The 57,671-nt window shown below is 44.1% G+C and carries 45 protein-coding genes (2 of these 45 cut by a window edge); 18 read left to right on the forward strand and 27 right to left on the reverse strand.

Annotated elements, in window-relative coordinates; genetic code table 11:
* Window positions 1–7,789 carry the 3' portion of an Ig-like domain-containing protein gene (locus AAGC78_RS06435; protein ID WP_435783227.1) on the forward strand. The gene continues 2,285 nt to the left of window position 1, outside the view, so only the last 7,789 of its 10,074 coding nucleotides appear in the window; the start codon falls outside the window, past its left edge; the stop codon is at window positions 7,787–7,789.
* Window positions 7,790–8,439: 650 nt separating this feature from the next.
* Window positions 8,440–8,607, forward strand: coding sequence for a hypothetical protein (locus AAGC78_RS06440; protein WP_435783228.1), 168 nt, complete (start codon window positions 8,440–8,442; stop codon window positions 8,605–8,607).
* Window positions 8,608–8,786: 179 nt separating this feature from the next.
* Here AAGC78_RS06440 and AAGC78_RS06445 read toward each other — a convergent pair whose 3' ends face one another.
* The 7 genes from AAGC78_RS06445 to AAGC78_RS06475 all read right to left on the reverse strand — a co-directional run bounded on the left by AAGC78_RS06445 (window position 8,787) and on the right by AAGC78_RS06475 (window position 19,123).
* Window positions 8,787–9,419 carry a hypothetical protein gene (locus AAGC78_RS06445; RefSeq protein ID WP_435783229.1) on the reverse strand — a complete coding sequence of 211 codons (633 nt, stop codon included), beginning with the start codon at window positions 9,417–9,419 and terminating at the stop codon, window positions 8,787–8,789.
* 1,297 nt (window positions 9,420–10,716) lie between these two features.
* Window positions 10,717–12,345: a TnsD family Tn7-like transposition protein gene (locus AAGC78_RS06450; RefSeq protein WP_435783230.1), complete on the reverse strand. Its 1,629-nt coding sequence runs from the start codon at window positions 12,343–12,345 to the stop codon at window positions 10,717–10,719.
* Complete coding sequence (locus AAGC78_RS06455; RefSeq protein ID WP_435783231.1) at window positions 12,329–13,264, reverse strand: TniQ family protein; 936 nt, start codon at window positions 13,262–13,264, stop codon at window positions 12,329–12,331. Before AAGC78_RS06455 ends, AAGC78_RS06450 begins: the two co-directional genes overlap by 17 nt.
* A gap of 10 nt (window positions 13,265–13,274) precedes the next feature.
* Window positions 13,275–14,786: an ATP-binding protein gene (locus AAGC78_RS06460; RefSeq protein ID WP_435783232.1), complete on the reverse strand. Its 1,512-nt coding sequence runs from the start codon at window positions 14,784–14,786 to the stop codon at window positions 13,275–13,277.
* Window positions 14,787–14,801: 15 nt separating this feature from the next.
* Entirely contained in the window at window positions 14,802–16,979 is a 2,178-nt protein-coding gene (locus AAGC78_RS06465) for a hypothetical protein (protein ID WP_435783233.1), read from the reverse strand.
* Window positions 16,969–17,850 (reverse strand): TnsA endonuclease N-terminal domain-containing protein, encoded by an 882-nt coding sequence (locus AAGC78_RS06470; protein WP_435783234.1) that lies wholly within the window; start codon window positions 17,848–17,850, stop codon window positions 16,969–16,971. The genes AAGC78_RS06465 and AAGC78_RS06470 overlap by 11 nt, the downstream gene beginning before the upstream one ends.
* A gap of 868 nt (window positions 17,851–18,718) precedes the next feature.
* Complete coding sequence (locus tag AAGC78_RS06475) at window positions 18,719–19,123, reverse strand: hypothetical protein (protein WP_435783235.1); 405 nt, start codon at window positions 19,121–19,123, stop codon at window positions 18,719–18,721.
* Between the two features lie 108 nt (window positions 19,124–19,231).
* Between AAGC78_RS06475 and AAGC78_RS06480 the strand changes: the two genes are divergently transcribed.
* From AAGC78_RS06480 to AAGC78_RS06490, 3 genes are all read left to right on the forward strand, one after another.
* On the forward strand, window positions 19,232–19,633 hold the full coding sequence (locus tag AAGC78_RS06480) for a hypothetical protein (RefSeq protein WP_435783236.1): 402 nt from the start codon (window positions 19,232–19,234) through the stop codon (window positions 19,631–19,633).
* Between the two features lie 195 nt (window positions 19,634–19,828).
* Entirely contained in the window at window positions 19,829–20,155 is a 327-nt protein-coding gene (locus AAGC78_RS06485; RefSeq protein WP_435783237.1) for a helix-turn-helix domain-containing protein, read from the forward strand.
* Between the two features lie 118 nt (window positions 20,156–20,273).
* Window positions 20,274–20,708, forward strand: a complete 435-nt coding sequence (locus AAGC78_RS06490) for a DUF6957 family protein (protein WP_435783238.1) — start codon at window positions 20,274–20,276, stop codon at window positions 20,706–20,708.
* 561 nt (window positions 20,709–21,269) lie between these two features.
* Here AAGC78_RS06490 and AAGC78_RS06495 read toward each other — a convergent pair.
* Window positions 21,270–21,839, reverse strand: coding sequence for a hypothetical protein (locus AAGC78_RS06495; RefSeq protein ID WP_435783239.1), 570 nt, complete (start codon window positions 21,837–21,839; stop codon window positions 21,270–21,272).
* Window positions 21,836–22,573, reverse strand: a complete 738-nt coding sequence (locus tag AAGC78_RS06500; RefSeq protein ID WP_435783240.1) for an AHH domain-containing protein — start codon at window positions 22,571–22,573, stop codon at window positions 21,836–21,838. The genes AAGC78_RS06495 and AAGC78_RS06500 overlap by 4 nt, the downstream gene beginning before the upstream one ends.
* 547 nt (window positions 22,574–23,120) lie before the next feature.
* Between AAGC78_RS06500 and AAGC78_RS06505 the strand changes: the two genes are divergently transcribed.
* Window positions 23,121–24,896: a sensor domain-containing diguanylate cyclase gene (locus AAGC78_RS06505; protein WP_435783241.1), complete on the forward strand. Its 1,776-nt coding sequence runs from the start codon at window positions 23,121–23,123 to the stop codon at window positions 24,894–24,896.
* Between the two features lie 120 nt (window positions 24,897–25,016).
* Here the strand turns inward: AAGC78_RS06505 and AAGC78_RS06510 are convergent, their stop codons facing one another.
* Entirely contained in the window at window positions 25,017–27,455 is a 2,439-nt protein-coding gene (locus AAGC78_RS06510; protein WP_435783242.1) for a hybrid sensor histidine kinase/response regulator, read from the reverse strand.
* A 373-nt stretch (window positions 27,456–27,828) separates the two neighbouring features.
* On the opposite strand from AAGC78_RS06510, the gene AAGC78_RS06515 reads away from it, so the two are divergent.
* On the forward strand, window positions 27,829–28,260 hold the full coding sequence (locus tag AAGC78_RS06515) for a PRC-barrel domain-containing protein (protein ID WP_435783243.1): 432 nt from the start codon (window positions 27,829–27,831) through the stop codon (window positions 28,258–28,260).
* Between the two features lie 60 nt (window positions 28,261–28,320).
* Window positions 28,321–28,728, forward strand: a complete 408-nt coding sequence (locus tag AAGC78_RS06520; protein WP_435783244.1) for a hypothetical protein — start codon at window positions 28,321–28,323, stop codon at window positions 28,726–28,728.
* Here AAGC78_RS06520 and AAGC78_RS06525 read toward each other — a convergent pair.
* Complete coding sequence (locus AAGC78_RS06525; RefSeq protein ID WP_435783245.1) at window positions 28,709–29,197, reverse strand: DUF892 family protein; 489 nt, start codon at window positions 29,195–29,197, stop codon at window positions 28,709–28,711. The two genes, AAGC78_RS06520 and AAGC78_RS06525, sit on opposite strands and share 20 nt — an antisense overlap.
* Window positions 29,198–29,466: 269 nt before the next feature.
* Between AAGC78_RS06525 and AAGC78_RS06530 the strand changes: the two genes are divergently transcribed.
* The gene (locus tag AAGC78_RS06530; RefSeq protein WP_435783246.1) at window positions 29,467–30,633 is read left to right on the forward strand and encodes a zinc-dependent alcohol dehydrogenase; all 1,167 of its coding nucleotides are present in this window, start codon (window positions 29,467–29,469) and stop codon (window positions 30,631–30,633) included.
* 303 nt (window positions 30,634–30,936) lie between these two features.
* A complete protein-coding gene (locus AAGC78_RS06535; RefSeq protein WP_435783247.1) occupies window positions 30,937–31,434 on the forward strand; it encodes a CinA family protein in 498 nt (165 codons plus the stop codon).
* 25 nt (window positions 31,435–31,459) lie between these two features.
* Here AAGC78_RS06535 and AAGC78_RS06540 read toward each other — a convergent pair whose 3' ends face one another.
* Both AAGC78_RS06540 and AAGC78_RS06545 read right to left on the reverse strand, forming a co-directional pair.
* Entirely contained in the window at window positions 31,460–31,663 is a 204-nt protein-coding gene (locus tag AAGC78_RS06540) for a hypothetical protein (protein WP_435783248.1), read from the reverse strand.
* 17 nt (window positions 31,664–31,680) lie between these two features.
* The gene (locus AAGC78_RS06545) at window positions 31,681–31,848 is read right to left on the reverse strand and encodes a hypothetical protein (RefSeq protein ID WP_435783249.1); all 168 of its coding nucleotides are present in this window, start codon (window positions 31,846–31,848) and stop codon (window positions 31,681–31,683) included.
* A gap of 254 nt (window positions 31,849–32,102) precedes the next feature.
* Between AAGC78_RS06545 and AAGC78_RS06550 the strand changes: the two genes are divergently transcribed.
* On the forward strand, window positions 32,103–32,549 hold the full coding sequence (locus AAGC78_RS06550; protein ID WP_435783250.1) for a DUF1810 domain-containing protein: 447 nt from the start codon (window positions 32,103–32,105) through the stop codon (window positions 32,547–32,549).
* 120 nt (window positions 32,550–32,669) lie between these two features.
* Here AAGC78_RS06550 and xth read toward each other — a convergent pair whose 3' ends face one another.
* The gene (gene xth, locus AAGC78_RS06555) at window positions 32,670–33,440 is read right to left on the reverse strand and encodes an exodeoxyribonuclease III (protein WP_435783251.1); all 771 of its coding nucleotides are present in this window, start codon (window positions 33,438–33,440) and stop codon (window positions 32,670–32,672) included.
* A 276-nt stretch (window positions 33,441–33,716) separates the two neighbouring features.
* Between xth and AAGC78_RS06560 the strand changes: the two genes are divergently transcribed.
* Window positions 33,717–34,031, forward strand: coding sequence for a hypothetical protein (locus tag AAGC78_RS06560; RefSeq protein WP_435783252.1), 315 nt, complete (start codon window positions 33,717–33,719; stop codon window positions 34,029–34,031).
* Between the two features lie 28 nt (window positions 34,032–34,059).
* Here the strand turns inward: AAGC78_RS06560 and AAGC78_RS06565 are convergent, their stop codons facing one another.
* The 3 genes from AAGC78_RS06565 to AAGC78_RS06575 all read right to left on the reverse strand — a co-directional run bounded on the left by AAGC78_RS06565 (window position 34,060) and on the right by AAGC78_RS06575 (window position 36,648).
* Entirely contained in the window at window positions 34,060–34,245 is a 186-nt protein-coding gene (locus tag AAGC78_RS06565) for a hypothetical protein (RefSeq protein ID WP_435783253.1), read from the reverse strand.
* A gap of 209 nt (window positions 34,246–34,454) precedes the next feature.
* Entirely contained in the window at window positions 34,455–35,360 is a 906-nt protein-coding gene (locus AAGC78_RS06570; protein ID WP_435783254.1) for a glucose 1-dehydrogenase, read from the reverse strand.
* A 58-nt stretch (window positions 35,361–35,418) separates the two neighbouring features.
* Window positions 35,419–36,648 carry a zinc-dependent alcohol dehydrogenase gene (locus tag AAGC78_RS06575; RefSeq protein ID WP_435783255.1) on the reverse strand — a complete coding sequence of 410 codons (1,230 nt, stop codon included), beginning with the start codon at window positions 36,646–36,648 and terminating at the stop codon, window positions 35,419–35,421.
* A 317-nt stretch (window positions 36,649–36,965) separates the two neighbouring features.
* Here AAGC78_RS06575 and AAGC78_RS06580 point away from each other — a divergent pair, with 317 nt between their 5' ends.
* The gene (locus AAGC78_RS06580; RefSeq protein ID WP_435783256.1) at window positions 36,966–37,187 is read left to right on the forward strand and encodes a DUF2934 domain-containing protein; all 222 of its coding nucleotides are present in this window, start codon (window positions 36,966–36,968) and stop codon (window positions 37,185–37,187) included.
* 261 nt (window positions 37,188–37,448) lie between these two features.
* Here AAGC78_RS06580 and AAGC78_RS06585 read toward each other — a convergent pair whose 3' ends face one another.
* A complete protein-coding gene (locus tag AAGC78_RS06585) occupies window positions 37,449–38,339 on the reverse strand; it encodes a LysR family transcriptional regulator (RefSeq protein ID WP_435783257.1) in 891 nt (296 codons plus the stop codon).
* Window positions 38,340–38,462: 123 nt separating this feature from the next.
* Between AAGC78_RS06585 and AAGC78_RS06590 the strand changes: the two genes are divergently transcribed.
* Window positions 38,463–39,674 carry an MFS transporter gene (locus tag AAGC78_RS06590; protein WP_435783258.1) on the forward strand — a complete coding sequence of 404 codons (1,212 nt, stop codon included), beginning with the start codon at window positions 38,463–38,465 and terminating at the stop codon, window positions 39,672–39,674.
* A gap of 48 nt (window positions 39,675–39,722) precedes the next feature.
* Window positions 39,723–40,844 carry an alpha/beta hydrolase gene (locus AAGC78_RS06595; RefSeq protein ID WP_435783259.1) on the forward strand — a complete coding sequence of 374 codons (1,122 nt, stop codon included), beginning with the start codon at window positions 39,723–39,725 and terminating at the stop codon, window positions 40,842–40,844.
* Window positions 40,845–40,966: 122 nt separating this feature from the next.
* Here the strand turns inward: AAGC78_RS06595 and AAGC78_RS06600 are convergent, their stop codons facing one another.
* On the reverse strand, window positions 40,967–41,587 hold the full coding sequence (locus AAGC78_RS06600; protein WP_435783260.1) for a tyrosine-type recombinase/integrase: 621 nt from the start codon (window positions 41,585–41,587) through the stop codon (window positions 40,967–40,969).
* Between the two features lie 206 nt (window positions 41,588–41,793).
* Here AAGC78_RS06600 and AAGC78_RS06605 point away from each other — a divergent pair, with 206 nt between their 5' ends.
* Both AAGC78_RS06605 and dapA read left to right on the forward strand, forming a co-directional pair.
* Complete coding sequence (locus tag AAGC78_RS06605; protein WP_435783261.1) at window positions 41,794–42,183, forward strand: hypothetical protein; 390 nt, start codon at window positions 41,794–41,796, stop codon at window positions 42,181–42,183.
* 24 nt (window positions 42,184–42,207) lie between these two features.
* Window positions 42,208–43,125 (forward strand): 4-hydroxy-tetrahydrodipicolinate synthase, encoded by a 918-nt coding sequence (dapA, locus tag AAGC78_RS06610; RefSeq protein WP_435783262.1) that lies wholly within the window; start codon window positions 42,208–42,210, stop codon window positions 43,123–43,125.
* On the opposite strand, the gene AAGC78_RS06615 is transcribed toward dapA, so the two are convergent.
* The 8 genes from AAGC78_RS06615 to gcvP form a co-directional block, all read right to left on the reverse strand.
* Entirely contained in the window at window positions 43,095–44,060 is a 966-nt protein-coding gene (locus AAGC78_RS06615; protein WP_435783263.1) for a magnesium and cobalt transport protein CorA, read from the reverse strand. The two genes, dapA and AAGC78_RS06615, sit on opposite strands and share 31 nt — an antisense overlap.
* A 27-nt stretch (window positions 44,061–44,087) precedes the next feature.
* Window positions 44,088–44,825 (reverse strand): TorF family putative porin, encoded by a 738-nt coding sequence (locus tag AAGC78_RS06620; protein WP_435783264.1) that lies wholly within the window; start codon window positions 44,823–44,825, stop codon window positions 44,088–44,090.
* A gap of 124 nt (window positions 44,826–44,949) precedes the next feature.
* Complete coding sequence (gene kdpE, locus AAGC78_RS06625; protein WP_435783265.1) at window positions 44,950–45,648, reverse strand: two-component system response regulator KdpE; 699 nt, start codon at window positions 45,646–45,648, stop codon at window positions 44,950–44,952.
* 9 nt (window positions 45,649–45,657) lie between these two features.
* Complete coding sequence (kdpD, locus tag AAGC78_RS06630; RefSeq protein WP_435783266.1) at window positions 45,658–48,354, reverse strand: two-component system sensor histidine kinase KdpD; 2,697 nt, start codon at window positions 48,352–48,354, stop codon at window positions 45,658–45,660.
* Between the two features lie 52 nt (window positions 48,355–48,406).
* Window positions 48,407–48,988, reverse strand: coding sequence for a potassium-transporting ATPase subunit KdpC (gene kdpC, locus AAGC78_RS06635; RefSeq protein WP_435783267.1), 582 nt, complete (start codon window positions 48,986–48,988; stop codon window positions 48,407–48,409).
* A gap of 10 nt (window positions 48,989–48,998) precedes the next feature.
* Window positions 48,999–51,092, reverse strand: coding sequence for a potassium-transporting ATPase subunit KdpB (gene kdpB, locus AAGC78_RS06640; RefSeq protein WP_435783268.1), 2,094 nt, complete (start codon window positions 51,090–51,092; stop codon window positions 48,999–49,001).
* 42 nt (window positions 51,093–51,134) lie between these two features.
* Window positions 51,135–52,946: a potassium-transporting ATPase subunit KdpA gene (gene kdpA, locus AAGC78_RS06645; RefSeq protein WP_435783269.1), complete on the reverse strand. Its 1,812-nt coding sequence runs from the start codon at window positions 52,944–52,946 to the stop codon at window positions 51,135–51,137.
* Between the two features lie 1,194 nt (window positions 52,947–54,140).
* A complete protein-coding gene (gene gcvP, locus AAGC78_RS06650) occupies window positions 54,141–57,050 on the reverse strand; it encodes an aminomethyl-transferring glycine dehydrogenase (protein ID WP_435783270.1) in 2,910 nt (969 codons plus the stop codon).
* A gap of 291 nt (window positions 57,051–57,341) precedes the next feature.
* On the opposite strand from gcvP, the gene AAGC78_RS06655 reads away from it, so the two are divergent.
* A protein-coding gene (locus AAGC78_RS06655) for an ExeA family protein (protein ID WP_435783271.1) crosses the window boundary here: on the forward strand, window positions 57,342–57,671 show its beginning. The gene runs 1,389 nt beyond the window's last position; only the first 330 of its 1,719 coding nucleotides appear in the window; the start codon lies at window positions 57,342–57,344; the stop codon falls past the right edge of the window.

A 57,671-nucleotide genomic window follows, 5' to 3' on the forward strand; every position in this document is an offset into this window, starting at 1 on the left:
TGAGGGCGGGAAAGGTGATGATGTCATTACCGGGAGATCAGCTTCATCCAAATGGTACGGCGGCGAAGGAAAAGACATGCTGCTGGCCAATACAGCATTGCGCTTTGATTTAATGGTTGGTGGCTACAGCTATGGCGGTGATCAGTTTTCCCGGTTTTATATGGACGAGTTAATTGATGAGAGCGCAGGAAGAGCTGTAACTATCGATTATAAATGGAGAGATTTACTTAATTATGCAGACTCTGGCTTTGAGATTATAACGAAGACTGAAGGTGAAAAAACGTTATATGGTTATTCTGCATGGGCAGGTATTACTCCGGGCAATTATTCGGGCAGTTCATCTGCTGGTAGTGGGTGGTCTTATGAATTTACTTTTTTTGATGGTGAGCCGTTAAAGCCGTCCGCTGACTCTGGCGGTGGAATTAGTAGTTACCTGTATGGGTATCCTGGTTTAGTGACTAATAACTTGGGTGGCATTACTCAGCATTCTTTGTTAAGTAGATATACTAAAGATGATCGAGCTCGTGATTGGGAGGTCGTACTTTTCATGCATGAAATCCCTCTTGAGTCTGGTGATACTTTAGAGGAGTGGGCTAATAAACCCTATATTCAAATGTATGGTGATGAGGGGGATGATTTATTAGTTGGGTGGTATGGAAAAGATGAGTTATATGGCGGCGAAGACAATGATGCAATTTTCGCTGGTGCTGGAAATGATGTGTTGGATGGTGGGGATGGAAATGACACTCTCTTTGGGGAAGCGGGTGATGACACAATAATTGGTGGTGCAGGAAATGATGCAATAGTTGGTGATAGTGGGACAACTGCAATTTTAAGTTCAGATGATTTTTTATATGGTGGCGAAGGCAATGATACGTTGAGTGGAAATCAAGGAAATGATTTTTTGTATGGAGGAGCAGATAACGATCTATTAATCGGTGAGAGTGGCGATGATTATTTGGTTGGTGGCGCAGGTGTAGATACCCTTTATGGTGGTAGTGGCGCAGACACTATTGTGGCTGGGCTTGAGGATATTTTGGCGGCGGGAGGAGACGGTAATGATGTATATATTATTGAAGCGGTAATTTTTAATGGCCCACCTGCAATGCCTGCCAGTAAAACTGCAAGAACATCCCACGAGGCAGGTACAGATTTTCATTTATTTAAAGTCGCAGAAAGCATGTCACTTCAGAGTGCAGAGCCATCATTAGTAATACAAGATAGCGGTGGTGACAACAGTTTAGTCCTTCGAGGGGTTGACAGTTTTGACAGTCTTCAAGTAACCGCCGATGAAGCTAATTTGGTAATTAGTTATTTTGGAAAGCAACTGATTATTGAAAATGGTCTGCAAGGTTCTATAAGTCGAATAGCAATTGGTGATGAGGGAAATCTAGATTCGACCGGCATTGAACTAAATAGTTTTTTATTAGATAACCTCTCATCCCCGGTTGTTAGATTTGCCAATGAATCCGGAGATGCCATCACTGGTGGTCTAGGTGATGATACCCTTCTGGCACATTTAAATGGTACTACTATCACTGGTGGTAAAGGCAATGACACCATGTATGGTGATATAGCTGATGATATTTACATTGTTCGCTCAGGTGACGGTGATGATGTTATCTATGAAAAAGGTGGAAATAATAAAATTATTTTTGCAAGTGGAATTGATCCTGCAAAAATTTCTCTGCGTCGTAGTGCTGCAAACTTACAAATACTATTAAGTACCGGTGGATCCATTACCGTGATGGGAATGTTTGATCCGGAATCCGATGATGTAATTAGTGGCGCTGCAATTCAGAATATTGAATTCGCTAATGGGGAAAATTGGGGACTCGATAAAATATATCAGTTAATAAATCCCTCATTAAATTTGATTGGAACAGATAGTGCAGACGTATTAAGGGGGTCTTCAAGTAATGATTCTTTGAGGGGAGGGATAGCCGATGACATACTTTATGGTAACCAGGGGGACGACAGTTATTATTATTCAGTAGGTGATGGTGCTGATACCATCAATGATCGCAGTGGTAGTGATCACATCTATTTTAGTGCTGGTATTGTCGAATCACAGGTTGCTGTTCGTCGTGGCTTTAATAATAGCGTTGTTCTTAGAATTAATAATAAAGATAGTATTGTTATCGAAGGTGCTCTTAACTCCTCAGGAAATATTGAGAGTGGTTTTGTGGAAAGCCTTCACTTTGGATCTACGGTTTGGAACTCCCAAAAAATTAAAGATGAGCTTGAGCTCAATTCTACGCATACTTTTAATGGTTCTAACCTTGACGATCAATTTGACGGAGATAATGCAAAAAGCATCTTTGTTGGTAATGCCGGTAATGATTATCTTCGTGGTGGGGGCGATAACGATATTTATCGATACAGCTTGGGTGATGGGAATGATGTTATCAGTGATGTTGGTGGCAATGACCGTATCGAATTGATTGGTATAAATGAGGCCGATATATCTGTTATCAGGTCAGATTCAAATTTGGAATTGAAGATTAAAGATGGTGGAAGTATCCGGTTAGATAATGTTTTTGAATCAAAGATACAAAATAATGTTGACCCACTGATTACTTACCATTTAAGTCAGCTGACGCACTTCTGGATTCCACAAGCGGAAACGTTGATAAAAGATCATTTTGGTTTAAATGGTAGTGGGGATCTTGTTATTCGATTTGTAGATGAAGCTGCCGGAGGCAGCGCTGCCTGGGTTGAAACAACATACGATGGCGATGCAGCTTCACTTGAACTTTTTATTGATTTGGCTGATTTTAGTAAGTTCTCTGTCGGCACTTTCCCTAGCTATTATGATCGCATCATTGCCCATGAAATGGTACATGCAGTGATGAGCACAAATATGGACATATCGACTATTCCTGGTTGGTTTAACGAAGGAGTAGCGGAGTTTATTCACGGTGGTGATGAAAATGTAAAAATTAGCGCTAACTATATACAGAACATTTCTGATTTTAATGGATTGTTCAAAACTACTCCGGGGTCTCCGGGAAGTAATTTGGGATACTCCGTAAGTTACATTGCGGTCAAGTTATTGGATAAAGAAATTCGTGATCATGGCGGAGTAGGAATTAGAGAAATATTTGATCAATTGAAAGCTGGAAAGACACTGAATGAAGCTTTGAGCTTTGTTAGTAACTCTCACTCAGGAATAGCGAGCTCTTGGTCAGGGCTTGCCTCTTTTGAAGCACATTTTTTAAATGTTGGCTTTGCTAGCTATTCTAGCTTCTTAAACCTGGATAATGATGATACAGGTTCGATTGCGGGTTCTGATCACGGTGGCGAATCTTTAAATGCAGAAGCCGTCGTACCGGATGTAAATGTTGGAGGTGTATCACACTTCAATATTGTTGTTCCAGATGAGTACCGCAATACTCCTGCTGTAGATGGCAGGATTGAGCTTATTCAGTTTGGTGATAGTACCACTTGGGATTTTGACAGGCTATTGCAAGAGTCCACTCTAGTTAATGCGAATGCAGGTCTAAACATTATCGGTACAAGTAGCAATGATGCTTTGATCGGTGATTATCGTAATGATACTTTAGTTGGAGGTGGGGGAAGAGACACTTTGTACGGTGAGGGTGGAGATGATACATACTATTTCCACCGTGGTGATGGAGTCGACCACATTAAGGATTCGGGTGGTTTTGACACCTTGATACTTTCAGGAATTCAATCTTCGGATATATATGTTCATCGCAGCGGCAGAGATTATTACTTCATATTAAAAAATGGGGAGTATGTAAAAACCTCGAACCCAGCGATTATGTCGGACTCTGATGAGCAATATCGGATTGAAAAAGTTGTCTTTGCCGATACGGTTTGGGACTTGGATAAGATTGAAGAAAAAATTAATGAGCATGCTCTCTTAGCAAATGTTTATTTTGGGCGAAGCTCATGGGACTCCATTTATTTATCGCAGGCAGATGATTCATACATTTTTGGTTTAGATGGAGATGATCAGATTGAGGGCGGAACTGGTAATGATGTAATTGATGGGGGCTTTGGGTTAAATTTCCTTGACGGTCGAGGTGGTAATGATACTTATGTTATCGGTGAAAATATTAGCTTAAATTTTATCGAAAACTTTCGAGGTGATGCAGATCGAATTTTATTTTCAGAGGGTATATCTCCTGATCAGGTTAGTGTGCGTCTGGTTCCTGGTCGTGATGAATCGTACTTGAATAATGGTGTCCTGTGGGTGTACTCGCTCCCTCAAGCTGAGAGATGGAATCTGGAGCTAGTAGTTGGGGATGCGAAGGTATATGTCGATAGCTTATTTGATTGGGATCCTCAAGCGGATGGAGCGACCTTGGTAAATACATCTGTCATTACTGGAACTGTACAGTTTTATAATGGGACGGTATGGACAATTAGCGAGCTGATTGCGGAAGCACTAAAAGGAACTAACACTGATGATCTTATCAATGGCACTAGTTATGACGACCTAATTAGTGGATTGAATGGTGCAGATATAATTGTATCTGGCTCGGGCAGCGACACTATTTACGGTGGTGCTGGAAATGACCAAATCGATGCTGGACGTGATGATGACAAGATCGGCGGTGGAGCGGGCGATGATTTTATTTCTGATAGATCTGGCAATGAAACATATTATTTCAATGTAGGTGATGGAGTTGACACTATTAGCGATCTTCGTGGAAGAGACGTAATTCGGTTCGGCTCTGGAATTACAAAAGAGAGTGTACTGATTACGACTGAGGGTGATGATCAAATTATTTCGTTCCTAAATTCGTATGACAAAATAACTATAAGGAATGGTGCCTTACCGATTGGACATAATTACGATGATCACCGAATCGAAATTTTGCATTTTGAAAACGGAGATATATTAGATATTGATCCGAGATCACAACCCGTCTTCGTGGAAGGAACGGCAGAAGAGGATGTTATTCTCGGAGGTTATGGCAGTGATACCTTGATGGGACATCAAGGAAACGACGTCTTACGTGGTGATTTAGGCGATGATATCTATCATTACAATTTAGGTGATGGTGAGGATTACATTGATGATATCGGCGGTAGTGATCGCATAGTCCTTGGTGCGGGTATCACTGAGGGAATGGTCAAAATTAGTAGCACCTCAGGCTTCTATGTGATCAATATTGCGGGTATCGATGCAATAAAATTTGGCTCCTATTCGTATTCTGAGGGTGGAGTCAGTGCAGAGAGCATGATTGAATTTATCACATTTGCAAGTGGAACCAGTTGGAATCAGGCCACTATCATTTCTAAATCCCTTGTATCCACAGCTGGTTCTGATGAGATATATGGATCATTGTATGATGACTTTATAAGTGCAGGCGATGGCGCTGATGCAATTTATGCGCGTGCGGGAAATGATACGTTGATTGGTGGAAAAGGCTCTGATGATCTTAATGGTGGATATGGAGATGATATTTATCGATTCAGTTTGGGTGATGGTACTGACGTTATCTATGATATGGGTGGTAATGACTCTATAGAGTTTACTGCGGGAATTATTCCATCTGATATTACTATCCAGCGAACTGACACAGATTTGATATTAAAAGTTAAGAATGCAAATCCCATTACGATTAGTCAGTTTTTTAATCCGGGCGTTACCCGCTCGGTGAGTTCTAGTTCTGCAATAGAAAAAATACTTTTTTCTAATAACGAGACTTGGACTCTACCTCAGATTCTCAGTAAGCTTTCTTTGGTTGGAACCTCTGGTAATAATGTAATTTACGGTTTGGATAATGATAATTATATCGATGCAGGTGCTGGTAATGACACAATTTATTCTGGTGGAGGTAACGATACTTTAATTGGCGGCACAGGACATGACGTATTGAATGGTGAAGAGGGAAATGATCTTTTGCAAGGAGGGGATGGTAATGATTATTTGTTGGATGTGCTGGGAGACAACATATTTATAGGCGGTAAAGGGGATGACCAGATCGAATTTAGTGCCTCATCTGATGGCTTCGGTGATGGAATATCAGTAATTCGTTACAATTTGGGAGATGGAGTTGATCAAATAAATGGCCTACCTAAAAGCACCGTTAATTTGGAGCTGGGGGCTGGCATCACTAAAGAGATGTTGTTTTTAAAATCTCAGGGAGATTATACAGGTGGTGCTTTTGACATATACATAAAAGGTACTACAGGAAAACTCTTGGGTTTGATTGATAATGAGTTTTATCGGATTTTGCTGAGTAATGGAGTTGTACTTAGTGGAGAGGATATAAGTAAGTTCGTTATTGAGTCCCAAGCGTGGTTAACTTCAGATAGGAAAACCGTATATGGCAAAACCAATCCAGGATTGAGGCTGTTAGTTTCCTATACAAATGAACTTGGTGTGATTACTAATTATCCTGAATTACAGGCAGACTCACTTGGAAATTACCGCTTGGATTTCGGATTTGAAATTAACTCCGTATTTGATATTAAAGTGACAGGTATTGACACTGGGGGAATAAGCCTGCCTATGACAATTATGGAGCCGTCCGATGAGGTTGAGATTCTGCTTCTTCCAGATAATACTCCACCAATTCTTTACGATGTTTCAATTAATGAGGTTGGGCGATATATTCAGGGGCAAACCGATCCCGGTTGCGTCGTCGAAATTATAGATGAGTCTAACATTGTTATTGGACATGCAACGGCAGCATCAGATGGCTCCTTTAATGTTGAACTTTCTGCACCATACATTAATAAACAGACATTAAGTGTATATGCAGTTGATCAAGCAGGTAACTCATCAGCTATATGTGTAATTGTTGCGCCGGATAAAACAATCCCACTCGCGCCAACCGTTAATGTTGACGGTGCAGCGGATATGATTATGGGTATTGCTGAAGCTGGTAGTGCTGTCACTGTAAAAAGCGTATCTGGCGATCTTTTGGGGAGTATTCAGGCGAATGTCATTACTGGTGAGTATTCTATTGTTGTGGCCCGAGGATTATTAAATGGAGAGTCAATTTTTGTTACTGCAACTGATATGGCGGGTAACATTTCCGAAGCCGTTACTGCTCAAGTAATTATTGAGACGCAACCCTCATTTGCAAACGGTCTGCGTGGTAGTTATTACGGATACCATCAGCCATCTAATGGAAATGTTGATCTGACCACTTTAAGTCAGGTGTTGGGCCTCATTGCCAATAGAGCACCTGATGCTACGTTCACGGCAACTAACTTCCAATACGCGTCGACATTACCGCTTGGATTGAATACCAATTTGCAAACGTTCTTGAAGGCGGATGCAACCTCATTGAGCAGCGATCCTGCAAATACGAGTGATGCTATATTGCGCTTTGATGGGAAAATTCAGTTAAGCGCTGGTAGTTATAATTTCCGAGTGCGTGCAGATGATGGTTACAGCATCCGCATCAATGGTGCAGTGGTAGCAGAGTATGCTGCTAAGCAAAGCGCTACTACCCGTACGCATGCGGCATTTACTATCAGTGAATCTGGGCTGCATGATATCGAAATAATCTATTGGGATGCGGGTTATGGTAATGAGTTGGGTATTCAATTAGCTGCGGCGGGTACGGGAAGTTACAGTTATCTCAACCAAGATATTTTATTCCAGTCTACTTTAGCAACTCAGTCAGTAATCGCCTCTAATAGCCACGTGCTCACGGCGCCAGATATTCGTTATTACAATCATAATGATGCGCTAATTCAAGCAATGGCGACATTTGCTCCTCATTCAGCAGTAGATTCTCGATATAGAGCTATGTTCCCTGATCAAAACCAATTCACGATTGCAGTCGGAAGTTAAATACACTAGTGATAACCGGTCACTCATATTTTTGTTGATGTGTGTGGCTGGTTTTTCTGATGTCTTGGAGGAATTAAAAACCGCTTATTTAGCTAATAATAGCTGACGATTTTTTGTGTATTCTTCTGGTTTGATGGTCCGCTAATGGCCGGTTTCTGACAAAAAACGAAATATATAAAGTTGAAACAGCTTTGCCAAATAATAGCGAAGCTGTTTTCTGATTGGTCGATAAGCTCATGCATCGGATTCACAAATCTTTTTGATGGGAACCCATCCATCTGTGCTCTCAATCGCTTCCATTATCCGGTAGGTATGAATAGGGTCTCCTTGACATCTCTATCTAGCGGTTTCTGGACTTTGTTACCTGCCCCTGAAGCAGCTGAGGAAACCCAATCTGGATTGATCAGCAAGCGTTTTACAATAGCTACTAAATCTAGCCCCTGGTTTAGGGCGCTTTTTGTGGCAGCTATGTCGCTACAAAACTTAAATTTATTTGTATACTCCCACTTAGGGCAATTAGGAGTATACATGCTGACTTGCAGCTACCTCTGTTCACTGGCAATTACCTGTTGACACAACGGAGCCTGTCACTAGAATTTAATCACACAGTATCTTTAAAAATCGTAATGTTCTTCAGTTAGCGAGAAAACATGAAGCAGCGCAACATTGAGCAGATCAAAAAAGACCAGCAAAATCATTACCATAGGGTAATGAGAAATGGTTCTGAAGGTGAAAAACGCGCACTGTCATCCCAATCCGGTTTTGCAGCATTTGCTCGCAATCGCCGCAAAAATATTATTATTCACTATCCAGGATAACTCCTACTTTCGCTCATGTTGGAGCCGGCACTCATACTTCACCATTGGCCGCTTTTCGCCGAAAGGAAGTAGCTTTCATTCGCAAGTATTGTAAATATCACTATTGCGCTTGCGGCATTGTTGAAAAATTGGCGACCACATCTCTGCGGCCACCAGCTTATAGCTGAAAAGTCAGCTTGCTACTCGTTTAAATGCTCGAACTCGGTCAGATTATCGCGAATTGCAACTAGAAAAGTGTAAGTCGAATCAAGCACGAAATTTTCTCTAGACCTCCAAACCTCGGATTGTTCCATTGTATTCGCTATCTTCGCTAGCTCATGGTCGGGCGTCGCGTGCGTGATTGAAACCACAGGCAAGTCAGGAGTTTTGATATGAACCACTCCGCCTACCTCCTCAACGTAATCATGCCAAACGGTCTCCGCTTCGGAGGGATATTCGGCATCTACGTATTTTAAGAGTTGATCAATTTGTGATCCGATCTCATCGCAGGCTTCAAAATTTTCCGCAAAATGCTCATCTAATAGCTGAGCTATTAGCGCGGTGAATTTACTGTCTGGATTGGCTATAGAATTTAAACCAGATCGACTGATTGCTGCATTAACCTCGAACCTATATGCCTCACGATTGATTACTTCCTGTGGGATGCCTCGTGAATGGCGCCCCCCTTCAGCGGCGTTAATGATTATGGGATTTGCAGATTCATCTGGAATCAGGGTGAAATAGGACGTCGGGCTCTCGCCATATTCCGTGTCGTAGTAAAGCGGTTGATTAAAACCATTATCGTCCAACAGCTCGAACTTTATTGTCTTCATAAGTCTACTTCAATTAGCCAACCACTCGATTCGTTGATTGCGCTTAACATTTACTTGGGGGTGTCGGAAAATTTTACAAGTGAGGGGTTAAGATTTTTATGAGATCGAGCTTTCTATTATTGACCAATCTATTATTGAGCTAGCCATAAACGGCTCGACAGTGGGATTAGTTTGGCCGCTTTCGTGGCCTGTTTTTCAATTAACATCTTATTGATAAACAAGGATATTTTTATTGGATTAAATAAATATCAGCAAAATTTTAGCCGGTTAATGTTTCCAAGTAATTCGTATGGTGTAGCTCAGTATCAAAGAGGCATTACCTCGGCATCAATTTGGATCAACGTTAGCGCGCTCTTTGATAATGTTTAACTCGAAGAGTAGCTGCCACCATATTTGGCAAAACTCGCAGTAACTTAAAATTTCAACATCACTCAGAGAGTTTGAAAGCAAAAACCCCGCTGAGCGGGGTTTTTTAGTATTTATGTTAAATTTTATTAAATGATCTGTCGTTTTTGACTAACAGATGTGTCGGTGACCGGTTTTGCCCTACGATGTATAGTTTAACGTCGACTAATCTGGCACTTCATCAGCCGAGTCTCGAACAAGTAAAGTGTTAACTCACTGATTTCTCATTAAAATTTAGAAATCTTGGAGCATTCTGTGAGCTTTATTTGGGACGCAATTCCTTGCACCTGCCGGCTCGTAAAGCACCTTAATTTCTGGCTCTCAACTTCAATTGTCGTTATCAGTAAGTGTCTTGGCCGAGTGAAATCCCCCGTACCCCACGTGGTTACGGGGGATGCGGGCTACTTCCACTATTTTTTTAATAGAGTGTCTAAATTTTAAATAAATTATTACAAAATCTCAGTCACACTCTTTATTTCAGTCACACTCTTTGTTTTGGCTGTCACACTCTTTATTCGACAGCCACATCTTGATGACGACAATTGAAGTTGAAAATTGACGGTTTATATAAATCAATAACTTACGCTTTCATCAAACACAATTCAAGTTGAAAACAATGCGCTAAATAGATGAAAGATTCGAGAAAATGGTGCAATTGAAGATGAGAACTAGCTTCAGTTTATCGGCGGCCATCTGCACTATAAGTTTTAGCTGGCTGATGCGGTATTCGATCATACCATTCTACGTGTAGAAACTATCAACCGTTAGTCAGACAGAAAATGTTGATAGGTCGATATAAACATAAAAAAAGAGGGGTACTTCATGGATTGATTGAAAATTAGTCAGTTTGTACGCGATGCGATGTGTTTTTGAGGGGCTTTTTAAAAAGAATCTACTTTATAGAGCGTTTTATAATCTTTATCGCAGTTTTAACTGCGCCGGGAAACCTCTCTTTGCGTCTCGTTAACCAACCGTGAGAACCTAGCTGTCTATCGATTGCAGTCAATGACTTTCCTTCTTCTATTTCGAGTTCGATACGTCTTGCTAATTCTCGATCCCTAGTTATCCAGTCGATATTATTCTGATATTTCTTAGGTAATTTGGGTGGTAGTTTTTTATAAAGCCATTCATTGTCAAATCTGTAAAGCCATATGTAGTCCGAACGACATAGATTCTGGACTTGCCCACGTGTGGTATTTGGATTTTTGTTTATAAAATTAATTATTGATGTGCGGCGCTTACGAAGCTGGGCTTTCCGGCGGAGGTGGGACCGCCATTTTGATAATCCCTTATGACTTTGAATTATTTTTTCCACAGCTGCTATTGAGCAATTATTATTGATGGAAATTTCTGATCGATGTTTCCCCAAGAACGCTTGCCGCCAAATTGCTCGCTCTATATCAGGAGTGATGAATTTAATTCGCTTTTCGGTTTTGATTGAGTTTCTTCCGGCTAGTTGTACTAAATATCCGATGCTCTTTCCACAAGTTCTAGCTATTGACCGCAGTGATTCACCTTGGGCTAATCGTTTAAGAATTTCATCTTCAGCTAAACGATTAGTATTGGACGAAGTGATCGAAATTTGTTTTGTGTATATCTCAGCGTCAAAACTTGGCTCGGGAATTATAATATTCTGTACATTACCGTTTAGAAAGCCAATTAATAGTGAGTGTTTAAAGTAATGAATGCGTTTATTGGTATGAATCAAGCTGGGAACAAATTGAAGGCTCTCAATAGATCGCGATTCATGCATATTCAGGCATTTAAATAAGCCACTCCAGAATTTTTGCATATCTGTTTGGAGTGATTTCCAGCGTAAGTTACCACCTTCAGTAATATATCCTCTCTCTTTTAGTAGCAAGTTATATGCATTAGAAGGGAAAATAGGTTTTTGATATCTGTTCAAAAATTCATGAGAACTCACTATTTGTTTCGACAATGAATTAATTAATTTAGGGGCTGGTTGTGACCGCCTTTTAGTCATCTCCGGCAGAATATATTCGTGATCAATACCGCCTGTTCCACAAGGTATTTCTATCAGGCGTAATCCATGCTCCGGGCATGACAAAACTCCGTAAAGTTGGTGGCCAGTGTGCCAGTAAGGAGTTCCTTCAGTTACGCTATCTATTTCCAAACAATCCGGGCAAAACTTTAAGCATGAATGGAACGGTAGCTTACTTGAGCAAAGGCTCGCGAGAGTTGCTATTCGTCCGCCGTTTTCTGCAATCAAAGCTTGCCGGAGTTTTTCGGCCCATTCAACGCTTTGCTGCATGTAGGCAAATAAGGAATATCCCGTAGCATTAAAAAGTAGAGTTTCTTCAGGTGTATGGGAATGTGAAGAAATCATTGCTAAATGGGCGGGAAGAACTGAATGGAGTCTAACGTGCTCAGTACCAAACAGAAAACGGTTCGTGGACCGCCATGCGGAAGATGTTTGACACAGGTGGCAGCGAGCCACCCAACTGTATACCGATTCACCAACTATGTAGGTGGGAAGGAATGCGCTAGCTGAAGATTTCATGTTTAGTTGCTTTTAGAACTATCAGATGTATTAAAGGGTGTGTTATGCCGACTGTGCTACTTTCGTTGTAGAGTCGAGAGCGAGTCAATAAATATTCACTCCTGTTTTTTGAGGTTTTCCCTTTGCTTTTCTTGAAATATGTATCACTAGCCTGTGATGTTAAAAATGATCTTATGAATCGTTTCCATTCCGTAAGTCTTTTTTTTTCATGTACATCTAACGGTGTAGTGATGTCGATTCCAATAAAATTGCGAATATGTTTTGTGAAGTCAGATAACTGAAAGCTACAATCTTGATTGGTCATTTGAATCATTTTACTTTCGATACCATCCATTGTTTCATCGTAATAGACTTCGTTGGATGGCATGTTGCTATTGCAACTTGGGCATTCATTGGACGTGGGAGGCAACGGCGATTTGGCAAGATTTAATACTCTGAATCCACAGATTAGACAATTCGATGTGAGACGAATTTTATGTTTGGCACAATGAAAGACTCCAGGAATTTGATGATCTCGGTGGTAGTAGCTGACTCCAAAGGTTTCTCGATCTTCAGCTGTACACAAGTGGCACCAGTTCCACGAATCATTTTCAATACTTAATTGACCAGTTACACATTTAGAGTGAAGATTTGATAGGGAGTTTCGAATCAGTAACTTTTCTTCTTTATTTAAGAATTTATTGATTAATTTCCCAAATCCATGATCCATCCACAGCTGTTGATATTTGTTGATATCAAATATCGAGATGGCTTTATGCTGCGCAGTACTCAGTAAATGCTGCGGTTTCGCGTCATAAATTCCCCGGCTAACACCCAGGTATTCACAGCTCTTCACTTGATCCAGCAGGCCGAGGTGATAAAATCTAGCAGGGAAAGCGGTTATGTGTTCACCTGGTAACAGTTGAAGTAAAGTTCTCATGTGCGCACTCCTAACGTACAGTGTTAGATTGGAAGTCACCAACGAGTGCACTTGGCGACATTCCTTGCGCGAGTGCATCAAGATCCTTGGAGATTGCATCTTCAATTTCTGTTGCGACAGCAGGTTTTTTTATCACAGGGTTTCCGGTTAATAAATTGTCAATTTCACTAACTTTTGCTGACTGTGAAAATTGCGATTTGATAGCTGATTCCACGCTTTGAAGTAAATGCATTGGTTCGAAATCTTCATAGCCTATATAATTTCCATTCTTTAGTGCCTCAAGAGGTTTGTGGAGTATTTCAAATTGCTCACGATAAATTTTATTCAAAGCTGCAACACTAAAATCCTGATTCTTCGGGGCTAGAAAGGATAGAAAATTTAACGTAGCTCTGGTTAAACTTACGGCCACGGCGGGTAAACCGGCAGATAAATGATGAAGATGATTTTTAATAATTTCATATTCTGTGCGCTGTGTTTTTAATAGCCTCGCTTGAAACAGCGTTCGACACAAGCGATCCCAGAATGGACTCTCAATGGCACAGCTGCTTAATAAGGTGCAGCCATCTTTTGCTGATCTTCGAGCGATTGTCATTTCTCTCGTAAATAGATTTAGCAGTGAGAATGTTCCGACGAAGAAGGTTGGCACAGAAATATGGTTAAATATTTCTTCGAGAAATTTCATTGAAACACGTTCGGACGCACCAATTATCTCATTTTTAGAGCTTGGCGCTAAATTTTGCGCTTCGTCAAAAATAATTAATCCTACGCCGTGTATCACTACCGCTTTCCGAACGGCCGCGATCAGTTCTCGAATGTCACTACCTTTCAGACTAGTTGTATATTCCTCGTCCACCAAAGCATCAATGCTCTCAAGAATCGAAAGCAATGTTGATTTTTGTCCTTTTCTGTTGTCAACTTTCAGATAAAGTTTTTGAATTTGCTTCATTTGAAAAGGATGTTTCGTTCCATTGCTGTCTGTGTAAGACGTGTGATAGATAACCTGTTCTTCAGCTTGGATCATCGCTTCCATTAGGGACGATTTTCCTACGCCGCTTAAGCCGGCGAAAACATAGCTGTGATCTACTTCTGCAAATCCAAGCTTCTTAACATTGAATGATTTTATTTGCTTGTTTGCTGGGGCTCTTGCCGTTGTTTTATTTTTGGATTCTTGTAGATCCTTGTTAATAGCAGAGAGTAGGGCCATGATAGGTACGCCCAGTTTATTGGCTGGTTGTATCAGGGGGTTGCGTCTCACCAAGCCGCTTTCGATCATGCGTCGTTGGATATCATAAATTTTATACAGCTCATCGCGTGGCTCGTGAAAGCGTATTAAATTATCAATAGCCGTACGCCGATAAAAACCATGGTATTCGGGAGGTATTCCGTCAAGTTCGAGCTCTGTACTGTATTTTCTCGTACATTTCGCGACTAAGTCGTCTTTGAGAAGCGGTAGTCCTAGCGCTTCTATGAGAGGATTATTTCGGTAAACAGGATTTGGATGTTTCAAATATTTAGTGGACATGGATAACTCGCATAATTAGTAAATAAAAGTTGGGTCAGTAAGATCTTGATCTGAAAGGTCGTCGGTATGGTTCGCAGCAGGCTCGGAGATGTCAGTATCAGTTTGCATGTCAGAAACTGTCTGGCTTGCTTGTTCATTTCGATGAACTGCCACAACGGTATCTTTACGTTTTTTGGTGCCCGGCTCCGAATTCTTTGCTTCTGATTTTTTCAGGCGCTTATTACGTTTTTTGATTTCTTCATCTATTTCGGATAAATCCATATCCAGCATCATTTGTGCGTTAAAGCGCGCTGTATCCTGATGTGCAAGTTCGTGCTTTCTGATCTCAAGTCTGTGCAAAACATTAGCCCATATCTGGTTTTTGTATGCTTCGCTTCGCTCCAGTAGATTTAACATCATCAATTCATTTGTTTCTTCATCGAAGTGCCAAATATGATTGGTTGTTAGGTCAGAATATCTAATCTTAATTTTGCTTCTACCCAAATTTTTAGCTTTGTCTAGCCATAACATTTTTTCGATCTGCGAATTACTGAAGTGCAAGCCGCGAAAGCGAATTCCTTTTTCTGTTATTGTGCCCTCGGCTTCAGGCATCAAAGCAAATCGTATTTTGTCTTTAGATATTTTTGGTTTGTGTATTATATTGCTCATAAAGTGATTCCATATGTCTCTAGGTGTGTAACCCACACCGATGGATTCCATATTGAAATCGTGAGCTTCCAGTTTTCTACTGAAGTTGTTTTTATGAATAATAATTTTAATTATTTTCTTAACAAGATCCTCAAATTCGAGAAATGGTGTTCTCGATGCATGCTGAAGTTCTTTTGACGGATATTTTTCAACTCTTCCCGGATCAAAGTTAATTGTTTCAGTCAGCACAATGTCAAAAGTTTTCTCAACTGTTCCTTTGCAATCACCGCGATGATATGCTGCGAGCTTCATTGTCTTAACGCCGATTTTTCCTTTGAGCACTGAACTCAGATGATTATCAGAGTTTTCCCCACCGCGATCCCACACTATCTCGCTGCATATAAAGTCGCACGGCCAGTCGTTTTCATTAATTTCCACCCCCCATCTGCGGCAGAATTCTACTTTGTTCTCGAATGCGTTGAATAAAGCTTGGGAAGCGCCGACCCAGTTGGGGCCATCAAATGCAATGTGGAAACCGACTACCATTGCTGAGTATGTATCGATAACAAAATAAATTACCGGTCTTCCACAACTCAATAGCTCATGGTTTGTATACGGATACCTTACATAAACGTCTGCAATAGTCGCGTCGATTTCGAATCGTTGCCCCGCATTTCTGAGTCCGGTTCGGGCAACTCCAGGTTTTCCTTTATGGTCTCTATCGTAAGTTATTTGTCCAACGCGTTTTAATATCCAATCTAAATCATGCACTAAGGAATTCAGGAAATATTGGAATGAGCGTGGAGAAATTAGATGATCGCGTGGATAGGTGATATTTTCGCTGTGCACATCTTCCTGATTCGCGGAAGAATTTGGGGCGAAGCTGAAACTCATTGATTCACGTATGAATTCTTCGTAGAGATCCATGAGGTTAACTTTTGTTCCCGAAGGAATTTTTTTGGAAAATGCTTCTATTTTTTTAAGATCTTGCTGTGTGACTTGTCGAAAAGGTAATCCATACTTTGTTGGCTTGCCTGGTTTAGCAGCTATACATACAGAACCGTCTGAATTGATGATTGGTTTGGCGGGCAACGTGTGATTCGTGCCGCAATTTTTGAAGCGGGGTAGTAGTGCATTGAGCATTCCACCACCTCTGAACCACTGATGTGTCTTGTTGTGTATGTAAGAGTGGCTTTTACCGGAACTTTTAATCAAATTCGACAGTATCCCTTCGGATACGCCAAAAAGATAATTGTCGATTGCGATTTCGTTATCAATCAAGGGGCTTAAGTATTCCTTCGCCTTGTCCCGGTATTCTTTCCATTTATTGCTCAGCTCGTTATCAGACAAGTACAAATACGATGGGAAGTCGTGATCTATTACTTCCCACTCGTTTTTTTTAATCTTTTCGTAAGCCTTTTCAATTGAGATTGCAATGGGTTTTCTTGCGCATTTCAGCGTTAGATCCGAAAGCGCCATTTTGCAACCGTCCAAACTGTAAGCAACTATCAGAAATCGTGTGCTTGCTTTTGACTTTGTTGATCGTAGCTCTTGATTAATAAGCATAAGGATTCACCTTCGTATACAGCGGTACCGGTGCCCATAGTTCTATTTTTTGGCTTAAATCGATAGGTAGTAGACCTTCGTAGCATGCATGCTGAAAAACACATTCCGCATGAAAGGCATCGATTCCTACTGTAATTGCAGCCGTTTCAATGCATTCTTTCAGTGTTTTCTCAACGCTGTGAGTTAGTAATTTGTTAAATGTGATTACAGTAGAAATATATATCGCTGATTTTTGTTCAATATATTCGCGGTAATCAAAACATTGCCTTAAGTATGAAAGGTTGTAGATCTTGGTTGCACAAAAGAACGTCTCGTTTATCAACCGTAGTCCGTTTGATTTGTCGGCCCAGTAGGCCGTTTCAATTTTTAGTTTGTTTTGTGTTCTGTTGACTGAGCGCCCACTAGTCTGACTCAAATCTAATGAGCTACTGTATTTAAAGCTGTAAGGTTGTATAGCCGTCGATCCTCGTTCATCCAACATCACAACGACCAAGTCTGTCGTCATTGTTTTGGCAGGAATCTTCATATCGTGTTTGACACGCTCCTTGTAACTACCGGGGTGCCGTATGTTTAATTCCTTGGCAATTTTCATTGTTTCGCGAATGCATAGTGGGAATTGCTCATAGATGCAAATGACAGATGATTCGTGTTCAACGGTGAGGAAAGCATTGTGCTCCCCAAGGCTAAGTAGGTGAACTGGATGATCAGCTTTGTGACTTGTCAATATGTGACCTTGGCCGTGAGTCTGCGATTGACGAACCGTGACCCACGGATGATATTTTCCTGCAAGCTTCTTTTTAATCTGATAATTTTCAATTTTGTTAATTTCAGATTGAGTGATGATCGGTTGTTTTACTTTAGTAGTTTTCATTTTTATCCCTCATAAGTTTCCCAAACGGAAGTTTTATAATTCTCAAAGTCATTTTTTTCAGGAACACTTTTTTCAGAAAAAAGTGCTCCTATCGCAAAATATAATTTGCGTTTTTTTTGTACTTTGGGGGATAATATGAATCGCAGAAAGGCTTCTCAAAAACTCTGCTCGGGGGAGCGCCAACTCCCCTTGTTCATTTCCCCGTGATTTTTTTACATTTAATTTCTCCTATAACTTTAAATTTTTTCTACCAAATTTGTTTAGATTTGGAATTTATCCTTTTTGAATATACAACGAAAATAACAGCGCGCGCAACCAATTGTAACGTTGTAACCTATTGATAAATATATACATTTTGATATATTTTATATCGATGCATATATAAACTGATAAATTAATTCTGATATTTTCCTTATTAATCAATGTCTTAAATTTTCTTAAAAAATCAATGTTGATTTATAAAAACTGTGCCAGTTTTTATAAATATTTTTTATTTGCATGTGTTTTCAAGGTCGAACTCGGTATAGAAAATTTCGACAAATATTGGCAATTACCAATATTTAGACAAGACGGTTGATTAGGGGGTGATATTTTCTTGGCGATAAAGATTAGGTGTTTTATGCTTTTTTATCGTTGGTTACGGTCGTTCGATAAATATGGGAGTGGGCCAAATGCAGGCAATTTTTTTGATAGGAATTCTTCCAATATTTAAATACTTGAGTTGGCAGCTATGTGCTGCGACAACTTATGGTTTTAATAGAGGAGGCGGTTGATAGCAAGAGATTTAAAACGTCGTCGATGAAGATTAAAGTCATTAGGTAAAGGTAAAGGTAAAGGTAAAGGTAAAGCGGTAAGCTAAGATTTCGATTTATCGAATAAGTGACTTTAAATAATTATTTAATGTATGAAAGTCAGTTATCGAGGTGTGCATAAGTAAGTAGTTTTTTATCGATTTTTCTTTTAGGAAATCTCCGGAATTGGCCTTATTGAACCAGTCGAGAGCGAGTTTATCAGTGGGGGCCAACGTGGCTAACGACTGAGATATGCTAAACAGTAGGCTTACTCGCTCGACCAAATCCCACGTCATCACTACTGCTTGTCTGTTTGCGACTCTATACTTCAGATCTTGATAATCTCCCGTATCAATTCCTAATATCTGTGCGACTTCGTCATCAGTTAAGTTCCACCTGTCTGATGCACTCATCATCGAAAGCCACTCAATGCTCGATGCCAAATGCTTTTGAGTTATTTCAGAAGTGTCATTTGTATGCATTTTCTTCTTTGCTCTGTCATAAAGGTAGTGGTACTGTTTTTACATACAGTATGCTCTTTTTATTCATCGTGCACAATGCTAAAGAGCCTTAACAAAGATGGGATGTGTATGGGAACTAATACTCTCGAAGAGAAAATGCTTGAAAAGGCACAGCGCGAAGTCGTTGGCAGTGCCGAGTGGCTAACTGCTCAAGTGATTCTGCAACGCTATCAAGTTGATCCAGAAATATGGCTTATAAAAAAGCATATATTCGCAATCGACTATGATGGAAAAATTCTCTTTCCCTCCTATGCCTTAAATCCCCAAAGCGGTTATTGTCCTCAATCTACTTTGGGTGAAATTATTAACCTATTTGAAACCCATGGAAGAAATGCTTGGGGGATTGCATTTTGGTTTAGCAGCCTTTGCGGATTTCTGGGCGGGCGAAGGCCACAAGATTTGTTAATAACTGACTCTGTGTTGGTGCTTGCTGCTGCTCAAGATGAAGTGACTGGAATAAGTCATGGTTGATTTTGATTTCCAATAAATATTTTTTTGTGTCGATGGGAATTTAAAAAATAATGGTTTTTTTCAGATCGGCAATAAGCGTTAAATGCTTTTGAGTCCCATCCTGGGCTCGTTATAGGTGCGTACTACTGTGTATAACGTGCCAAAAAGGGATCTTTATGCTGACTTTTGCCATCTATGACCCCAAAAGGTAACGCTATGATCACTTCTTCAACTTCTGCTCAGGAAATTGCTAGCACCGTTGGTGAAAGATTGAAGCGAGCAAGGCTGGGCAAAAATTTAAAGCAGGAAGATCTTGCGAGGCTGACTGGGCTTTCCCGAAAAGTTATTGTTTCAGGCGAAAAGGGGCGTTTAACCGTCGAGTCCCTAGCAAGCATTATGATCGCCCTAGGTCAAGCTGAGGCATTTGAAGCTTTGCTACCGGAAGTACCGTTTTCGCCGGTGCAATTGTTAAAGTTAAAAGGCAAAGAGAGAAAGCGTGCAAGAGGAGGTCTTGAAGGAATAAAAGCTAAACCGACGTGGTAACAAATAGCAACGATCCTGACCTTACGCATAATTGAAAAGCTATTTTAGTTTCAGTCGTTTATTCAATATAAGGTTCATTATTTTTCTCAAGTGCAGATTAATCTAAGGGTAAAAAAATATGATCGATCAAACTTTCACTATCGAAGAAATTGCAAGGTTTTATAGAGAGGTTGGCGAGCCATGTGATTTAGGCTGCGGTGAAAGTGACGTTGAAAAGTGGATAAATTTTTGTACAGGAAAATACCCATATAAGGGCGTGTGTACTGTAAAAAAATGGGCAGTTATTGAGTGTAGATGCAGTGAAAATGAAGTTTTAATAATAAAGGAAAAACTGGGGCTTCAGCCATTTGTGTTGAATGCAAACCATGTGATGTGGGACAGCCAGGGGCGATGGCGAGAAGGGAATTTTTGCTGCTCATTTTTTTTGATTGAGCTTGAAGAGAGTTGCTTATTTATTACGAAAAATACTTGTTATATTCTGGTTGGAAATGGCCATAGAAAATCAATTTCGCCGACCATGTTATTGGCAATAATGGAGGGACTTTCATTTTGAAGTAACACCTTATGTACTGGGATTTATTTCCCAGAATTGAGCATGTATATAACATATAGAGACCAGTGACAATCTCTGCTTTGGCTAATATATGAGCGCCATCAATTCTGGATATCGAATAGAAGGTTATAGAATATTCTTTCCGATTCGGCGAGCATTGACGGGTTGATATTATTGCTGGAGTACAAATATCTACACGCACGTGAATCGAGTTTAGCGGCTGTGGTTTTCTTCCCTGCTAATTGCTCCAATACAGGATAATTTGCCAAGACGTGTAAGGTTGCTTCATTTATATGCATAGGTTATGTCATTAAAAAACAAGTTCGCTTTTTGGCAGTCCAAACGTATTTTCAAATGTCCTTAATTGAATAACGGCAACTTGGTAAAATTCGTAAACGCTCAACAATTTGTCAGGCTTTTGAGTCAATTCAAAGTACGATTTTTTGCATCTGCGCCCTTTAAATATTTCGATGAGCGTTATTTGGAAATGAGGCGTGTCTACAATAATTGAAGATTGCATTCAAAATCCTTTTGAATTTGAATTTATTGGACGGTTTAGTTCTAAGCGACTATCAAATTTTCATCAAACGTTAGGCCAACGAGTTCGAAGGATTCCACAATGTCTTTAAATCGTTGACTACAAAACAATGTCAAACCACATTCAATTTGTGCTTTGAATACAAGGAGGTTCGAAGCTGATGATCTAAATTCCAAGTGCTTTAAACCCGCTTCCATACCTTCTTCATTGTTGAACTCGCATGCTTCTTCGTTTACATCTCCCCAAACAAAACAATTAAAAATGTAGTGCAACTCACCATCGATTTCTACCGGTAAAAACTCCCCGAGGTTTACCAAGCTATCCTTCAGAAAGCGATAAGCTTTTGGAGATAAAACCAATGTTGAATCGACCCAACAACTGAGATCAGGCTGTAGTGCTTTCTTTTTTCCCGAATTCACGTAACGCGTTTCAGGAGTATTCCACAACGAGGCAAGAGATGTATTTAGTTCACTGAAATCGAATACGCTGTCCAGATCTGCTGAATCAGGTAAGTGACGAGTTATATCAGTGAGTCCTAAGTCAAGCACCTGATAATTCGGTAAGTCTTTTCTAATAGCGAATATTTGGTTCATCGAGCACCGATTTCCGGGATGTTCTTTGGTTCATTCTGCTGGAGTATACGCCCAATGATCTGAAGCTGGGTTTTTATGGTATCGATATTTTTCAATACTCTTACCCGGTTCAATACCCATACTTCGTATTGCTTCGTGTGGTATTTTTTATGGCCCCTCGATAAGGGCATAGACCAGTGCGGTGTGAACTCATCTTTATTCAAAAGGTAAACGCCGTTGGCTGGATCGTTTATGCCGATGCCGTATCGATGCAGATGCAGCCTGGTCCTTCCATTGATGACCTGGTCTTTTCCTTTACCTGGCACAATATGGTGTGCAGTATGTTTCGAGCTGGGCTTAGGGACACCCTCGGCTCTCATGTAGGATTCAAGGTCGTTCGTGGGATGATGCTCTTCAAGTTCTAATCGCCTAATTACCGTATTCCGTTCAGTAGTTGTTCCCTGGGTCGCTTTCATGGCGGATTCTCGGTATACCGCAAGCTGACCTTGGACGTCGGATATTTTCTCCAGCTTTAGCCTTTCCAACTCCAAAAACCGCAGGCATTCCTTGAGTTCTGCGTCCCGTTCTTTTTCGGTTCTAGTCTTATCCGATGAGAGGTGCGTTTCAGCCAGCTTTTGGTAACGATCAAGGGTGCGATGGGCGGCTTCTTCGTAGCTATGAATTGCCATTTCTAGAGGGGTCATTTCGTGGATCAGTTTGGTCATTCTTTGACCGTGCAGGTATTCAATCTTCATCGTTATTCATTCCCTGGATAAAGCAGCGACGATAACAAATTCTCCAAGATTAGCTAAGCCCTGGAGTTTGATGGGAGTATCAATTCTGTATAAAACAAAGATTATCTGCGCGTGTTGAGCACTTGGGAATCACGGCTTAAGAGGGTTTGCGCTGCTTTTACCGGGCTGATTAAACAGAAAACGCTTCTTGGACTGTCTCTGAAATATAACGTAATTGACGCCAATCTGTATGCATGATATCAGTCTGTGCTGTGCCCAAAGCGGAAGCTGCATGCGCTGGAAGGTTTTCTAGTTGATATGTCCATATGATTAGCTCCGGCTAATTTGCCAGGTCTTACTGTCGTGCAGCATCGGTCAAACTGCCGAATGTCTCTCCCTCTATCGTTATCCGGCGATAATCAAATTAAGACAACTAATGCATCTGGAAAATGAGGTCTTACTCATTGTCATTTTGTGGTGTTCGCCACCGAACCCAGCTGGAACATCAATTCCGCTACACTTCACTCATAGCCTTTTGGTATTTACTCCTTAGTGATAGAGAAGACCCATGATTCAGCATTTGACGCATATTTTTGACGATATAGAGACGTTGGTCTCCGAGGTATCAAGCGGTGTGATAGCCCGCGCAGTGGAAAATTCCCACGTGCAGCTTGTGCAGATTTATTGTGCCGAGGCGAATAAGGTGCAGATATCGGCCATCACCTTAGCGATTAAGACGATATTGCCATCGGCAGTAGTGGTGGGAGCAACTACCGTGGGTGAAGTAGCTCATGGTCGATTGATGACTAACCGAACCATTATTGGGTTCACTTGTTTTGAATCCTCCAGTGTTCATGTATTTGCCATTGAATGCAGCAACGGCGATGAGCACAATGTTGGAGCTGAGTTGGGTCAGCGTATTAGTGATAGCACAAGCAATGCTGTTGGCATGCTACTGCTTTCTACACCTTTAAGTATTGATACCTCATCATTGCTGCTGGGTATTGAATCTACGTTAGGAAATTTTCCTGTTTTTGGTGGCGGGGCGGGTGATTACGCTGCGATGAAAAATTCATTGGTATTTTCCGATGTTGGTCAATTTAGTAAAGGTGCCATTGCTGTTGTTTTTTCTGGTGATGATCTTCACATCGAGGCTAACACTTATCTAGGATGGCGCCCTTTAAGCCGATCCATGCAAGTAACAGAGGTTGACGGGCTGAGTGTTAAGTGCGTTGATGGTGAGCCTGCTTTCGAGGTTTATCGTCGTTATCTTAATTTGCCAGCTGATGATCAATTCTTCGTCAACGCATTGGAGTTTCCATTTTTACTTGAGCGCGAGGGCCAACTGTTGGCGCGGGTTCCTGTTGCGGTAGATGAGCATGGCGCATTGCAGTTTGTTGCTGATATTCGAGAAGGAGAACATTTCCGTATTGGTTACGGTGATATTGATTTAGTAACTGAAGATGCCAAACAACTTCATGATGTGATGGTGCAATTTGATCCGCAGGTTATTTTTCTGTACACCTGCGGTTGTCGTCGATTTTTAATGCAAGAGGATGTGGATTTGGAAACGCAACCTTTCGAGTCGGTTGCACCCACATTTGGTTTTTACACCTACGGTGAGTTTTTTGGCTCTTCATCTTTGAGCTTACTGAATTCTACTATGGTGGCCATTGGCTTGCGTGAAGGAGAAAAAGTTCAGCGTGGACAGCTTGAGACAGTGCACTTGCCGATTACGTCGCCAGACGAGCGAGATCCATATGCCAATAAACATGCCCGTGTGGTATCCAAATTATTGCGTTTCATTGATGTTGTAACATCTGAGCTTGAGGCCTCAATGCACGAAATCACTAAACTATCGATTACTGATAGCTTAACGCAACTGGTAAATCGTATTCGACTGGACAGGGTGCTTGATGAACAAATTGAACTGGCCAATCGCTATCAAACCCTATTCGCTATTATCTTGCTGGATGTCGATCACTTTAAGCAGGTGAATGATACTCATGGTCATTTAGTGGGTGACGATGTGTTGGTGCGATTGGCACAAATACTCATGACAAACACACGTAGTGTAGATGTGGTTGGTCGTTGGGGTGGTGAGGAGTTCCTAATCATAGCGCCTAATACGGGTATTGATGAGGCAGCAATTTTTGCTGAAAAATTACGCCTTGCGTTGGCCGGGACAGAATTCCCCGTGGTTGGCTACACAACTGGTAGCTTCGGTGTTACCAGTTTTGTGCCAGGTGATAACCTTGGGACACTTGTTGCACGCGCGGATGCAGCGCTTTATATAGCTAAAAAGGCGGGTCGCAATCAAGTGAAGATTGATCAAGTGATGTGATTACGTGATTTTGTCGCACTCGAATTAGTCTTATTTTAAGACAGCAAGTGTTTAATATTAAATAATTTTTCCAGCCTTGTTTTTCAGAGAAGGTTGCTGCTGCTTCAGCTTTTGACTTTATTAAAAACCAGATGCCAGCGAAATTAACTGGTTTATTTCATTAATGGCTGCTGGTTTGGTCAAGTGTGCATCAAAGCCTGCTGCTTTGGTTTTATCCCGATGATTTTCGCTGCCCCATCCTGTTAATGCTGCCAGCATCGTTTCACGCAAATGGGGAATACTCCTGATTTTTTCAGCTACTTCATAACCGTTTAAACTTGGCATACCGAGATCTAGGATTACTAATTCAAAATTTTTTGCGGCAGCAAGGTTAAGTGCTTGTTCGCCGTCATACGCGATTTCTACTTGATGGCCTAGCAACGATAGAAGTTTCGATAGCGTATCGACGGCATCCTGGTTGTCATCTGCTATGAGTATTCGTAGTGATTTATTTGCATGAGTTTCATGGTCTATTTGCGCGATAGTTGGAGTTGGAAGAATCACCTCACCTTCAGCAATCGGCAATTTTAGTGTGAAAGTGCTTCCTTTACCGTCGCCATCACTCTCTGCTATTACAGAGCCCCCATGCATTTGAGCCAAGCTTTGTACAAGTGATAAACCAATCCCAAGGCCGCCTTGTGAGTGGTTTTTATTTTTGGGGATCTGCGTGAACATATCGAACACTTGTTCAAGTGCATCATGCGGAATACCAATTCCGTTGTCGATCACGGATATGACAGCAAAACTATCTTCAATCCATGCTTTCAAAACTATGTGACCGCCAGTTGGCGTGTATTTAATAGCGTTAGTGAGTAGATTACTTAATATTTGAGCGATGCGGGCAGGGTCGGCGTCAAGCCAGATAGTGTCATCGCAAATTTGGATTTCCAGTTTGTGTCCTGCTGATTCTATTTGCGCAAGCACCGCCTCAATAGCCATAGTCGCAATCGATGTGAAATCGATACGTTGATTTTTTAGTTCTATTTTTCCGCTATTGATGCGTGCAATTTCAAGCAGGTCATCAATTAGTCGGACTAATTGATTAAGCTGTCGCCCCATCATTTCAAGCGCTTTACTGTGCGATTCCGGACTTGGCTGCGATATTCGCATGAGTTCCAATCCGGTCCGGATTGGCGCTAAAGGATTGCGTAATTCATGGGCCAGTGTGGCCAGGAACTCAGTTTTGCGGCGATTAGTTTCGGCAAGGTCATTGGCTAGCTGCTGAAGCATTTCTTCATGTTCTTTACGCTCGGTAACATCACGTGTTGTTCCGGCGATAACTTCTACTTCGCCATCGGGTCCTAACACGGGAACAAAAATGTAATCATAAATACGGCGACCAAATGCGCCATTAAAAGGTACATCACCTCTTACCGGTTTTTTTGTTGCGATAACTTGTTCAATTTCACGATCATGCATCTCTGCATGCCAAGGCTCATAACCTAATTCGAGACAATTTTTTCCAATTGCTTCTTCCCAGGTTTTTCCCCACATTTTAAGCAGCACGGCATTGGCATAAATGAAACGATGGTTGCGATCAAAAACATAAGCAAGATCTGGTGTGTGCGAAAGGAATGTTTCGTAAAATCGTTTTCGCTGCTCTGATTCAAAACTCAGTGCTGCCAAATTTTGCTCGGTCGTTATTTGGTGGGTTATATCACGGAAAAGAACTGCTATCCCTTCTTCATAGGGATAGACATAAATGTCGAGCCATATTCTTTTAGCTGCGAGTTCATAGCAGCGCATAAGGCTCGCAGGTTGACGCTCGCGCATCACATATTTATAGGTGTCGCCCACCTCCAGATTTTCTGAGCCAGGCCATATGTCCCAATGGGCGCGTCCAATAACATCAGCTTCCGACATTGCATTCATCGTCAGACCCGCCGCATTTATTTGAAGGACGCAGAAATTACGATCCATCAACATGAACCCATCCTTCAACGTCCTGAGAATATGATGACTGCGTTCTTGCTCGCGATTTAATTCGGCTTGATGCTGTAGTGCAAGGCGAGCTTCGGCTTGTTTGCGGTGTTCAATTTCCTCTTCGAGTTGCTGATTAAGTTGCTGAAGTTTTTCGCGAGCTTGATGTTGCTCGGTAACATTATTGCAAACAACCAGAACGCCATGTACACCGGAATCATCTTCAATCGGGCTGAACCCGTATGTCCAACGCTCATCATGTAACTCCCCGTGACGAGTGACTTGAAGTAACTGTTCTTCATGCCAGGTAGCGCCTTGGCCGGACATCACATAATCGATCTGTGGACCAATGATCGCCCAGATTTCTTCCCAACACTCGCGGCCGCGCTGACCCAAAGCACTTGGATGTCTTCCACCCGCATCCATTGTTTGAAGATATGCGTCGTTATAAAACTGGATAAGTTCAGGACCCCACCAGATGAACATCGGATGATTGCTTGTAAGGAGTAGGCGCAAGCTTGTTTTGAGCGTTGACGGCCAGGATTGAGGAGAGCCCAGGCGAGAACCTTCCCAATCATAATTGCGCATAAGTCCACCCATGACTCCGCCTCCTGATAGGAATGCGATGGAGCTGGGCGGAGGATTACTAATGTTCTCCATGCAAAGGCCCTTTAGTGTCCTTAGATAACATTTGATAAATATGGATAATGATGTGAAATCATATCCTGAAGTGGTTGAGACGTCAGCGCATATTAATTTTTATCTTTTAAAAATAAAATAGCCTGCTTTGTAAAAAATAAAATGCATGAGCTTTCTATATCAGTGGGGATGGCTGAAAGATCATTGTTTTTTTAATTAGAAGGTTAAACGTTAGCTGACGTACAGATAACCAATTATTCAGCGCGTAATTTATAAGTTCCAAATCTGCATCGTAAAAATAATCGGTGTGGTTAGTCATACAGGAGAATCAATTATGAACTACGAAACTCGTGACACCTATGGTATTTATAAAACAAATCCATTGCACATTAATGGCAACGGCCCTGGTCCTCGTCTTATGGGAGCGGACACTCTAAACGGTAATGACGTTTATAACCGCGCTGAAGAAAATCTGGGCGACATTAAAGAAATCATGCTCGACGTTGCTAATGGGAAAATTAGTTATGCCGTACTTTCATTCGGGTCCTTTTTAGGTTTGGGTGGAAAATTATTTGCGGTACCTTGGAGTGCATTAACTCTGGATACAGAAAATAAGCGCTTTATTCTGGATGTCAGCAAAGAGCGCCTTGAAAATGCGCCTGGATTTGACAAGGATGATTGGCCAGATATGGCGGATGAGACTTGGGCTAAAAATGTCCACAGCTATTACGGTAGTCAGTACCAAGACCTGACTATTAAAAACTAAAGTTCGTCATGCTAAAAATCCCTCTTAGACAGAGGGATTTTTATTTAAAGGAGATATGCCATGCGCCTGCCTGATACAACCCATCGTGTATCCCAGCATACGTCGGATAAGGTAAATCGTAAAATTGAGGAGGATACCCAGCGTTCCATATCATTCTACAAAAATAACCCTGCCAGAATACCTAATCGTCTTAGGCAGCTTGATCGTGAATGGGATATTGAACGGGCGTTAGAAACAAATGCATCTACCCTTATCGTGATTACCTGTTTACTTGGATTTTCAGTGAGTACTGCATTTTTTGTGATTCCTCTTCTGGTTGGAGCTTTTCTGTTGCAGCATGCGCTACAAGGCTGGTGTCCTCCACTTCCAATTTTGCGTCGGATGGGATTTCGTACATCGTCAGAAATAGCCGCAGAGCGTAAAATTTTAGAGGAGATTGTGGAACAATCTACTCTGAGTTCAAAATGAATAATCGCGTAACATAAGCTAACGCTTCTTCAATCCAATTTGCTCTGCTTTGAGCTCGGTTCAAAATTGTCTTGCAGACTGTTAACGTCTCATTATCATTTAGCTCTAAAGCGGCGGCAATGAGGATTTGATATGATCCGATAGCCATTTGTGTGAAGCTGTGCAACGTAAGAATTACTTTAACTGGTTCGTCATTCACTGCTATTCCCGAAAAGTTTTTAACTTTAGCAGATAGCTTGCCTTCGATATCTTTCAATAGAGATTTATTGCAGCCTAGCTGTTGCATTCTAATAGACAGCAACACTTTATGCTCAGTCGCGTAATTAATCTCAAAATGTAGCCTCTTTTGTATTTCCGGGTGCGCATTAAGTTTATCTGCATGGCCGGAGAATAGCTTCTCTGCTTGCACTTCAATCGCATGGGCGTCGACTAGCCAATCCCGGATATGTTGTCTCGCCATGTCAGTCATCACAGAAACCTCGCTGTAAAAGTATTTACCTGCAATGTGGATACCAATCTATAAGCAGGCTCATCGACCCACGTGTGATTGTGATTTCTTGAATTAATTTTGGCCTGCTATTTTTTTTTCACAGAGTAAATTTTAAATTTTCTGTAACTTTTACATTAGTTTTTGAATGCCGCATCGAAAAATTGATGCGCATTGTCGGTTAACGAACAGCGCACGTTGTTGTAATGCCGTCTTATTGCCACTTATTAATGCAACTTTTCGGAGGCTGTATGCGCGCATTGACCTATCATGGTAGTAAAGATGTTCGAGTAGATAATGTTCCTGATCCAGTTATCCAGGAACAGGACGATATTATTCTTAAAGTCACCGCCACCGCTATTTGCGGATCAGACTTACATTTATATCGCGGAAAAATTCCTCAAACAAAACACGGTGATATTTTTGGTCATGAGTTCATGGGAGTTGTCGAAGAGCGAGGCTCAGCAGTCACTCATCTTCACAAAGGAGATCGGGTGGTCATTCCATTCGTTATTGCCTGTGGCAGTTGCTTTTTTTGCGCAATGAATTTGCATGCAGCATGCGAGACAACTAATTCGGCCAGAGGTGCGCTGTTAAATAAAAAGCAGACACCTAGCGGCGCAGCGTTGTTTGGCTACAGTCATTTGTACGGTGGTGTTCCCGGTGGGCAAGCGGAGTATGTCCGTGTACCCAAAGCGAATGTTGGCCCATTCAAAATTCCGGATGGCTTGGATGATGAGCAAGTGTTGTTCCTGTCCGATATTTTGCCAACTGGCTACCAAGCGGTTGTTAATGCAGGAGTGTCAATTGGTAGCACGCTAGTTATTTTTGGTGCTGGACCTGTAGGGTTGATGGCTGCTGCTTGTGCGCGCTTGTTAGGAGCAGCAGAAATTTTCATGGTAGATCATCACTCATATAGATTGGAATTTGCCCGTCAGCATTATGGTGTTATCCCGATCAATTTTGATGAGGTCGATGATCCCGCTGAAGCAATTATCGAGCAAACTGTTGGGCATCGAGGAGTCGATGCTGCAATCGATGCGGTAGGCTTCGAGGCAAAGGGAAGTGCTCTTGAGTCCACACTGACGGCGTTAAAATTGGAAGGTAGTAGCGGCGCAGCGTTGCGTCAATGTATTGCGTCAGTAAGACGGGGTGGGATCGTGAGTGTGCCTGGCGTATACGCAGGTTTTATCCATGGATTTTTATTTGGCGATGCGTTCGAGAAAGGCCTGACCTTCAAGTCTGGTCAGACGCATGTACAAGCTGTGCTACCTAAATTGTTAGAGCGCATTATTCTTGGCGAATTAAAACCGGACATTATTATTTCCCATCGCTTGCCACTGGCGGATGCTGCTGAAGGGTACCGCATTTTTAATGAGAAAGAAGATACGTGCCGAAAAGTAGTGCTTCGCCCATGAGTTAGTTGCAGAGAAAATAATGGTCTCCCAAATAATAATTGTAATTACCGGTGTATTGGCTGTCTGGCTAAGTCAAGATGCATGCGAATCAAGAAGGCGATTTGCATGCTTATTTGGTATGGCCGGCCAGCCATTCTGGTTTTATTCAACTTATCAGGCGGAGCAGTGGGGAATATTCGCGCTTAGCTTTTTATATACCGCCGCCTGGATCAAGGGGGTCAAGATTTATTGGTGGGACAAATGGCGTAATGGCAGTACGAATTAATATTCGTATCAAAAAGTGACGAACAGAGTTGAGAGGCCATGGCTGATTTTTCTTCCATCATTAAATTCTTGAGTGAGCGTGAGTACAAGCTCGTTACAGCTGAGTCCTGTACTGCCGGTATGGTTACTTCATTGCTTGCTACTACGCCAGGATGCGGGGCCGTACTTGAGATTGGCTATGTCGTATATAGTGAAAAGGCCAAACACTATTGCTTAGGTGTCGACCTACAGACGATGGACGCATTTGGTTTAACCAGCGAGGAGGTCGCCCAGGAAATGGCTTTAGGGGCGTTGGATCGTAGCGGTGCTGATTTTGCGATTGCTGTAACTGGAAAGGCAGAATCAAATGACGAATTGGGTGGTGTTATCTGTTTCGCTTATGCACTTCGAATGTATCACATTACAAAAGTCTTCACTCAAACTAAAAAATTTAATGGCGATAGAGAAACGGTTATGAGATCCGCTGCGGAATATGCCATTGTGAATATTCCTAATGCACACAATCAGTTGCTTGCTCAATTCCTCTTATGTAGATGAAGTGGTAATTATTGGATCATATTGCTCAAGGGGTATCTTTCAATTCGGCTTCCCTTGGTCTAGGAGAATTTATATCTGGTTCTTTTCCACAATGTTTACTCTTCTTATATGGTGCGCAAGAATCATTGATTTCAATATCGTCTGTTAAATCACCTCCAGTCATGCGCTCGGCAGGACCAGATTTGGCAGGGTTTGATTGTTGGTAATTCTCGTCTTTTTTGGAAGTCACTTTTGAACACCTCTCGACTATTCATTAATAGATTGGTTTGCCTTTTTTTGTTCATTTATCGTGTTGTTGCAGTCTTCAGGATCATAGGTTTTTTGTATTCCGCCGGTCACAAAACCTATCAAAAAAGTTAAAATTAAAACTGCCCCTGACACAACAATCGGTTTTATGGATCTTTTTTGATTCATGTTATATCTCACTGTGAAAATAGATATATTGAATTTCGTAAGTAACAATGACAGTAAGCAATCATCCGCTCAAGATGAAGTGTTGCCTAATTAACCCAAACTATCTGTGTGTAATCGTACATTTTTATGATTGGCTGCGGCTTTAGCCTCAGGAGTGTCGTTAAAGCCGACAGTCATGTTGAATTTGATGTCGTTGATCTTTGCAACTGGAAAAATTTGTTGAATACATTCGAGGACACTTAGAGGATCTGATAGTGCAGCAGGATTTTAATTTAGTTCGCTTTCTTCTGGCGCAGGAAAATGATTACGTGGGTGCCTTACAAGAGCTTCGATTAGGCAAAAAGAGGACTCACTGGATTTGGTATATATTTCCTCAGCTCAAGGGATTGGGGCGAAGCGCTATGGCTGAGACTTATGGAATAACTGGATTAGATGAAGCGCGCGCATATTTAGCTCATCCAATTTTAGGTGCGCGCCTTAAGGAGTCAATCGAAGCAATGGAGAGTCAATATTCTGATGATGCTACATCGGTACTAGGAGAACTGGATGCGTTAAAGTTGAAGTCATGTCTGACACTGTTTTCTTGCGTTGCACCTTCGGAAAAAATCTTTAAACATGCAATTGATCGCTTCTTCAGCGGAAAGCTTGATGCAGTCACGCTAGCGCTAATAAGCAATATTCCACAGGCATATCGTGAGTGATCGTGTTTAACCATCAATAAGGAGTGTATATTTCGTATGATTACAGCTGCCAATCATTTTTTCGGAGACTACAGCGCTCGCCCGAGCCCGCCTCAAAACATATCCTTTAGGTGAGCCCAATTATTTGAGGCTTATCCACACCGGTGCATGGTCGCTGGACTTTTCCCAGCCCCTTACGTGCACATCGACTCCGCTATCCAAGAGACGTGTGTTTGCTTTCTTATTTAATAACAAATGATCGATGCGTAGACCCGCATTGCGTTTAAATACATTGCGGAAGTAATCCCAAAAGGTATAAATGTCGTCATCTGGATGCTGTTCGCGTATCGCGTCTGTCCAACCTTGACTCTTCAAAACTTCAAATGCTTCTTTCACTTCTGGCCGAAATAGAGCTTCGCCAATCCATCTTTCTGGCTTGTAAACGTCTTTGTTTGTTGGAATTACATTGTAATCTCCGACCAGAATCACAGGTGCGTTGAGATTCACCAGGGTTTGAGCATGAGCGATAAGCCTTTTTATCCAGACAAGTTTATAATCGAATTTGGGGCCTGGCGCAGGATTTCCATTGGGCGTGTAGAGGCAGCCAATAACCATCCCATTTATTGCTGCTTCCAGATACCGATTATGCATGTCCTCCTCGCCACCTGGAAGAAATCTTCTAACTTCCAAGGGAAGTCCTACTTTTGAGAGTATCGCTACGCCGTTCCAACTTTTCTGGCCGTGCCAGATGGATGCGTATCCTAAATCCAACAACAGGCTTTCAGGAAATTTTTCCTGCGGCGTTTTCAATTCCTGTAGGCAGACGATGTCAGGACTTTCTTCTTTAAGCCAACGGACAAGCACGTTAAGACGCGCGTTAATTCCATTGACATTATAGGTAGCAATTTTCACTGGCTCGTCCTCATTTCATTACAAAATTTAAATAAATTGCTGTTGCCTTTTCTTCTCGTGCCGGATTGGTGTCTCGTTTGGACTATTTATCACATGTATGAAATGTTCAAAAGTCTCCTGCGTGACGACAAAAAATCTCGAAATAATAATTAAAGAAAGTGATCTACTTTTCTTTGGTTTTCGTAACGAATACTCATCTGAACTTATATTTAAAAACCGGTATGCAGTTGATCTTTATTAGCTGCGCATAGCGTTACGTGACAAATGAGTATGACAATGAAGGAAGCTATGGGGGTCTTACCCTTAAAAGACCAAGTGATAATATGCGTAACCGACGCGTTAGCTGCGACAAATCGCTATCTTGAGGCTTGTCCGCACTTTTCTGCCGGTGGAAAGCTTGAGCACATCAGTTTCCACACTAGGAACATTCCGCAGGTAAAAATATTTCATCTATCTGCTGAATACGATTCGAATGGATTAATAGTAGGGCTGGGTGGAAGCATCGTTGTAAAGGTGAATTCTGGTTTAATGAATTACAATCACGTCTTTAGTGAGTTGCAGAAGATCATCCCACACATTAATGAAATATGATATGAGTTGAGCCGCCAAGAGGTCTTCGTCAGTCAATTTTTTGCTTTTCCTTCGGCGGTTCCAGGGAAACACTATTTTCGATGGTGCTACGTTCAGTTCTGTTAACGCGATCTTTTTTTGAAGCATGAGTATGGATAATCGCAATCACAGTCAGAATGACTATCAGCAAGATGAATCCAATTAACCAACCCGGTTGTGAAATATATTCGTTCATAAATATTCGCCTATTCTAAATTGATGATTATTTTGTAGAGAAAGATTTAAATTTCCGAATGATCTACAGCAATCACAAATTTTTATGTGACTTCGATAAGAGGGGGTCACTACGCAGTAAGGTGATCCTCATGCATTGAACTTTGTTGTCTGGATGACCGCAATCAAAATGATTGCGGGATTTACCGCGCTTGTGTTGTATATATTAATTTAGGGTAAATGAGCTCCACCGGTTACCCCAATTGTCTCAGCAGTAATATAACTTGATTCCTGGGAGGCAAGAAAAACAAACGCGGGAGCCACTTCAGCGGGTTGCCCCGGTCTTCCCATAGGTACATGCTCACCAAAGTGTTCCAATTTTTCTTCAGATTGTCCGCCACTTAGTTGTATAGGTGTCCAGACTGGCCCTGGTGCGACAGCATTGACCCTGATTCCTTTTTTAATGAGCATTTTTGCTAATCCTTTAGTAAAAGCAGTGATGGCACCTTTGCTTGATGCATAGGCCAATAAACCAGGAGAAGGTTGGTAAGATTGTATCGAGGTTGTATTAATAATACTGGCGCCTGCGGGCATATGTGGGACAGCAGCTTTGGTTATCCAGAACATTGCAAAAACATTCGTTGCGTATACTTCTTGAAAGTCATCCGATGGTATATCTTCGAGTTCTTCAATGTATTGCTGTTTAGCGGCGTTGTTGACCAATATATCAATAGAGCCCAAATGTTCCACAGCTCCCTTTACCAACTCCTCGCAAAAACTTTTGTCAGTAATATCACCGGGGATGCAAATTCCTTTTCGACCCGTTTTTTCGATTAGCCTTAATGTTTCAGTTGCATCGATTTCTTCACTGGGAAGATGAGTGATGACTAAATCAGCTCCCTCACGTGCAAAAGCAATTGCCACTGCTCGACCTATACCTGAGTCTGCGCCCGTAACCAACGCTTTTCTCCCGGCAAGACGCTCAGAGCCACGATAAGTGTCTTCTCCATGATCCGCTTGCGGTTTTAGCAAAGTATCCAAGGCAGGGTCAGGCTGAGATGGATCTGGTTTTGCGTGAGGTAGCTGATATTGAAAACGAGGATCTTGCATTGTGTATTGGTCAGTTGCATTCATCATGTTTCTCCTTTCATTGATTCATTTGAACCATTAGTTCTAAATATGCGTGAGAAAAATTTTAATTCGACGAATCTGTTTCTTGAGCGCGAAGTTCAACTTTAATCCAACCATTGTCCCGTCTATCAAATGCCTTAAATGCTTCGATAACATCGCTTAGAGACTCGACATTCGTAAGAATTTTGCTGGGATCAATTCTTCCACTGACGGTGAGATCAATTAGTGTGGGGATATATTTGCGATGATGGCAATTGCCCATATTGATGGTCAGTCCTTTTTCAACCGCAATTCCGATTGGAAACGAGGTGGACTTTTCGGAATAAACTCCGATGATTGCAAGGGTACCCGCTTTAGCTAAAGCGTTTACTGCCCAATACAAAACTTGGCTGGGGCCATCACCTGGGTGCCAATTGTTTCCATCGGGTGCAGAAATCGGGGCAATTTCTTTTACTTCTTTTTCAAATCGCTCAAGGGTTTCTGGCGTCTGTTGATCTCCTCCGTGTTGATGCGAGTGTTCTGCATCTACACCGACAGCATCTATTGCCCGGTCAACACCAATTCCTCGGGTGAGTCGTTGTAGTGTGCTTACCGGATCTTCTTGTTCAAAGTTAATAATTTCTGCACCTTGTGCCTGCGCCATTTTCAAGCGATCAGGGTGTTTGTCTATCGCGAAAACACGAGCGGCGCCCATGATTTTTGCACTTGCAATGGCAAATTGCCCCACGGGCCCACAGCCAAATACTGCGACGGTGTCTCCAGTTTTAATTTCAGCCAGCTCAGCTCCAAAATAACCTGTCGGAAAAATGTCGGACAGTAAAATTGCTTGGTCATCGGAAATTTCTGACGGTAATTTTATTAGTCCTATGTTTGCAAATGGAATGCGTGCTTTTTCTGCTTGCAGTCCGTGGAAAGGCCCGGTGTTCTCAGGTCCTCCGAAAAATGCAGTGCCAGCTGATTTACCATGTGGATTCGCGTTATCGCATTGAGAATAATATCCGGCGCGACAGTACGAGCAATTTCCACAAGCGATAGTTGAAGGCACGACCACGCGATCACCTACTTGGAGATTACGCACATCAGCCCCTAGAGCTTCCACAATTCCCACAGCCTCATGTCCCAGAATCGTGCCTTTCTTCATACCACCTACAGTTCCTCGTACGAAATGAAGATCGGTCCCACAAATTGCGGAAGCCGTAATTCGAACGATGGCATCAGTTGATTCTTCGATTCTCGGTTCAGCCACATTTTCTAACCGGATGTCGCCGATGCCGTGAAATACTACTGCTTTCATAGCTGCCTCTCTATTTGTAGAAATCTATAATTAAATTTTTAATAGAAAACTAAACCATAAAAAATTAAATATGCTTCCTTTTAGAGGAAGCATCGGTGCGTTGAGTAACGTTATGAAATATAGATTTTTATGTTAGAGGTTTGAAGTGACTTAAATTTTCGTATTTTTAAATATAGGCATCTAAATCTATCTTTATGACGTCGAATGCTTTTTTTAAGTTAAAAAATATTTTTTATTATGCGAATGATGTTATGGTCTTTAATTAGTGCTCAACAGATTTTTTATCTTGTAATTCTATTTTAAATGGAGGGGTTGAAATGAATATCACCGATCAAAATGTTAGAGATCTGGCATACAAAATATGGGAGTTGGAAGGTTGTCCAATTGGACACGAATCTCGACATTGGGAGATGGCATTAAAACTTGCAAACAATTATAGATTTGATTCTGCTTCTGAATTTTCAGAGGGAAAAATGGCTGAAAGATTCCCTGATGATTTGATTGGTAAAGAATATAACATTAACCCAGGTGCTCATTGAGCAAAATGAAAAGAAGATGATAACTACATTTTACATGTGGTTTACTTCAAAAGTAGTGACACTTGATGGAATGTGGATTTTTATTTCATCAACGGTTAAGTCAAAAGGTGGGGGTAAATTTTACAAGAGAAAATTTATGCGGGTTGGTTTAGAACAAGATGATTACTGCTGTCTGGCATCTCTTAACGGTTTAATGGGGTGTGTCCAACATCTGCTCTTGATGCTCACTTTTAGAGCGAATATATCGGTGAAGAAGATAAGCTAGCTTCGATATCTAAATGCTTCAACAAATGCAGAAAAGGCGGGGGATGCTTGCCTCCTGTTGGGATAATAAAGATGATACCCCTGATAATACGGGCTCCATTCGGTTAGCACAGATTGGAGAGTGCCATCTCTAAGAAAAGGCGCAGCTAACTCCTCGGGTACGTAAGCGAGACCAATACCATCTATTGCCGAATTAAGTACATGCATGATGCTGTTAAACACAAGCCGTCCTTCGGCTTTGACAGTAAATGCTCGTCCATCTTTTGCGAATTCCCACGCGTAAATAGAGCCAGTTGGTCTGTGTCGGATATTGATGCACGTATGTTCTGCCAATTGGTGCGGCGTTTCCGGAATAGAGTGTTGCTTAAAATACGCGGGCGAACCTACCACAATTAATCGCCAGTCCGGGCCAAGGGGGACTGCAATCATGTCTTTGCTAATAGCTTCGCCTAAACGTATTCCTGCATCAAATCGTGCTTCCACCACGTTGGTAAAGCCGTAATCCACATATAGCTCCAGCGTAATCTCCGGATACTCTTTCACGAAGGCCGAAAGTTTGGAGCGCAGGCATAATTCAATTTGATCGTCTGTACAGGTAATGCGAATACTGCCTTTAGGTTTATCCCGTAGCTCGCCCAGTGACTCTATCTCTTCCGTGATTTGATCGAACAGTGGCCCGATTGACCGCATCAGCTTGTCGCCAGCGTCAGTTGGTGAGACATTTCGGGTCGTCCTGGCCAACAGGCGAACCCCCAATCTTTCCTCCAGTGCCCGGATGGTATGACTCAAAGCTGATGGTGTTACACGCAGTTTTGCGGCTGCCTTCGTGAAGCTCTGCTCCTGTGCTACGACCAGAAAAGCCTGAAGGTCATCCATTTTGTTATTCACTACGAACACCTCTATTAATGAATTTTATTCACAACTACATAAAGATTATGCCTGCTAATCAAAGGAATGAAAATCCGCCACTATGTGAACCTGATCTTTAGGCAAACGGAAAATCTTCGCTTTATGAGTACGCTTCAAACCACTTCCCAACTCGAAACTGCACTCGCTCCGAGTGATTACCAGCCTGCGCATTGGGGTGGCGTGCTCGCTACGACGCTGTGCGTATTCGCTTTGGTGGCATCCGAATTTATGCCCGTCAGCTTGCTTACGCCATTAGCGACAGATTTGCGAGTAACCGAAGGGATGGCCGGACAAGGTATTGCCATTTCAGGTGCATTTGCTTTGATTAATAGCCTTTTTATTTCCTCACTTGCCGGAAATATGAATCGAAAAACATTGCTGCTCGCATTAACGGTGATGATGGGAATATCCGGCGCAATTATTGCGCTGGCCTCAACTTATTTCACTTACATGTTGGGTCGTGCATTAATCGGTGTAGTGATTGGTGGTTTTTGGTCGATGTCTGCCGCAACTGCAATGCGTTTGGTTCCGACTGAACAAGTGCCGCGCGCTTTGGCGATTTTCAATAGTGGTAACGCTTTGGCAATGGTGATTGCCGCTCCTCTGGGAGCTTATCTCGGATCTGTTATCGGTTGGCGTGGTGCGTTTTTCTGCTTGGTACCGGTGGCGATAATTGCCTTTGTGTGGCAGTGGATCAGCCTTCCCTCAATGCACGCTCAAAAAAACACGCAAGTGTCAGGCAACGTTTTCAAACTGTTCCGTAGTCGCTTGGTCACGCTTGGCATGGTGGGTGTGGGATTGTTTTTTATGGGCCAATTCATGCTGTTCACTTACATCAGGCCGTTTCTGGAAGGTGTTACCAAGGCAGACATCTCCACGGTGACGTTGGTATTGCTGGTGCTTGGTGTCGCTGGTTTTGTCGGTACCGTCTTGATTGGCGCTGTACTAAAGCGCGGCTTTTATCAGACGTTGATTGGCATCCCTCTACTAATGGCTGTAATAGCCATTTCCTTGATTGCGCTTGGTAACTGGGTGGCGGCGGTAGTCGCGCTGCTGTGCGTGTGGGGATTAGTCGGAACCGCCGCCCCCGTGGGCTGGTGGGCTTGGGTTGCGCGCACATTCCCGAATAACGCAGAAGCCGGAGGCGGACTGATGGTTGCAGTAGTCCAGTTATCCATCGCACTTGGCTCCACCATCGGCGGGCTGCTGTTTGATTACAGTGGATATCAAAGTACGTTCATCGCCAGCGCAATGCTTTTGATGATTTCAGCGGCGGTGATATTCCTTACCTCGCGTTCGACAAGCTCTCCGTAATTAACACAAAACATATTTTCTCAATGATTAAGCAACAGGAGCAAAAGCATGAATGATCATCCCGAACAAACAACGCAATTATCAGCAGACAATATTCCAAATGTAGATCGTCGCAATATGCTAAAAATGACGGGGGCTGGCATCGCCGCTGCATGTGTTGCCTCATCAATTGCAACACCAGCATTGGCTGACTCAACAGTAAAGCTCAGCGAAAAATGGGATAAAACTTTTGCAAAAAGTGAAAAGGTTAATCACAAAAAAATTACGTTTAAAAACCGTTACGGAATCACACTGGCTGCCGATTTATATCAACCAAAAAATGGCAGTGGAAAAATGCCGGCGATTGCGGTGAGCGGTCCCTTTGGTGCAATTAAAGAACAATCGTCAGGACTTTATGCGCAGACGATGGCGGAACGAGGATTTGTCACGCTGGCTTTCGATCCTTCATATACCGGTGAGAGTGGCGGCGAGCCACGCCATGTAGCTTCTCCAGATATCAATACCGAAGATTTTAGTGCGGCGGTAGATTACCTTGGTTTGCTCCCATCGGTTGATCGTGAGCGAATTGGTGTTATCGGAATTTGTGGGTGGGGTGGAATGGCATTGAATGCGGCTGCTGTAGATAAGCGTATCAAAGCGGTTGTGGCGAGCACTATGTACGACATGTCCCGTGTGATGTCTAAAGGTTACAATGACAGTGTGACTAAAGAGCAGCGCACAAAGGCGTTGGAACAGTTAGGGCAGCAACGATGGAAAGATGCAGAAAATAACAAACCTGAACTTGGTCCTGTGTCTCTGGAATTAAAGGGTGGTGAACCACAATTTATTTTGGAGTATGCGGGATATTACAAATCAAAAAAACGCGGTTTTCATCCACGAGCCATTAATTCAAATAGTGCCTGGACGATTACAAATCCACTATCGTTTATGAATATGCCATTGCTTAGTTACATTGATGAAATTTCACCGCGCCCGCTTTTACTTATCCACGGTGAAAATGCGCATTCGCGTTATTTCAGCGAGACTGCCTATAAAGCAGCGACTGAACCGAAAGAGTTAATGATTATTAAAGGTGCAAACCATGTTGATCTGTACGATCAACTTGATGTGATTCCATTTGATAAGTTAACTATATTTTTTAAGGAAAATCTTTCTGCAAATAATACGTAATATGAAGTTTGCTGCTAAGGCAATCTGGTGCGTCGGATTGCTTTTATTATCTGCATGCAGTTAGTTGATATGTCCGCAATTGGCCGACCCCGGTATCATCCTGATACCGGAATTATCGAAATTCACACTTCCGTTTGCTCGGCGATTTCCAGCGCATCATCGACTTCGATGCCAAGATAGCGAACGGTACTTTCTAGCTTTGTGTGCCCTAGCAGGAGTTGGATCGCGCGGAGATTCTTTGTGCGCCTGTATATCAACGTAGCTTTCGTGCGGCGTAAGGAATGCGTGCCATATTCATCGGGATTCAGACCTATTAGGGTAAGCCACGACTTTAAGATTCTGGCGTATTGCCTTGTTGTTATATGATCGTCGGGTTTGGCTCGGCTTGGAAAGATATAGTTTTGGCTGGTTAGCTTTTTTCTCGCTATCCAAGACGATACGCTTTTCTGCGTCTGTGGCGTGATTTCAAACTGCACGGGGCGCTTTGTTTTTTGTTGGATTACCATGGCTCTGCTAAGAATGCTGTTTCCATGTGCAACATCAATTACTTTGAGTTTTACAAGATCGCAGCTACGAAGCTTGCTATCAATAGCTAGGTTAAACAAAGCTAAGTCCCTATCTTTTTTTGCTATTTCCAGCCTGATTCGAATTGACCACACTTCCTGAAGTTTGAGCGGCGGTTTTTGCCCTATGAGTCGACCTCTATTCCATGGGTAATTGCTAAGAGTTGATTGCCCTAACATGATATAACCCTCGTGTTGTTACGGGGTTATAAGTTTGGACTTTGCAAGTATAAATTTCTATGCTCATAGGTTTCATTTCACAACTAATGAAATCAAATGGCATGGAGTGCATAATCAAATTTATACACTTGTGAATTGAATCTTTATAACTTCTTTATACGCAAAATATTACCTTGATTGGGTCGTAACAACCCTGAAGGTAATGTATGCAAACTTCTCCATTAAGTAGCTCTTTTTCCGTTCGCGCTAACCGGTCTTATCGATTGGAAAACACCTCGGTAACACATAAGGTTTCAAAGAAAACTTCTGCATCACTGTTCCTCGCTACCCACTCGCCTGAAAATAAATCCCCCGCAACCGATACATTGTTTGAAGTCCTGATCACTGTTGAAGGTGATGATGTTGCTAACTTACGTCATGTTGCCAGCGAAGCTTGCGGTCAAAAAATAGATTCGTTTGAGATACAACCCACCAAAAAACCGACGCAGCGGCTGATTCGGTTGCGTTGTTTTGGTAAGGCAACCATCGCGCAATTAATGGGTGCGGTAGTTAGCAAATTGGAATGCGCCGAATTTGGCCGTGTTTACCCTGTTTAATCAAAAATAATGATGGGGAAAGTAATGTCGCAATTCGATGGTATTTGGGTGCCGATGGTAACGCCGTTTCGTCAAGGGAAGATTGATTTTCATGCGGCGCAAGAGCTGGCAAATTATTTGGTTTTCTGTGGTGTACAGGGCTTAGTGCTGGGAGGCACTACCGGTGAAGGCAATGCATTGGATAAAAATGAGCAGCAGCAATTGCTGGTTGCCGTGCACGAAGCCGTCGGCAAATATTGCCCCTTGATGTTTGGGGTGGGTGGCAGCAATACCCGTGAACTGGTTGATAAAGTGAAACGGTTTAACAACACACCAGTCGCCGGGTTTTTAATCTCACCACCATGCTATGTGCGCCCATCACAAGAGGGAATACGCCTGCATTTTAATGCGATTGCCAATACTACAGAATTGCCGATTGTGCTTTACAACATACCCGCGCGTACCGGCACGAATATTAATACGTCTACGGTTGCTGAACTTGCACGTAATCCACAATTCGTCGCCATTAAGGAGTGTGGCAGCCAGATAGGCGATTTGCTGGCGCAAGAAAAAATCGCGGTGCTGTGTGGTAATGATGAACAATTGTTTACCGATTTAAGCTCCGGTGCACGTGGCGCTATTTCAGCGGCAGCGCATATCCGACCGGATTTATTTGTGCAGCTATATCAGTTAATTCAGGCTGGTGAGCTGATGGCAGCGCAACAGTTATTCGCACAACTATTGCCACTCATAAAATTATTATTCTCCGAACCTAATCCGGCACCGGTAAAAGCTGCGCTTGCAATGCAAGGGTTGATCGAAAATGAATTGCGTTTGCCGATGACCAGCATGTCTGCACTGGGCGCGGCAGCGCTTAAAAAAGAATTGGATGTTATTCATAATCTCGATTGGTCGGTGGGCGATTCAACTACTCATAACCATTTGGCTTTTTTGAATCGATAAAATAAATAGCTGCATACACCACTGATAATTGCCAGCGCTGTTGCATAACCATAGCGCCATTCCAATTCGGGCATGTTGTTGAAGTTCATACCCCATATTCCTGCAAATGCGGTAGCAACTGCAAAAATTGCCGCCCAGGCCGCAAGGCGTTTACTGACATCGGTTTGATGGATGGTAACCATGGATAAATTTACCTGGATCGCGGTGTTAACCGTATCCTGTATGGAATCCATGCTAGCGTTAATGCGCGAGAGGTGCGCAGAAAGCTCACGAAAATAGTCCTGAGTGGTACTGCACAACGCTGGTACACGACCGCCATAAAGTTTGGCAACCGATTCCATTAAGGGTGACACTGCGTGTTTCAGTAGCGTGAGTTTGCGTTTCAATTGATAAAGCTGTTCGACGTTGTCACGCTCAACACCTGCTGTAAAAATACGCTCTTCGATTTTCTCCAGATTATATTCAAGTACAAACAATGCCTGAAAATAGCGGTCGATAATGGAATCGATTAATACATAAAGTACATAAGCAGGGCCTTGGGCAAGCAAGTGTGGTTCGCTTTCGCAGCGCGCGCGTACATTGGAAAATCCCTGGCGGCTGCGGTGACGTACAGAGACTAGATAATTAGCACCTGCAAAAATATTGACTTCACCTGTTGATAGCTCACCATTTACCACATCAATCAAATGCAGCACCGCAAATAAATCAGCACCGTATTCTTCAATCTTGGGGGATTGATGGCCGTTGAGAACATCCTCAACGGCCAGTTCATGCAGGTTCAATAATTGCTGTAGTTGTTTTAACTCAGCGGTGTGGGTATCGCGCAGGGCGATCCACACAAAATGATCTGGCAAGCGAAGGTAATCACCCAATTGATCTACCGTAATATCGCCGAGCTTTTCGCCGCGACAATACACCATGCAATTCACCAGCATGATTTACCTCCGCCTATTTATTATTATTTAAAATACTTTGCTGAGTGTAGCGACGACGGTTTCCTTGCCCATAAATTTACCGTTGGCTGGTGAGGCGTAGGCAACTTCGTCGGCATTGGTATCAATATAAGCGAGTGATAAGGTACAGAAACCAAAGTCATTGGTGAGGCCGATTTTCCAATCGTCATAACTTGCGAGCGAATTGTTTTCTATTTCCTGATGACCCGCATGCAAATTCAGCGTGAGGGTTTTATTCAGCGCGATGTTGGCACCGGCATCGATGTAATTACTGTTTTCGCTATCCACAAAACCAAATAAATTTGTTAGTGCATGTGAGTATTTCAGGTAGGCAACACCATAGCCGAGCTGCCCGTAAATTTCGGTGGTGTTGGCATCATCAAATCCGCTCACTTCATCCATCTTGTTATCGGGATATAAATAGGTGATTACACCTACATCATAAGTAAGCGCTTCGGTTAAGTTGCCGCGCGTGCCTGCGTAAATATCCAATTCAACATCCGCATTGCCACCCGCATCATCAATCCATTTAATAGTGGACGCCCAGGCACCAACGTAAAAACCGCTGCCGTGGGTGTAATCCACACCCGCTTGCACGGCGGGATCAAAACGCGTTTGGGTAATGCCGCGATAGCGATAATCGGAGGTGACTGCTGCGTTAAACGCGAGGCTGCTGTCTGCCGCAAACGTTGCAACACTGGTGCTTGCACTGATACCAGCTAACAGAGAGAGGATTAATTTTTTCATCGAGCTTTACTCCAGGGTAACTCGGCGCGGTTGCGCCGATTTGGTAAACGCCGGGCAAAAGAATCCTTACCGAGAAAAATGTAATTCGCTCGGGGATTGCGATTGATCGACGGGTTAATTCAGATCAGACGGGGATAAGCAGGCGATAACCCACCGCAGTCTCCGTTAATAAAAAGCGCGGCTGCGCAGGATTGTCTTCCAGTTTTTGACGCAAGTGGCCCATGTACACGCGCAAATAATGGCTGCTTTCAGAATGGGATGGCCCCCAGACTTCGCGCAACAATTGCGGATTAGTGACGACGCGCCCGGCGTTGGCGATTAACACACCGAGCAAGCGATATTCCAGCGGTGTGAGATGAACCGGTTGATCCGCTTTAGTTATCACGCGCGCCTGCAAATCCACTTTTACATCGCCAAATTGAATACTGCTGCTGGTCGTTGCAGCAGGTTGGCGAATGCGGCGCAAGGTTGAACGCACACGCGCCAGTAATTCGCTGACACCAAAAGGTTTGCTCAGGTAATCGTCGGCACCGGCATCGAGCGCACGAACTTTATCGGCCTCATTAGTGCGCGCTGACAAAACGATAATTGGCACCGGCGACCAGCCGCGCACGTCGGTAATAAAATCCACACCGTCGCCATCGGGCAAGCCTAAATCGAGGATAACCAAATCCGGTTTACGTGTGCCCGCATCGATTAAACCGCGCTTGAGGTTATCGGCTTCAAATACTTGCCAGCCTTCGTCTTCCAATGCGCTGCGCACGAAGCGACGGATTTGCGGTTCGTCTTCAATCAGCAATGCGGTAGCGGTGGGTTCTGTCATAACAATACCTTATTCAACCAATTCTTCCGGCATGTCGGGCGGCGTGCCCAACGGAATGGAAAACACTATAGCAGCACCGCCTTCCGGCGCTTTGCCTGCGCGAATTTTGCCACCATGTGCTTGCACAATGGCTTTGCAAATCGCGAGCCCTAAGCCAACGCCGGGTGTGGTGGATTCCTTTTCGCCGCGCGTGAATTTTTCAAACAAACTATCTTCTTTGCCTGGGGGTAAGCCGGGGCCGTTATCGCGCACGGCAATATCCAGCATACGACCGCTCACCTCGGCCACTATCGCAATCAGCGAGCCCGGTGGTGTGTACTTGGTGGCATTTTCGATCAGATTACACAGCACGCGCTCGATCAATACCGAATCGATTTGCACCAGCGGTAAGTCCATCGGAATGCGCGTTTCTATTGTGTGATTAGATAAATAGGAGGCGCTTGCATGCAACGCACTGCCAACTACTTCTTCCAACGGTTGCCATTGCAAATTCAATTTCACTTCACCACTTTGGATGCGCGCCATATCCAATAAGTTAGCGACCAAATTGCTCATGCGCAGGGCTTCATTGTGCAATGCTTTGGCTACCGATAATTGTGTGTCGGGCAGCGGTGGTTTTGCGCGCGTGAGCGATTCAGATAATCCCACTAGCGATGTCAGTGGAGTGCGTAAATCATGAGAAAGTGCGGCGAGCAATGAATTGCGCAAACGCTCGGATTCAATTCCCACCAATGCTTTTTGTGCTACCTCAATGTAATGAACACGTTCGAGTGCAATTGCGGCGAGTGCAGCAAAGGTATCCAATTGTTGGCGTTGCTCTGGAATTAAGATCCAGCGGCGTCCTTCAGGCTGAAGAACAAGCACGCCGCGCGTGCGCATGGGGGCAATTAATGGCAAATAAAAGAAATCACTGTTGGGTAGCGTATCTGTACCAATTCCCGCCGGTGTAGCGCGATCAAACGACCATTGCGCAATCGCGATATCCAATGCATCCGGGGTGTTGCTTGTAGGTGGCTGCAAGCGCCCCTCATTATCCGGCAACAGTAATAATACTTTTGCGCGAAAAGTACGTTCCAGATGGGTGCGGGTAGTTTCAAAAATTTGTTCGGTGGCCAATACACCGGATAAGGCGCGTGCAAATTCATAGAGCGCACGCGAGCGGGATTCACGATGCACTGACACACGCGACTGAAAACGTAATCCTGCGGTTAATTGGCCGATGATTAAACCCACTGTCAGCATCACCGCAAAGGTAATTAAATATTGCACATCCGTAACTGCAAATGAAAAGCGCGGCGGCACAAAAAAGAAATCAACAGCAACTACGCTGATCACCGTAGACACTACTGCCGGGCCACGGCCAAAGCGCACTGCGACTAACACGACGGTAAGTAGAAACAGCATCACAATATTGGCCAGATCCAGCCAATGAATCAATGGTGTGGTGACGATTGCTGTTAGCAAACTGGCGCCGGTTGCCCAAAGATAACGCCAGCGCGATCCATAAATGATTTTTTCTTCCGAGATCTCGCGCAAGGGGCCGAATTGTTCACCGTCGCCTTGGCCGATTTCAATCAAATCCATATCGGGGGCAAAGCGGCTAATGCGTTTATTGTGCGGCGTTAACCAGGGCCAGGTTTTATGCCCGCGACCAACAACAATTTTGGATAAATTTTTACTGCGTGCGTACTGCACAATTTCCCGCGCAATATCGCTACCGGTAAGAATGGCGGTGGTGGCGCCCAGTTCTTCTGCCAGTTTTAATGTTTTTAAAATGCGTTCGCGCTGCGCTGAAGGCAAACGTTGCAGTTGTGGTGTTTCCACGTAAATCACAAACCAATCCGTATTCAACTGATTGGCTAAGCGAGCACAGGAGCGCACTATATGTTCAGCGCCTGCGCGTGGGCCGATACAGGCCAATAAAGCAGCGTCGGTTTTCCACACTTTGCTAATCGATTGTTCGATGCGGTAAACCTGTACATCGTTTTCCACGCGATCCGCAGTGCGGCGCAATGCTAATTCGCGCAGTGCAATTAAATTACCTTTACGAAAAAAATGTTTCGCGGCGCGTTCAGCTTGAGCTTCTTTATAAACCTTGCCCGACTTGAGACGCGCGAGCAATTCATCTGCCGGTAAATCCACCAATACCACTTCATCAGCTTTATCGAACACGCTGTCAGGCAGGGTTTCCGCCACACGAACATTGGTAATGCCGCCCACCACATCATTCAAACTTTCCAGATGCTGAACATTGAGGGTAGTGAATACATCGATGCCTGCATCCAATAATTCTTCTACATCCTGCCAGCGCTTTGGGTGGCGTGAGCCGGGTGCATTGGAGTGCGCCAGCTCGTCGATCAGGATCAGCGGCGGGCGACGTGTTAGCGCTGCATCTATATCAAACTCGGGCAGTTTTTTTTCGCGGTAGTCGATTTGTTTTAACGGCAATAACTCCAAACCTTCCACGGCTGCCTGTGTATCCGCACGTCCATGGGTTTCCACCACACCCACCAGCACTGGTTTACCTTCGCCGACCAGTTTGCGCGCGGCGTTGAGCATGGCGTAGGTTTTACCCACACCGGCGGAAGCTCCGAAATAAATACGCAACTTGCCGCGTGCGGCGCGTTCTTCACGCGCCTGCATTTGAGCGAGCAACGCATCGGGATCGGGGCGCTCGCGCGGTGATTCAAAATCGTTTGGATACATAGATAACAGCGTCTAATCTCATGCGTGATAATTCAGGTTGGATAATGCCAGCTTAGTTTTTCAATTGATCCAGCGCCATGTTCAGCGCAAGCACATTTACACGCGGCTCACCCAAAAAGCCAAGCCAGGGTTGTTGCTGGCTGCTGTCGATCAACTGGCGTACCACAGCTTCATCTAACTGACGCTCGCGTGCGATGCGGCTCACTTGGTAATAGGCGGCAGCAATGCTGATATCCGGATCGAGGCCGCTGGCCGATGCAGTGACCAAATCCACTGGAATTGGCAGTGTGTTGGTTGGATCAGCCGCGCGCAAGTTTTCCATCCGCGCCTTTACATTATCGATCAACGCCGGGTTTAATGGCCCTTGGTTGGAACCGCTGGATGCACCAGCGTTGTTTGCCATTGGCCCCGTTGCCGACGGGCGTCCCCAAAAATACTGCGGTGACGTGAACGATTGGCCGATCAATGCTGAGCCCACCGGTTTACCATCGCGCAACACCAAACTGCCATATGCTTGCGCGGGAAAAGCCACTTTACCAATGCCGGTTACCAGTAGGGGATACAACAAGCCACACAACACCGTCAGCAGGAAAAATACAGCCAAGGCTGGGCGTAAAAGAGAAAACAAATTCATAGCAAAACTCCTACACCAAATTCAGGGCGGTTAAGATCAGGTCGATCAACTTGATGCCGACAAATGGCGCCAGAACGCCACCCAATCCATAGATCAACAAATTGCGACGCAACAGCAGCGCAGCACCGAGCGGGCGATACTTAACACCCTTCAATGCCAGCGGGATCAGCACCACAATAATCAGCGCGTTAAAAATCACCGCCGACAAAATCGCCGAAGCAGCGCTGGTCAGGTTCATCACATTCAGCGCGCCCAGTGCGGGATAAGTGGCAACAAATGCAGCCGGGATAATCGCAAAATATTTGGCGATATCATTGGCGATGGAGAAGGTGGTGAGCGAGCCGCGCGTCATCAGCATTTGTTTGCCGATCTCGACAATCTCCAACAGCTTGGTGGGGTTGGAATCCAAGTCCACCATATTGCCCGCTTCTTTGGCGGCCTGGGTGCCGGAGTTCATCGCCACTGCCACGTCCGCTTGCGCGAGCGCGGGAGCATCGTTAGTGCCATCGCCCGTCATCGCGACCAGACGACCGCCAGCTTGATAGTGACGAATCAACTTGAGCTTGTCTTCCGGTGTGGCTTCAGCGAGAAAGTCATCCACTCCAGCTTCAGCGGCGATAGCAGCGGCGGTGAGTTTGTTATCGCCGGTGATCATCACGGTTTTGATGCCCATGTTGCGCAGCTCGGCAAAGCGCTCTTTGATTCCGCCTTTAACGATATCTTTAAGTTCAATGGTGCCCATGACTTTGCCGTCATCAACTACCACCAGCGGCGTGCCGCCACGGCGGGCAATATCTTGCACAGCAGTAGTGACTTCTTCCGGGAACGGGCGACCCAATTCTTCAACATACTTCTTCATGGTATCGGCGGCGCCTTTGCGCACGGCGCGGTTGCCGATATCGATACCACTCATGCGTGTCTGCGCAGTGAAAGGTACAAAGGTGGCGTTCAGCGATGTCATTTCGCGTTCACGGATATTAAATTTTTGTTTGGCCAACACCGCAATGCTGCGACCTTCCGGCGTTTCATCAGCTAATGATGCGAGCTGTGCAGCATCTGCTAATTGCGCTTCGGTGATATGGGGTGCGGGAATAAAATCCGCTGCCTGGCGATTACCCAAAGTAATGGTGCCGGTTTTATCGAGTAGCAATACATCTACATCGCCGGAGGCTTCTACTGCGCGTCCGGAAGTTGCAATCACATTAGCCTGCATCATCCGGCTCATACCCGCCACACCAATCGCCGACAGCAAACCGCCGATGGTGGTCGGGATCAAACACACGAGTAATGCAATCAATACAGTGATGGAGACCGGCTCGCCGCTACCTGCTGCTTCCACGGCAAATAACGACATGGGCAATAAGGTTACGGTAACCACTAAAAACACAATGGTCAGTGCAACGAGCAAAATGTTGAGTGCGATTTCGTTCGGCGTTTTTTGGCGTTTTGCACCTTCCACCATGGAGATCATGCGGTCGATAAATGTTTCGCCGGGATTGGTGGTCACGCGAATGACCAACCAATCCGACAATACGCGCGTGCCGCCAGTGACCGAAGAAAAGTCGCCGCCGGATTCGCGGATTACCGGCGCAGACTCACCGGTAATCGCACTTTCATCCACCGAGGCCACACCTTCGATGACTTCCGCATCCATCGGAATTAAATCACCCGCTTCAACCAGCAACACCATGCCGCGCTGCAACGCACCAACTTGGCAAGGTTCCCAACTCGTACCGTAATATCGTGCGGCCTGTTGTGTAGATAGTTGTTGCGTAGAAAATTTCTTGGCGAACAAATTGTGCTTCAACACCTTGAGCGATGCCGCTTGCGCTTTGCTGCGGCCCTCAGCGAGTGACTCTGCAAAATTCGCAAATAACACGGTGAACCACAACCACAAGCTAATCCCGAAAATAAATCCGGCATTGGCCCAGTCTTCACTCAATAATGCCTGCACGAACAATGCGCTGGTGATAAGTGAGCCAACATAAACAACAAACATCACCGGGTTGCGCCATTGCACGCGTGGATCAAGCTTTCTATACGCATCCGCAATGGCGGGCGCGACTAAATTAGGATCAAACAAACTTAAATTCTTCGACGACATTTTCATATTCCTCGCCAGACAACTCATGGCCTAACGGATAAGTTAAGGCGCAACAAACAGTTGCAGATGTTCAACAATCGGCCCGAGCGCAAGCGCAGGTACGTAGTTCAGAACGCCGACCAACACCACCACACCTACCAACATCGCGATAAACAAACCGCCGTGCGTTGGCATAGTGCCCGCCGTTACCGGCGCAGGAATTTTTCCGGCGAGTGAACCAGCAATAGCCAGAATGGGAATGATCACCGCGAAGCGCCCGAACCACATCGCAATCGCGAGCATGGTGTTATAGAACGGCGTGTTAGCTGATATACCTGCAAACGCACTACCGTTGTTATTTGCCGCCGAGGTAAAGGCGTAGAGAATTTCGGAAAAACCATGCGCGCCAGGGTTGGCAACACTGCTGGTGCCCACACTGACCGACACCGCAATTGCAGTACCCAACAACACCAATACCGGTGTTGCGAGAATCACAATCGAGGTCATCTTCATTTCATAAGCCTGGATTTTTTTACCGAGATATTCGGGCGTGCGGCCAATCATCAAACCGGAAATAAATACCGCGAGAATCGCGAACACCAACATGCCGTATAAACCGGAACCGACACCACCGAACACCACTTCACCGAATTGCATCAGCACTAATGGCACCATGCCGCCGAGTGGCATAAAGGAATCGTGCATCGCATTCACCGCACCGCAAGATGCGGCAGTAGTAACGGCTGCGAACAATGCGGAAGCGCTAATACCAAAGCGGGTTTCTTTACCTTCCATATTGCTGCCGGATTGAAATTGGCTCGCTTGCTGATCAACACCGAGTTGTTGCAACAACGGATGTGCTTGCTGTTCAGCCGCTAATACCACCAGCGTTGCGATCACAAAAATAAATGTCATCGCACCGAGCACGGCCCAGCCTTGACGGATATCACCCACCATGCGCCCGAATGCAAAACACAGTGCAGTAGGTATCAAAAAAATCGCCAGCATTTGGATTAAATTGCTGAGCGGCGTTGGATTCTCAAACGGGTGAGCGGAGTTAGCATTAAAAAAACCACCGCCGTTAGTGCCGAGTAATTTGATCGACTCTTGCGACGCTACCGGACCCATCGCCAGCGTTTGATTCGTTGCAGTTACATCTTCCATCACCGGTTCGCCTTGTGCGTCCAGGATTTTTTCGCCGCTCTCATTTACTTTTGCTTGCGAGTAGGTAACAGGATCAAGCAACGCCACTTCTTTGTAGCCAGCGAAATTTTGGATCACGCCCTGCGCCATCAAAAACAGTGCGAATAAAATCGAAAGTGGTAACAACACATAAAGCGTAGAGCGCGTAACGTCCACCCAAAAGTTACCGATACCGGTAGACATGCCGCGTGATGAAAAACCGCGAATCAATGCGTAAACTACTGCGATACCTGTCGCCGCCGAAAAAAAGTTTTGGCACGTCAGCGCGAGCATCTGCGTTAAATAACTCATCGTGGTTTCACCGGCGTAACCCTGCCAGTTAGTATTCGCCACAAAACTCACCGCCGTATTAAAAGCAGAATCGGGCGATACATTCGCCATCTCTTGCGGATTTAACGGCAACCACAACTGCCAGCGTTGGATTGCATAAACAACAATCGCTCCCACCAGATTAAACAGCAGCAGTGAAAGCGCATAGGTTTTCCAATTCATATCACCACTGGAGCTGCGGCCAGCTACACGATAAATCGCATTCTCTAATCCAGCGACTACACCCAAGCCGCGAATTTTTCCCGGCGCTCCCACGCGCGCCAGAAAAGTTCCCAGCGGATAGGCAAGCACCAATAAGCTCGCTAAAAACACCACTAACAAAATAATAGCTTGCGTTGTCATTACAGTTTCTCCGCATTCACTAACGCAATTACCAGATAGACCAGCAAAAACACCGCTACCCCCGCACCCAATACATAAAACCAATTCATGATCTTTCCCCCAAGGCTCTGCAACCGGCGGCAAGCGCCCAGGTCAGCAGAAAGAAAATCAACAAAGCACCACCAAAAACAAAGTCCATCACACACCTCAACAGGTTTTTCTTGTCATGGATCAGCTTACTCAGGGGGATATAAAGATGTTGTAGAGAGTAAAACGAGGGGTATAAAGAAAGTATAAAGATGGTGGATTACTGGCTTAAGCTCGTAATAGCCGCTGGCTTTTCGGAAGGTATAATGGAGTTATGCTAATGTCTGCTCTTGGCCGAATGCGGGAGTTTGCCGTTATTGTAATCCTCGGCAAAATTATGCAACAAGTGGTTGCTTAAATTTTCAGCTATTCGGTGATCTCTTGTGTTTTCTGTTGATTTGCGTTTGTATACTCAAAGTAGTGCTACTTTGAGTATACAAAACGGATTTATTAATTATTTTCCATGACTTGCATTGTTACTGTTCGTGGATAAATGCGTCAGCTGCCATTTAGGCCCCCCACGATTCCATTGTATCGCCTACTTAAGACCCGCCTCTATGCCGTCCTTTGGCCGAACTGAGAAAGAAAATTGATTCTTTGTTGTCTGCCGCCACTTGAAGCGTTTATCTCGGTTAAGTTGAAAAATTGAGGCAACCAATCAACGTTATGCCCTTAAAAAGGGTGATCTCTTATGTTTCGCTCAAAAGCTAATTTTTTGTAGGCGTTTATACGAAAAACCCCGCAAAGCGAGGTTTTATTCATTTCGTATATATCTGGTAAACAAGTGGGACATGATATGTGTCGTTTTCGGACATGTTATCTGTCGTTTTAGACGCGATATCTGTCGTTGAGCGGGGGGTTCACCAGCTGCCTACACTGATCATTGCCAGATCGGTATTCCATAACCCATCTCTCGAACTAATTTTTCTGCATAACGTATTGATTTTAAAATAGTATTCTTGAGTGCAGCATCCCTAAATAAAACTCACGGCAGGTGTGCGTTTCCCGCATACCTGCCAACGTTGACTCCTATTTATCTACCACAGGCCTAGTTCTCAACTTGAATTGTTAGTTTTCAACTCGATTTGTAGAGTTCTCAACTTCAATTGTCGTCATCACATCTAAAATTTACTCAATATAGTTTTCAATCGGTGCACAGCTGCAGTGTAAATTTCTATCCCCGTACACGTTGTCAATGCGATTTACTGTTGGCCATACTTTGTGATTTTTTAACCAGCTAGCTGGGCGGCCTGCAACTTCGCGTGAATAGGCGCGGGTCCAGTTTTCTTCCAGTACGTCATCTTGCGTGTGCGGTGCGTTGTGCAGTGCACTGGCTTCCGCTGCGATTTCGCCATTGATAACTTGGTCGATTTCTTTGCGGATGATCAGCATTGCTTCGATGAATTTATCCAACTCGATTTTTGATTCTGACTCGGTTGGTTCGATCATCAAGGTGCCCGCAACCGGGAAGGACATAGTCGGTGCGTGGAAACCGAAATCCATCAAACGCTTGGCAATATCTTCTTCGCTGATGCCGCTTGCTTCTTTTAACGGGCGCAAATCCAACAGACATTCGTGAGCAACAAAACCGTTGGTGCCTTTGTACAAAATCGGATAGGCCGCTTCCAATTTTTTCGCTACATAGTTTGCGTTAAGCATGGCGAATTCAGTGGATTGACGCATACCAACGGCGCCCATCATTTTGATGTACATCCAGCTGATAGGAAGAATACTTGCTGAGCCCCAGGGCGCAGCAGAAATAGTACCGTTATCGACTTCAGTTCCTGGAACGGCTTGCACAGGATGCGCGGCGAGGAATGGTTCCAAATGTTTGCCTACACCGATTGGACCCATGCCTGGGCCGCCACCGCCGTGTGGAATGCAGAAGGTTTTATGCAAATTCAAGTGTGATACATCGCCGCCGAATTTACCTGGCGCTGCAACACCAACGAGTGCGTTCATGTTGGCACCGTCGATATACACTTGCGCACCCACTGCATGGACCATATCGCACAGTTGGGTGATGCCTTCTTCAAACACACCGTGTGTGGATGGATAGGTGCACATGATGCACGCGATTTGGTTGCCGTAAGTGGTAATTTTTTCCGCGAGATCAACGAGGTCAACGTTACCTTTTGCATCGCAGGCAACAACAACAACTTTGTAGCTAACCATTTGTGCAGAGGCGGGGTTAGTGCCGTGCGCTGATGCTGGAATCAAACAAATATCGCGCTGGGTTTCGCCTTTGCTTTCAAAATATTTTTTGATGGCAACGAGGCCGGCGTATTCACCTTGTGAACCGGCGTTAGGTTGCAAGCTGATAGCATCGTAACCGGTGCAGGCTTTGAGCATTTCTTGCAGCTCTTCAAATAATGTTTTGTAACCTTCGGCTTGATCAATTGGCGCAAATGGGTGCAGCTTGCCGAATTCCGGCCAAGTTACTGGAACCATTTCAGCCGTTGCGTTTAATTTCATGGTGCATGAACCGAGCGGAATCATCGCATTGTTGAGTGCGATATCGCGTGATTCCAAGCGCTTTAAATAACGCAGCATTTCGGTTTCGCTGTGATAAGTATTAAACACGGGATGCGTTAATACTGTGTCTTCGCGTAACAGCTCTGAAGGAATTGCGTTGTTAGCGGTGAGATTTTTTCCGGCCAGAACTTGTTCATCAAACGAGCGCAATTCAACGCCGGTTACACCAAATACGGCGAGCAATGCTTCAACATCGGCAGCGGAAGTGGTTTCGTTCAGGCTGATACCGAGTGAATCGCTGCCTACCAAACGCAAATTGATTTCTGCATTCAATGCTGCTTGATAAATCGCTTTTTGGTTATCGCCAACATTAACGGTTACTGTGTCGAAAAATTGGTTGTTGGTGATTCCAAAACCTTTTGCTTTTAATGCGGCGGCTGCGATTGCGGTTAAACGATGGATGCGATTAGCAATGCGTTTCAAGCCATCGGGGCCGTGATAGATCGCATAGAACACGCTCATCACCGCGAGCAGTACTTGCGAGGTACAAATATTGGAGTTGGCTTTTTCGCGGCGGATATGTTGTTCGCGGGTTTGCATCGCCATACGCAGTGCTTGTTTGCCGCGGGTATCGATTGACACACCAATAATGCGGCCGGGCGCAGAGCGTTTGTAGGCATCGCGGAAAGCGAAGAAACCGGCGTGTGGTCCGCCGAAGCCCATAGGCACACCAAAGCGTTGGCTGGTGCCGACAACAACGTCTGCCCCCATTGCACCGGGCGATTTCAATAACAACAGCGCCATCAAATCAGATGCAACAGTTACCAGTGCATTGTTGCTGTGTGCAGTTTCAATCAGCGCAGTCAAATCGCGCACTTGTCCACTGGAACCAGGGTAGGAGAGCAGGGCGCCGAAGTAATCGCCATTGGCCAATTCATCGGCCTTGGCAACTACCACCTCAAAGCCGAAATGTTCAGCGCGGGTTTTGACTACTGCAACGGTTTGTGGATGGGTATCTGCATCTACAAAGAATACGTCGGATTTACTTTTTTTGTTCTGGCGCTTGCACATCGCCATGGCTTCAGCGGCAGCAGTACCTTCGTCCAATACCGAAGCGTTGGCCATTTCCATGCCGGTCAGGTCGATGATCATTTGCTGGTAGTTCAGCAGCGCTTCAAGGCGGCCTTGGGCGATTTCTGGCTGATAAGGTGTATAGGCAGTGTACCAGCCCGGGTTTTCCAATACGTTGCGCAATACTACGAGCGGTACGTGGGTATCGTGGTAGCCCATGCCGATGTAGTTCTTGAAAATACGGTTTTTGCTGGCGATAGCTTTAAGTTGAGCCAAGGCGTCCGCCTCACTTACGGCCTTGCCCAAGGCCAGTTCACTTTTGAGGCGAATATTATCCGGTACAGTTTTGTCGATCAGCTCCTTGACTGAGCTAACGCCCAGAGTTGCCAGCATTGCGGCAGTTTGTTGGGCATCCGGACCAATGTGACGCTGGATAAACTCGTCGTGATTGGCCAAAGAGGATAGGGAAGCTGAGCGAAAATCAACTGACATAGAAACTCTCTGTGTAAGGAAATCAATAATAAAGGCGGGAGAGGGTTGTAGCCGGGGAGCCTGATAATAGGAGCCTGCTTAAAAAGGCGGCAATGGTACCAATTTGGTGCTTTTCGGGCAATCCAACCAAGCCGCAATGGCTGCTTTAAAAGCAGTTTTTACGTGGCTGGCGATTAATTCATCGTTTTAGTGAATCGACAATGGAACAAGAAGGTAACAGCTGAATCTTAGGCCTGCTATGATTCAGCTCCGCTTTGGGCGGCATCCATAATAACTTTGCACGATAGGCTTATGTACCACGATTTTTTCGGGCTTAAAGAACCCGCCTTTTCCATCGCTGTGAACCCGCGCTACCTCTTTATGAGTGACCAGCATCGGGAGGCCTTGGCGCATCTGTTATACGGCATCCAGAATGGCGGTTTTGTGATGCTCACTGGTGAGGTGGGCACCGGCAAGACCACCATCATCCGTTGTTTGCTGGAGCAGCTGCCCGATAACACGGATATGGCGATCATCCTCAATCCCATGGGTAGCGCGCCCGAGTTGCTGTCGACTATTTGCGATGAGTTGGGGGTTGGTTACATTGCCGATGAGCTTACCGTAAAGGGGCTGACCGACGCG

The organism is Cellvibrio sp. (genome assembly GCF_039207905.1).
Lineage (GTDB): Bacteria > Pseudomonadota > Gammaproteobacteria > Pseudomonadales > Cellvibrionaceae > Cellvibrio.

Coding starts and splice junctions, on each gene's coding strand:
- kdpB (WP_435783268.1), bottom strand. CDS start 51,092: ATGTCGTCGAAGAATTTAAGTTTGTTTGATCCTAATTTAGTCGCGCCC.
- AAGC78_RS06470 (WP_435783234.1), bottom strand. CDS start 17,850: ATGAAAACTACTAAAGTAAAACAACCGATCATCACTCAATCTGAAATT.
- AAGC78_RS06490 (WP_435783238.1), top strand. CDS start 20,274: ATGATCGATCAAACTTTCACTATCGAAGAAATTGCAAGGTTTTATAGA.
- AAGC78_RS06510 (WP_435783242.1), bottom strand. CDS start 27,455: ATGGGTGGACTTATGCGCAATTATGATTGGGAAGGTTCTCGCCTGGGC.
- dapA (WP_435783262.1), top strand. CDS start 42,208: ATGTCGCAATTCGATGGTATTTGGGTGCCGATGGTAACGCCGTTTCGT.
- AAGC78_RS06515 (WP_435783243.1), top strand. CDS start 27,829: ATGAACTACGAAACTCGTGACACCTATGGTATTTATAAAACAAATCCA.
- AAGC78_RS06485 (WP_435783237.1), top strand. CDS start 19,829: ATGATCACTTCTTCAACTTCTGCTCAGGAAATTGCTAGCACCGTTGGT.
- AAGC78_RS06620 (WP_435783264.1), bottom strand. CDS start 44,825: ATGAAAAAATTAATCCTCTCTCTGTTAGCTGGTATCAGTGCAAGCACC.
- AAGC78_RS06460 (WP_435783232.1), bottom strand. CDS start 14,786: ATGTCCACTAAATATTTGAAACATCCAAATCCTGTTTACCGAAATAAT.
- AAGC78_RS06600 (WP_435783260.1), bottom strand. CDS start 41,587: ATGTTAGGGCAATCAACTCTTAGCAATTACCCATGGAATAGAGGTCGA.
- AAGC78_RS06455 (WP_435783231.1), bottom strand. CDS start 13,264: ATGAGAACTTTACTTCAACTGTTACCAGGTGAACACATAACCGCTTTC.
- AAGC78_RS06535 (WP_435783247.1), top strand. CDS start 30,937: ATGGCTGATTTTTCTTCCATCATTAAATTCTTGAGTGAGCGTGAGTAC.
- AAGC78_RS06545 (WP_435783249.1), bottom strand. CDS start 31,848: ATGAATCAAAAAAGATCCATAAAACCGATTGTTGTGTCAGGGGCAGTT.
- AAGC78_RS06445 (WP_435783229.1), bottom strand. CDS start 9,419: ATGAAGACAATAAAGTTCGAGCTGTTGGACGATAATGGTTTTAATCAA.
- AAGC78_RS06570 (WP_435783254.1), bottom strand. CDS start 35,360: ATGATGAATGCAACTGACCAATACACAATGCAAGATCCTCGTTTTCAA.
- AAGC78_RS06520 (WP_435783244.1), top strand. CDS start 28,321: ATGCGCCTGCCTGATACAACCCATCGTGTATCCCAGCATACGTCGGAT.
- AAGC78_RS06465 (WP_435783233.1), bottom strand. CDS start 16,979: ATGCTTATTAATCAAGAGCTACGATCAACAAAGTCAAAAGCAAGCACA.
- AAGC78_RS06480 (WP_435783236.1), top strand. CDS start 19,232: ATGGGAACTAATACTCTCGAAGAGAAAATGCTTGAAAAGGCACAGCGC.
- AAGC78_RS06530 (WP_435783246.1), top strand. CDS start 29,467: ATGCGCGCATTGACCTATCATGGTAGTAAAGATGTTCGAGTAGATAAT.
- AAGC78_RS06595 (WP_435783259.1), top strand. CDS start 39,723: ATGAATGATCATCCCGAACAAACAACGCAATTATCAGCAGACAATATT.
- AAGC78_RS06440 (WP_435783228.1), top strand. CDS start 8,440: ATGAAGCAGCGCAACATTGAGCAGATCAAAAAAGACCAGCAAAATCAT.
- AAGC78_RS06495 (WP_435783239.1), bottom strand. CDS start 21,839: ATGAACCAAATATTCGCTATTAGAAAAGACTTACCGAATTATCAGGTG.
- AAGC78_RS06590 (WP_435783258.1), top strand. CDS start 38,463: ATGAGTACGCTTCAAACCACTTCCCAACTCGAAACTGCACTCGCTCCG.
- AAGC78_RS06500 (WP_435783240.1), bottom strand. CDS start 22,573: ATGAAGATTGAATACCTGCACGGTCAAAGAATGACCAAACTGATCCAC.
- AAGC78_RS06505 (WP_435783241.1), top strand. CDS start 23,121: ATGATTCAGCATTTGACGCATATTTTTGACGATATAGAGACGTTGGTC.
- AAGC78_RS06575 (WP_435783255.1), bottom strand. CDS start 36,648: ATGAAAGCAGTAGTATTTCACGGCATCGGCGACATCCGGTTAGAAAAT.
- AAGC78_RS06580 (WP_435783256.1), top strand. CDS start 36,966: ATGAATATCACCGATCAAAATGTTAGAGATCTGGCATACAAAATATGG.
- AAGC78_RS06525 (WP_435783245.1), bottom strand. CDS start 29,197: ATGACTGACATGGCGAGACAACATATCCGGGATTGGCTAGTCGACGCC.
- kdpA (WP_435783269.1), bottom strand. CDS start 52,946: ATGACAACGCAAGCTATTATTTTGTTAGTGGTGTTTTTAGCGAGCTTA.
- AAGC78_RS06565 (WP_435783253.1), bottom strand. CDS start 34,245: ATGAACGAATATATTTCACAACCGGGTTGGTTAATTGGATTCATCTTG.
- AAGC78_RS06450 (WP_435783230.1), bottom strand. CDS start 12,345: ATGAAATCTTCAGCTAGCGCATTCCTTCCCACCTACATAGTTGGTGAA.
- AAGC78_RS06560 (WP_435783252.1), top strand. CDS start 33,717: ATGAAGGAAGCTATGGGGGTCTTACCCTTAAAAGACCAAGTGATAATA.
- AAGC78_RS06615 (WP_435783263.1), bottom strand. CDS start 44,060: ATGCTGGTGAATTGCATGGTGTATTGTCGCGGCGAAAAGCTCGGCGAT.
- kdpD (WP_435783266.1), bottom strand. CDS start 48,354: ATGTATCCAAACGATTTTGAATCACCGCGCGAGCGCCCCGATCCCGAT.
- AAGC78_RS06475 (WP_435783235.1), bottom strand. CDS start 19,123: ATGCATACAAATGACACTTCTGAAATAACTCAAAAGCATTTGGCATCG.
- kdpC (WP_435783267.1), bottom strand. CDS start 48,988: ATGAATTTGTTTTCTCTTTTACGCCCAGCCTTGGCTGTATTTTTCCTG.
- kdpE (WP_435783265.1), bottom strand. CDS start 45,648: ATGACAGAACCCACCGCTACCGCATTGCTGATTGAAGACGAACCGCAA.
- gcvP (WP_435783270.1), bottom strand. CDS start 57,050: ATGTCAGTTGATTTTCGCTCAGCTTCCCTATCCTCTTTGGCCAATCAC.
- AAGC78_RS06605 (WP_435783261.1), top strand. CDS start 41,794: ATGCAAACTTCTCCATTAAGTAGCTCTTTTTCCGTTCGCGCTAACCGG.